At 41.5% G+C, this 46,768-nt stretch carries 34 protein-coding genes and 1 tRNA gene; 19 read left to right on the forward strand and 16 right to left on the reverse strand.

The window, feature by feature from the left end; all coding sequences use genetic code 11:
* The 6 genes from M917_RS06245 to copM form a co-directional block, all read left to right on the forward strand.
* A partial coding sequence (locus tag M917_RS06245; protein WP_227500820.1) for a hypothetical protein occupies positions 1-2,535 on the forward strand: 2,535 nt, incomplete at its 5' end.
* Positions 2,532-5,594: a tyrosine-type recombinase/integrase gene (locus M917_RS06250; protein ID WP_021813945.1), complete on the forward strand. Its 3,063-nt coding sequence runs from the start codon at positions 2,532-2,534 to the stop codon at positions 5,592-5,594. The genes M917_RS06245 and M917_RS06250, both read left to right, overlap by 4 nt.
* 17 nt (positions 5,595-5,611) lie before the next feature.
* Entirely contained in the window at positions 5,612-6,169 is a 558-nt protein-coding gene (locus M917_RS06255) for a hypothetical protein (protein ID WP_040642186.1), read from the forward strand.
* 1,492 nt (positions 6,170-7,661) lie between these two features.
* The gene (locus tag M917_RS06265; RefSeq protein ID WP_021813950.1) at positions 7,662-8,288 is read left to right on the forward strand and encodes a DUF411 domain-containing protein; all 627 of its coding nucleotides are present in this window, start codon (positions 7,662-7,664) and stop codon (positions 8,286-8,288) included.
* 70 nt (positions 8,289-8,358) lie between these two features.
* Positions 8,359-8,826, forward strand: coding sequence for a DUF305 domain-containing protein (locus tag M917_RS06270; RefSeq protein ID WP_021813951.1), 468 nt, complete (start codon positions 8,359-8,361; stop codon positions 8,824-8,826).
* A 113-nt stretch (positions 8,827-8,939) separates the two neighbouring features.
* The gene (gene copM, locus M917_RS06275; protein WP_021813952.1) at positions 8,940-9,674 is read left to right on the forward strand and encodes a CopM family metallochaperone; all 735 of its coding nucleotides are present in this window, start codon (positions 8,940-8,942) and stop codon (positions 9,672-9,674) included.
* A gap of 162 nt (positions 9,675-9,836) precedes the next feature.
* Here copM and M917_RS06280 read toward each other — a convergent pair whose 3' ends face one another.
* From M917_RS06280 to M917_RS06315, 7 genes are all read right to left on the reverse strand, one after another.
* Positions 9,837-10,574, reverse strand: a complete 738-nt coding sequence (locus M917_RS06280; protein ID WP_021813953.1) for a hypothetical protein — start codon at positions 10,572-10,574, stop codon at positions 9,837-9,839.
* A 733-nt stretch (positions 10,575-11,307) separates the two neighbouring features.
* Positions 11,308-12,147, reverse strand: coding sequence for a hypothetical protein (locus M917_RS13705; protein WP_021813954.1), 840 nt, complete (start codon positions 12,145-12,147; stop codon positions 11,308-11,310).
* A complete protein-coding gene (locus M917_RS06295) occupies positions 12,137-14,830 on the reverse strand; it encodes a DUF2345 domain-containing protein (RefSeq protein ID WP_021813955.1) in 2,694 nt (897 codons plus the stop codon). Before M917_RS06295 ends, M917_RS13705 begins: the two co-directional genes overlap by 11 nt.
* Positions 14,831-14,907: 77 nt before the next feature.
* Entirely contained in the window at positions 14,908-15,744 is an 837-nt protein-coding gene (locus tag M917_RS06300) for an OmpA family protein (RefSeq protein ID WP_084606173.1), read from the reverse strand.
* 72 nt (positions 15,745-15,816) lie between these two features.
* A complete protein-coding gene (tagF, locus tag M917_RS06305) occupies positions 15,817-16,797 on the reverse strand; it encodes a type VI secretion system-associated protein TagF (RefSeq protein ID WP_021813957.1) in 981 nt (326 codons plus the stop codon).
* Positions 16,794-20,801, reverse strand: coding sequence for a type VI secretion system membrane subunit TssM (gene tssM, locus M917_RS06310; RefSeq protein WP_021813958.1), 4,008 nt, complete (start codon positions 20,799-20,801; stop codon positions 16,794-16,796). The genes tagF and tssM overlap by 4 nt, the downstream gene beginning before the upstream one ends.
* A 70-nt stretch (positions 20,802-20,871) precedes the next feature.
* A complete protein-coding gene (locus tag M917_RS06315; RefSeq protein WP_152513961.1) occupies positions 20,872-22,578 on the reverse strand; it encodes a hypothetical protein in 1,707 nt (568 codons plus the stop codon).
* A 462-nt stretch (positions 22,579-23,040) separates the two neighbouring features.
* Here M917_RS06315 and M917_RS13975 point away from each other — a divergent pair, with 462 nt between their 5' ends.
* The 4 genes from M917_RS13975 (at position 23,041) to icmH (ending at position 27,110) form a co-directional block, all read left to right on the forward strand.
* Positions 23,041-24,099, forward strand: a complete 1,059-nt coding sequence (locus M917_RS13975) for a M15 family metallopeptidase (RefSeq protein WP_021813960.1) — start codon at positions 23,041-23,043, stop codon at positions 24,097-24,099.
* 44 nt (positions 24,100-24,143) lie between these two features.
* The gene (locus tag M917_RS06325) at positions 24,144-24,821 is read left to right on the forward strand and encodes a hypothetical protein (protein WP_021813961.1); all 678 of its coding nucleotides are present in this window, start codon (positions 24,144-24,146) and stop codon (positions 24,819-24,821) included.
* A 9-nt stretch (positions 24,822-24,830) separates the two neighbouring features.
* Positions 24,831-26,177, forward strand: coding sequence for a type VI secretion system baseplate subunit TssK (gene tssK / locus M917_RS06330; protein ID WP_021813962.1), 1,347 nt, complete (start codon positions 24,831-24,833; stop codon positions 26,175-26,177).
* Between the two features lie 120 nt (positions 26,178-26,297).
* Entirely contained in the window at positions 26,298-27,110 is an 813-nt protein-coding gene (icmH, locus tag M917_RS06335; protein ID WP_051354241.1) for a type IVB secretion system protein IcmH/DotU, read from the forward strand.
* Between the two features lie 402 nt (positions 27,111-27,512).
* Here the strand turns inward: icmH and M917_RS06340 are convergent.
* Together M917_RS06340 and M917_RS06345 are read right to left on the reverse strand one after the other, a co-directional pair.
* Positions 27,513-27,588, reverse strand: a tRNA-Asn gene (locus M917_RS06340).
* A 257-nt stretch (positions 27,589-27,845) separates the two neighbouring features.
* Entirely contained in the window at positions 27,846-29,048 is a 1,203-nt protein-coding gene (locus M917_RS06345; protein ID WP_021813964.1) for a pyridoxal phosphate-dependent aminotransferase, read from the reverse strand.
* A gap of 364 nt (positions 29,049-29,412) precedes the next feature.
* Between M917_RS06345 and M917_RS06350 the strand changes: the two genes are divergently transcribed.
* The 6 genes from M917_RS06350 (at position 29,413) to M917_RS06375 (ending at position 35,616) form a co-directional block, all read left to right on the forward strand.
* Positions 29,413-30,150: an SDR family NAD(P)-dependent oxidoreductase gene (locus tag M917_RS06350; RefSeq protein ID WP_021813966.1), complete on the forward strand. Its 738-nt coding sequence runs from the start codon at positions 29,413-29,415 to the stop codon at positions 30,148-30,150.
* A gap of 73 nt (positions 30,151-30,223) precedes the next feature.
* Positions 30,224-31,933 (forward strand): NAD(P)/FAD-dependent oxidoreductase, encoded by a 1,710-nt coding sequence (locus M917_RS06355; RefSeq protein ID WP_021813967.1) that lies wholly within the window; start codon positions 30,224-30,226, stop codon positions 31,931-31,933.
* A 41-nt stretch (positions 31,934-31,974) separates the two neighbouring features.
* Positions 31,975-32,946: a DUF1365 domain-containing protein gene (locus M917_RS06360; RefSeq protein ID WP_021813968.1), complete on the forward strand. Its 972-nt coding sequence runs from the start codon at positions 31,975-31,977 to the stop codon at positions 32,944-32,946.
* A gap of 66 nt (positions 32,947-33,012) precedes the next feature.
* Positions 33,013-34,485 carry an SAM-dependent methyltransferase gene (locus tag M917_RS06365; RefSeq protein WP_021813969.1) on the forward strand — a complete coding sequence of 491 codons (1,473 nt, stop codon included), beginning with the start codon at positions 33,013-33,015 and terminating at the stop codon, positions 34,483-34,485.
* A 37-nt stretch (positions 34,486-34,522) separates the two neighbouring features.
* Positions 34,523-34,933, forward strand: a complete 411-nt coding sequence (locus tag M917_RS06370; RefSeq protein ID WP_021813970.1) for a DUF2177 family protein — start codon at positions 34,523-34,525, stop codon at positions 34,931-34,933.
* 137 nt (positions 34,934-35,070) lie between these two features.
* A complete protein-coding gene (locus tag M917_RS06375; protein ID WP_021813971.1) occupies positions 35,071-35,616 on the forward strand; it encodes an acyl-CoA thioesterase in 546 nt (181 codons plus the stop codon).
* A 311-nt stretch (positions 35,617-35,927) separates the two neighbouring features.
* Here M917_RS06375 and dps read toward each other — a convergent pair whose 3' ends face one another.
* Positions 35,928-36,410 carry a DNA starvation/stationary phase protection protein Dps gene (dps, locus tag M917_RS06380; RefSeq protein ID WP_021813972.1) on the reverse strand — a complete coding sequence of 161 codons (483 nt, stop codon included), beginning with the start codon at positions 36,408-36,410 and terminating at the stop codon, positions 35,928-35,930.
* 431 nt (positions 36,411-36,841) lie between these two features.
* Here dps and uvrB point away from each other — a divergent pair, with 431 nt between their 5' ends.
* Positions 36,842-38,953, forward strand: coding sequence for an excinuclease ABC subunit UvrB (gene uvrB / locus M917_RS06385; RefSeq protein ID WP_021813973.1), 2,112 nt, complete (start codon positions 36,842-36,844; stop codon positions 38,951-38,953).
* Between the two features lie 186 nt (positions 38,954-39,139).
* On the forward strand, positions 39,140-39,505 hold the full coding sequence (locus M917_RS06390; RefSeq protein WP_021813974.1) for a hypothetical protein: 366 nt from the start codon (positions 39,140-39,142) through the stop codon (positions 39,503-39,505).
* 148 nt (positions 39,506-39,653) lie between these two features.
* On the opposite strand, the gene M917_RS06395 is transcribed toward M917_RS06390, so the two are convergent.
* Positions 39,654-40,043: a hypothetical protein gene (locus tag M917_RS06395; protein WP_021813975.1), complete on the reverse strand. Its 390-nt coding sequence runs from the start codon at positions 40,041-40,043 to the stop codon at positions 39,654-39,656.
* A 235-nt stretch (positions 40,044-40,278) separates the two neighbouring features.
* Positions 40,279-40,794: a DUF697 domain-containing protein gene (locus M917_RS06400; RefSeq protein WP_021813976.1), complete on the reverse strand. Its 516-nt coding sequence runs from the start codon at positions 40,792-40,794 to the stop codon at positions 40,279-40,281.
* A 308-nt stretch (positions 40,795-41,102) separates the two neighbouring features.
* Between M917_RS06400 and recJ the strand changes: the two genes are divergently transcribed.
* Positions 41,103-42,944: a single-stranded-DNA-specific exonuclease RecJ gene (recJ, locus tag M917_RS06405; protein ID WP_021813977.1), complete on the forward strand. Its 1,842-nt coding sequence runs from the start codon at positions 41,103-41,105 to the stop codon at positions 42,942-42,944.
* A 39-nt stretch (positions 42,945-42,983) separates the two neighbouring features.
* On the opposite strand, the gene M917_RS06410 is transcribed toward recJ, so the two are convergent.
* The 4 genes from M917_RS06410 to queE form a co-directional block, all read right to left on the reverse strand.
* Positions 42,984-43,649: a trimeric intracellular cation channel family protein gene (locus tag M917_RS06410; protein ID WP_021813978.1), complete on the reverse strand. Its 666-nt coding sequence runs from the start codon at positions 43,647-43,649 to the stop codon at positions 42,984-42,986.
* 256 nt (positions 43,650-43,905) lie between these two features.
* Positions 43,906-44,541, reverse strand: a complete 636-nt coding sequence (locus M917_RS06415; protein WP_021813979.1) for a trimeric intracellular cation channel family protein — start codon at positions 44,539-44,541, stop codon at positions 43,906-43,908.
* A 101-nt stretch (positions 44,542-44,642) separates the two neighbouring features.
* Positions 44,643-45,749 carry a multidrug resistance efflux transporter family protein gene (locus M917_RS06420; RefSeq protein ID WP_021813980.1) on the reverse strand — a complete coding sequence of 369 codons (1,107 nt, stop codon included), beginning with the start codon at positions 45,747-45,749 and terminating at the stop codon, positions 44,643-44,645.
* Positions 45,750-45,810: 61 nt separating this feature from the next.
* Positions 45,811-46,557, reverse strand: coding sequence for a 7-carboxy-7-deazaguanine synthase QueE (queE, locus tag M917_RS06425; RefSeq protein WP_021813981.1), 747 nt, complete (start codon positions 46,555-46,557; stop codon positions 45,811-45,813).
* Positions 46,558-46,768: the final 211 nt, after the last annotated feature.

Below are 46,768 nucleotides of genomic sequence, written 5' to 3' on the forward strand. Positions count from 1 at the left end.
ACAGTTATTCAAATAGCTTGTAATGGTGGCAGAATAATGGCTGATAAAGATAATAACTCAAAACAGAGTAATAATATTGAAAAATGGCTAAATTCACATATTTTAGAACTAAGTCATAATCACGAAATCGAAAGTCTACTTATTGAACTTACTTTTTTATTAGATATTACGCCTTCATATTACAAAACTGAGCTAGCCGAAGAGCACCAATACCTATCTGCTTGGATTGAAAAACAGCGTTCTAACTCGGATTTAATAGATCCTAAAAAGAGTCCTATTTACGATAATGGTATTAAAGACAAATCATTTTTACAAGAAATTGGTGAACGCTACGTTATTGCGTTTCTAGCAAGCCGTGCTCCTTGCCTTAAAATTAATATATATCGCGCGGTTTATTTTTTGCTTTGTCTAAAAATGGCTGAGTTAACAGACTATGATAGCCGTATTAAGACAACCTTAAACGAGTGCCGTTATCTGACAAACAAAGTTAGAAGTTTTTTAGTGCTTTTCTTGCCAGATATTCTACAAATTAGAGGACTACAACAATTACGACAGACACTTGAGCAAGTAAAAGGTAATGAGCTATATGATATCTGGGAAAAAGCAGACCCTGATGCTTTAAAAAACTTTGTTGAAAAAGATCAACATACTGAGGACGATAGAGGTCAATCAAAACAACAAGATGAAGTAAATGAAAAACTATCAAACTATATTTATGAGTTTATTTTACCGATTGAAAACTGCTTTAAGAATGAATCTGGTATCACACGTAACGTCAAACAGGCTGAGAAGCTTATCGATGGTTCGGAATCTATAGATGACACTACAGGAAATATGACTAGTGATTTAATTTTAGTCACAGAAGTGGTTGACGATAATAGCGCTTTTGAAGCAGAAGAGCGTCAAGATGATGAAGAGCATTCATTTGAGCAGATATCTATTACAAAACCCACTAATTATTATTTAGATAGAGTACGGGCAGAGCAGCAAGTAAATAGCCGCCATCAACGCATTATGAGTCAAGCGACAGATGTGAACAATGCACATCCAGATGACATTAAGGTCTTAGCCAATAGCCTAATGACTACGTTACTAGAACTAAAGTTAGAAAAGCTAGACGATATATATGATCAAGATAATATAAACATTGATTTTGATATCAATAATCAAGCAGCGCTCTATTTGCTAATGCTTTTATTATCAGGGCTGCCTAACATATTCATCTCTAAAAACCTTAAATTAAGCTATCAGTCTTATCACTATTCTTTAGAATTTACGCCAACCCGAAGTGTCATTCAAGATAATTGGGATACTAGCCTGTGTGCTGATAATAGAGACAGTCTTACGCTTTTTTTTCCTGAAATTATAGGCAAATTGCATTACTGCATTGCAAACGATATAAGTCCAAAAGTTTTTGAACAGGTTATACAGCAAGCAAGTAATCAGCTTAAAGGTATCAATAAAGAGTACAGAACCAGGCTTACAATAAACAAGGTTAAAAACTATATTTCTCACTTTTTAACTCAAAAAGGACGTGATACTGCTTTGATAGATGTACTAACTGAACAGCCTATCAATCATCAATCAGCGCTCCCTTATTTTAACGTCAGTCAATATGATCTATATAGCTGTCAGTATGACTTTATCAAACACATATCCACTATGATTGATGATCATCAGCACTCTAGTAGATATGTCTATAAATTCTTCACTCTACTGGATGAGAAGGTGACAGGCTACTGGGATAAACAAACTGGCAGTGCCTTAGCTGTTAGTGAAATACGTTTGGAGCATGTGGTATCTATACTACGTGATAGATTACAAACACAAATTGATAATAGGCGTCTTGACGACTTCGAATCAATGGTTGAGATGCACAATATGCTCACTGATTATTTGTATATCATGCTATCAATATCGAGTGGTTATCGTCCTGTTAGTGAACCATTTGGTAGGCTCAGTCATATCGATACTCTTACTAAGAAATTTTTTATTAGTGATAAAGAAAATCATCAAGACACACAAGGACGGTTCATTTATCTACCAGATATGGCAAATGAACAAATTCAAGAGTATGTTCACTTTTTGCAGAAGAACGCTAGTATTCTATCCAGATTAGATAATCCGCTTGGTGGTATTTACCAAAGTATTCTTAAAAGTCATATTGGGTTGATCGTCTATCTTAATTTTGATAAAGAAACTGATAGGATTGCCGAAGTTCCTCTCAACAAAAACTACATTCATGAACGGCTGTCTAAGCATATCAATCTACCTATGAATTGGCATCGTCATTTTGTTCGATCGTTTCAGGCCATTGAGGAGGGTCTATACTCTCTAAATGATCGTTCAGTATATGAAAGCTTTAGTCACGATTTGATTGGAGCGTGGATGGGACATGCTGACGCTCTTGGTTTTGATTTTTATAATCGCTATAGCGGCCTTAAACGCAGCGAATTAAAACGATTTTCGGTGTACTTGGATGAAGTGCTTAAAAATATTGGTTTTGAGGCCATGATACTGGAGAGAAGAAAGTGACTCAACGTGCATCTGGTATTGAAAAACGAGAGAATAACAGAAATATAAACTTAGAGAAAAGCAGCAAACGAGCGCAACGTTTGGTTAAAAAGTACGTTGATCTTGATGTAGTCGCACAATCAGAGGAGCAGCAAGAAGTATTTAACGTTATGTGGCAAAAGTTTGATCACGAACTAAAAAAACATAAAAATTTTCGTAACTATCGCAGCTATGTCTACGGATATAACGAAGCCATCCGTTACTGCCAAGACTATATTGAAGATCATGACGTCAATTTGGGCTTTCCAAAATATATTGTAGTCTCCGAGCGACCAAAGAGTTTTCGTACTGAATCATGGTTTATAGACGGCCAAAAAATACTTAGATTTTATATCAGCTGGATGGATGATATAACTAATAAAAAACAACTCGTATTAGAGGACCTGATGCTGTCGCTTATTTTTCATAGTGCAGTACTAAAAGCGCCAGTATTGCAGGCTATTTTAAATAATGTCATTGATGATTCATTAAATATAGAATCTATTTTTGGTTTGCCTTTAATCAGTATTATTATTGACGATACGACGTATCATACAAATACTATTGTAGCCTCACAGGCTGTACATCAAGCTCAGGTCTTTTTATCACCATTAACCGCACGATTAATCGACTTATACCACCAGCAACCAAAATCTGATCTGAAAACGAATAGTGTTAAAGTAAAGGACTTATATACGAGCCTACGAATGCGACAATCAAATAGCCAGACTCCATTGGATATGGGGTTGAGTAAATTTTTGAGAGGAGCAATATATGTGTTAGAAGACTACCTTGGTATAGATATCCCTGAGCACACATGGTATCTGATTACTGGTGATGAGAATACATACAGTCTACCAAGGGATAATTGGCAATCTATTGCTCATGATATCAGTCATCACGCTGACACACATTATGACTTAAAGCTTCACGCATTAAACGATGGCATGGTCAAACTCAAAAAGCCCAATCACACCACAGCGGTAGAAATTGCAAAATTGTTTAAAAGAAAAAAAGGTCAAAAAGTCTCAAAAATTACTTTTACAGCTGACTTAGAGCAAATTTACCAAGGTTTACTGTCTGATAGCGCCCCCTTGAATGAATTGGCTATTATAGGATGGCTTTTGTCTAAAACTGATAGCTGTCAAGTCAGTAGTATTCAAACCTATAGCAATATGATCACTTATCGCTGGTTGGTTGTAACTGAACACGTGGATTTTTATGACTGCTCTGCAGACGATTTTGAGGATATCTATAATGAATTGATTGAACTTGGCAAAACTGAAAAAGCCAAAAACACCATAGCTGCTCATATTGACGATATTCATCGTTATATGGTTAACAGTTTTAATATTGAGCCTATCGCACCGCTATCTTCTGCAACTCGAGCGCATCATAAAACGGGCTATTTATCAGAAACCATGTTTCAAGCTGTCCTAATTAATGCTCAAAACCTTAAGGTAGCTAAGGACGAGTCAGAGGCTATACAGCTTTCATTGATACTAGGTCAACGCTGCGGGCTTAGAATAGGCGAAATAGTAAAAGTAAGGCTAAGAGATGTCGCCCAATCATCAGCTTATCTAGAAGTGCGTGATAATAAATACGGAAACAACAAAACCAGCTCTGCACTACGACGAGTACTATTAAATCAGCTATTAACTGACTCAGATATGCTACTGCTTAAAAGAGTAGTACTCAGGCGGCATCAAAGCGCGGGAGATACCCTAATAGCCAGTCAAACTGGTAGGCCTTATCTGTCAGGTGATATGTCGCGTATTTTGACAGACTTGATTAAAGGCACCACTGGCCTTGCGTACTTGACGACCCATCATTTGAGGCACAGCTTTCTGACCAATTTTCAGCTCATGTCGTTTTTATATGATAACAGCTATCGTTTTGATAACTATGAACATTGCAGCTTGCAGGCGCTAAAAGACTTATTGCCTTATGATGAAGATAAGGCACGTGAAATACTGAACTACATCGAAACATCGATACAGTATAAAAAAATATATGCATTATCTGGCATAGCGGGTCATGCAAGCCCAAGCACTACTTTTGCTTCTTATGTCCATTTGACAGATATTGAGCTAGGGCTACTTCTTTATCATATAGACTTCATGCTACAACCTGAACACAGTGACGTGCTAGGTGTGCCTAGACGCAGAAAAAACGAGCTTAAAAGCAATCCGATTGCTATAAATGACTATTTTATTAAGAAAATCAAGTCTAAGCCACTTGCAAAGCCTAAAATTAAAAATGAGCTTATTAACCCAATGAGCGTGAAACCTAAAAAACGTAAGAAATACGCGTTTGACGAGGTGCGTCAAGTCTTAGATGCTTATACGCAAAAAGGAGACTATACGCATACTGAGTTAATAGATATTTTTGAGATAGAGAAGCATGTTTTTGACAGTTGGCTTAGTAATGCTCAGTACCTTAGAAATCATGCTGATTTTCAAACCATTCATAATAAACCAAGGCTATTTGCGCCTGATAGTAGTCATCATCTCTTGCCAACTTTAGATAGATTTGCTGAAGACAGAGACTTAATGAAAAAAATGACCAGTAAATTTCGAGGCTTATACAAGGTAGATGACAAAGATATCATTCATCAGTTTGTGCTGTATACGCTCAAAAACTCTCAATATTATAAAAATCATATTAATTTTAATGACTCTGATATATTAAATGACTATCTAAAAACTCTCGTAAATTTGGTATATAAAAAGGACATACGTTTAAAAGTTTATAACTATAAACAAGCAAGTAGCGATAACCTAAAACAGTGGCGTCCCATAATCAAAAGATTTGTGTCTTCCCAAATAGACTTTGTAGATAACAGCAGTACTAAAGGCACAGAATATCAGAAAAAAATACGGATGGAGCTCTCATTGGTGAGCCAAACCGAAGATGATCGAATTGAAGAAAGGTCTGAGTCTAGTTTACTTATCAGCGCATGGACCGTAAGAACACTGCAAATATTTTGTCATTATGTGTTTATTATGATCGGTGATCGTATAGTAGATAAAGAGTCTTAACAACTTAGGAATAAATAATGAATTTAGCGTCTAAAACCGTAACACCGAACAGTAAGACAGTGATTAGTCTTCATCCGCTAGCTAAAAAGCTGTATAAGCTAATCACTGAAGCCTATTTGCTTGGCAATCAACAAAATTTTTTATCCGATATGACCGCTAAATTAGAGTACCACAGAGGTATGCCAATAAATAATATTTCAATGATTAGTCAGGGGTCAGGGACAAATACCTATCGTATAATCGGAGGTTGTTTTAACCCCTTGTTTGATATTAATAACATGAGTGCTGATAACACGCTATTCCAGAGTTACAGTCAATCTAAAAAAAGTAGTAAAGCTGAGTTTGAGCAAGATATTGTAGATTTCATCTATCTGGATTTTATGAGGTCTATCTCAATTTTATCCTTGAAAAAGCCTGGGGCGATGGAGCCTCAACTGAGAATGCTTAGCAAAGAGTATAAAAGCAGGATTTGGAGCGCGTTATTCGATGGAGATAAGGGCTACCTACGCCAGATTGACTTTGCAAGTCTATTAGATATGGAGCGTGATACGATCAGTAAGCAGTGCAAATCATGATTAAAACCATATAATAGTGAAACTTTATTGTTGTCTAGCATGCGGTTTTAAATTATGATTTTCTGTTAACAAAGACTGACTGCTAAACAATATCAGCGCACCAAACATTGAAAATAGTCCAAAAAAATAAGAGGCAGTGGCAATGCTATATTTGTCAAAGAGACGCGGCTAATATCGAAGGCAAGTATTTTTTATAGTACATGCTGCCTAATGAGAATAGCGCTACTAAAGTAGCCAATCGCTGCTTATTAAAAGGTGTGGTCTTAGTGCTCGGTAGTGCCTTTAGTAAGGCAAAAAATGCAAAGCGTTTCTTATCAGGTAATATGTAAATCCATTCAAACTTATCCAATAGCTCCTCGCTAAAAATAGGGCGGTGGAGTACGAGTTTTAGAAGATTTGGGATGTATATTAAGGCACTTCTAGCAATATCTATCCAAATTAATTGTATAAAAAATATACGTATTTTTATTAATAAAGTATAATTTTTATACATTATAAGTGACCAAAATTAGTATATCTGACTTAATAAATAACTTTAAATTATGCTAAGCGTTGTCAGATAGATTTCTCTGTAAGCCTTCCATTATAAGGTTTTGTATGTTAATGTACTCTAATGCAATTTAACGAAATCTCCCTTGTCCAGCCTGTCACGCCGGGGGTCGCGGGTTCGAGTCCCGTCCGCTGCGCCATATTTAAAACGAATTTAAACTTTCGAGTTTAAGCAAGTTTCGCCTCAAGCATTAGGTTGCTTGAGGTTTTTTTGTGTCTGTTATTTTGTATTAAAGAGAGATGCTTTCAACGCTAAGTCTTGCAACTTGCCATAACTTCTAGCGTTGCTATTGGCTAAGACTTGCCACTATAGGCAGTTCAAAATAAAATCGCACTCACTATATAGTGGATCCAATCTAAAAGGTTGCAGCTCTACAGGTTTGAATTTTATGATAGCCTCTATCACGCCTGCAAACAGCCAGCGAAGGAAGTTTATTCCAGTAGAACACAATTAACGTATGCACCAACCACGGCATTGTAATCTTCAGTCATAAGGGCGTGATAACCATCAAGGCCAGTCGTTTTGTGCTCAACGATAAAGCCGGCCTCGCTCAAGCCTTTTTTTATATAATTGCCAAGGGATCATTCATCTTCGACTAACAGTACTTTTATAGCATACTCGTGCCGATTATTTAGGTGGATGTCAGTATTGCTGTGTCTACCGCTATTAATGATAGAGGAGTAGTCAGCAAACTCCTGTGATTGGGGCATAAGATGACAAGATTGTCATCTTGGCGTCATCTGATTGTCAGAGTCATGCTGCTAATTTGTCACTTATATAATTGTATCATTCCAGCAGCACGTGATTGTCAAGATATTGATTTTATTGTCCGCTGACCATATGTATTAGCAGTATCATTTGTGGGTTTTCGACACTTTACAAGCGTGTTAAAGCTTAACTTTATAAAGTTTTATTCTATATTAAATGAAATGAGAAGCCATTATGACTATTTTTGCTGTTAAGTCTGATTTCAAGCCTTTTAGTCAGTCGCCGAAGCGAGTGAGAGTAGCTACAGCTGTACTAGCCACTGTCATCTTATCAGCTTGTGGACAAGCTGACATCAATGCTTCTAAGGCCAGTACTCCTGATGCCAACGCTGTTGATTCGAGTGCCATGCCAGTGGAGCAAGCGGTTACAGCCACTCAAGTAAGCAATTCAGACCTACTCAAAAACGTGTCAGCCACTATTTATAAAGATGCCAATTGTGGCTGCTGTAAAGAGTGGGTAGATCATGCACAGGCGCATGGTTTAAGCTCAACGGTTCAGCACCCAACAGACTTGTCATTATTTAAAGACCGTTACGGCGTGCCCACTGAAATGCGCTCTTGTCATACAACAGTCACCACTGATGGTTATGTCTTTGAAGGCCATGTACCTGCAAAGTACGTGGCTGAATTTTTACAGAATCCGCCGGAGCAAGCCATCGGCTTGGCTGTCCCAGGCATGCCAGTCGGCAGCCCTGGTATGGAATATCAAGACCAGTTCATGCCATATCAGATTATGCAAATAAACAAAGATGGTACAAACCAAGTATATGCCGAAGTTGAGTCTTCAGCGCAGCAGTTATAGGCTAGTATTTCAGAGCTAGAAATATTTTCTTAGACTTTAGCTATTTTGCAAACGTAATGGAGATTGACTGATGAATCATGAAGAGCAAAAACAAATGAATCCTTATGTGAAATTTACCCTCATGATTCTTACGTCTACCGTAGTGATGTACATCATGATGTATTTCAATACTTATCAATGGGAACATGTGTATTTTAGCGAAACCCGAGCTTACATGGCGTTATATATGGGTGCTGGCATGGCAGTAATTATGCTGGCATTCATGACCAATATGTATAAGAAAACCAAGGTTAATTTAATGGTTTATGGTCTAAGTATTGTATTGTTTGCAGCGGGGATTTGGGGCGTTAGATCACAAGCCACTGTCAATCAAGTCGATTGGATGCAGGCCATGATACCGCATCATTCAATTGCTATTTTGACCAGTGAAAGAGCGGATATAGAAGACCCCAGAGTAAGGCAGCTTGCTGATGGCATCATCGAAGCACAAAAACGCGAAATAAGTGAGATGCAAGCACTTATTCAAGAGTTGGAATAAGCTGTTATTGATAGAAGAATGACTTTTAATATACGAATATGATGACTTTTTTAACTGGTAAATCTTAACTGACGTGTCAGTTTTATATCAACCATAACCATGAAGAACACACCATGAAGAACATTCAAAAATCACGTCTTGCCATTCTTGCTACTAGTATCAGTGCGGTATTAATAATTAGTGCTTGTCAGCCTACCAATGAAAGTACAAGTGCTACTACAAACGAAAACGTCACCTCAACGAGTAATGCAGCTACAGATGCTCACGCGATGGACGCGCATGCTGGTCATGATATGACAGGTGATGCCATGCCGATCATGAACAAGGAGTATAACGACTCCATGACGGTTATGCACGATAAGATGATGAGCAGCATGGCATACAATGATCCGGATGTTGCATTTGCTCAAGGCATGCTTGGTCATCATATTGGCGCCGTTAACATGGCAAAAATTCAGCTAAAGTATGGCACTGATGCCGAGATGCGTCAGCTGGCACAAGAAATAATCGACGCCCAGCAGTCTGAAATTGAGCAAATGCAGAGCTGGCTTGCCGACAATCCTGATGTTGCTGAGCCAACAGCTGCTACTGAAACCATGCGAAAAGCCTATGCTGATGGTATGGATGCGATGCATGGTGAAATGATGGCTGGTATTACTGATCCCAATCCTGACAAGGCATTTGTTCGCGGTATGTTGCCACATCATGCTGGTGCGATTGACATGGCCATGATACAGCTCAAATATGGTAAAAATGAAGAAATGCGCAAACTAGCACAAGAAATAATCGACGCACAGCAACCTGAAATTGAACAAATGCAAAACTGGTTAGCCAAATATGATGGTTAGATGACTGATATTTTTAACCCTCATGAGCTAACTGATGACACGCTTTAATCTAAAGAAACGGTATATCCTATGGTTGTACCAGTTTCTTCATCATATTTTCGAAAAGACAGAAACCATATGTTAGTGGTTTTGCTTTTTTTTTCAAAACTCAAAGATGGTTTCCTATACGATAGGTAAGGCGCCTAGCATTTCATAATCTGCTATGAGGTTCAATGACTCACTACTCACTTGACTGTGAGTATCTCCACTACTAATCATTATATTTTGCTGGGTAGTGCTGATCATCTCGCTCATTGTGCGTTGAATGAGCAAGTCTTCACTGACGTAGCTCGTATCAGCTGCGCTGTCGATTAAGGTGTAAGGTGTTTGCTGATGAGTTTTGCTTTGTTGCTCGTCACTGGTGGCTTCTAACTGCGTTTTGATCAGACTGTGATCATTGACCGTTCTACCAAGTCCTGTGGCCAATTGCGTTAAACGTTCCACTAAATGCTGGCCACCAAGGCTGGTTTGGATCAAAGTTGGAGTATGGTGCTGGTAGTTGTGTTGTTCTGATTGTGCATGGGTTTGCGGCTGGGTTGATAGGACTAGCGCTTCACCAGACTTGATATTGATCTGGGCATTGGTAGTGGCACTGATGCCTTGACGTTTGGCACTGTCTTTTACTGGATTGATAACCCCCATTTTTATACTAGCGGCAACTTGTCCATCTTTGATACTTAACTGTGAATAAGCTTGCTCGCTTCTATGGTCAGTAATCCATTCCGACAGGGTGTCATCTACTATATGCCGATAACCACTCTCGATGGCTTGTTCTTCATTGGTGGCAAATAGGCTAGGGCGCGTGGTGGATAACAAACTACCTGTGTTGATTAAGTGCTCGCTATCGCCAATAGATTGCATCAGGGTTTGGTCATCGGCTCTATGAGTGAAGTGAGTAGGAAGGTTTCAAATTTTAAGTATGGTATTCATAATAATGAGTATAAAAAACTCAAAACAGTCTTTTTATTCGTCTTAGGATTTGATATACGACAGTAATGATTATTACGATGTAAACCATGAACCAAGCTGTGAACGTAAAGTTTTTACCTACTGAAATCGTTGAATAACTGATATGAAGAAAACTTGAGGTTTCAAACAATGAAAGTATATACGCAGACAATAGTATATAAAAAAAGAATAAAATATATTTAGTTTCTAGTTTTATAGACTTTATTATTGAAGTTGTAAGAAAAAGCGTGAACAGTATACCGCTACTAAGAACCACAAGAACGAAATCAGAAGATCCAGACCCTTGCAAGTCGGATATTTTATATAGATCATTTTCACTCAAATATGAATAAATATAAAGACCGCCATTACTTTCAGAAAATAAGCTTAGCAACAATAAAATAAAGCTAAGAAATGTTATTTTAAATAACGTAGACATCTCATAAGTCCTAAAATTGGGTTGGTAAAGTAGAGTTATATTTCCACGATGTTAAATCTTCTTCAATATAGGCGTTACATGAATCTAATTTACAGTTATCTGGTTGACCAACTAATCTACCATTTAATGCTTCTGATATAGCATTCTGCCATTGCCAAGATCTGCCATATACACTACTTACAATTTTTCTTTGAGATATCTCACCATCTATATACTATTTAGTCCGTTCACACCACTATTATGAAATACAGTGGCTTCGAATGTACTAAGCTTTCTACCTCTTCTAGTTTGCTCAATATTTATATTTTTGCCAACTAAGTCTAAAGCAACTTCTGCATTAGTAGTTATTAAATCGAAAGTTTTACGTAGATATTTTGGATTTTTTTGCTCACTGTAGCCTAGCAAGTCTGCTGCTAGACCAAGTTGCATTTCTCCGTAGCCATAGGATGAATTTCGATCTAGATCTTTAAGAACATACGATAAATTATTTTTATAAGTTGCCCAGATTCCATGGTATTTTTCTTGAAAAATTATTGAAGCAATAGCCATAATTGCAACTTCGTTTTTCCTGGCAGACTTTTTAATCTCATTTCTCAAGAATGCTACCCATCGCAAACCGGCTGGAATTGCGGGAGCATTTTTCATAGTGTATATTAGTTTTGTTTCCTTAACGTTAGGATGTGATTGAGTCACACCAGTTGTCACTGAAAAAGAAAATAACGTATAAATATTGTCAAGTGAGGTGGTTGCTGAGATACCTAAGTTTTGAGTTTCTTCTTCTAAACTGGCATCAGATACTTTTAGTAGTAAAGGTTTCGAATTAATTTTAGTACCATTCTTTAGGTACATATCTACGTAAGCGTTACAATTTTTGATAGACTCGTTCTTATTTATCTTTGCTCGAATATCACTAGATTTGTTATCGTTAAGAGTCAATGTTTTAGTCTTTACAGATCTGTTTCCTATAATAAATATTACCCTATATTTATAAACATTAATTTCATTTTTAAATAGCTTAAATCTCGTGTAACAATACTTAGCTGCCATAGTCCCATCCATCTTCAATCTTTAAAAACGTAATTAACTTCTCACTACGTTCTGTATAAACTGTTTGTGTTCTACCACTGTCAGTAGTAATTCCAGATTCAATTAATTTTGATTTTTCATCTATTATTATATATTCATTATTACTTATACCTTCATTTTCACCATCCAAAAACTGATAAGCTAAATTATAAACCCCATTCATTAGCGTCTTAGTCTCAGGTATAATGTTAGGCAACCCTGCCAACCCCAACCCATCCATTCCACCCCCAGCCTTACTATGCTTGCCGCCTTTCTCCGTAAACTGTTTTGCCGTTATCGTAATATCCCCACCATCAAGCGTAATACTCGCACCACCAGCCGTCAGCGTAATCTTATTGGTCGCTACTATCTCAACTTCTTTGGTGGAGGAGGCGATGTTGATATCTTGCTTCGCCGTTGCTGCAAGTTTGCCTGTATGGGCAGACAGCATAATATTGTCTTTGGCATTGGTCATACTAAACTGACCATCTGCTATGAGGTTCAGTGATTCACTACTGACTTGGCTATGAGCATCACCACTACTGATTGTCATATCTTGCTGGGTAGTGGTAGTCATTTCACCCATCGACCGATGAATAATCATATCTTCGCTGATATAACTAATGTCGGATGCACTATCGATTAACGTGTGGGGTATTGTTTGATGGGTCTTAGCGTCTTGTTCTTTTATGATTGATTCAAGTTGGAACTTGATGGCTTGATGGTCGTTTACGTTACGTCCTAAACCTGTGGCCAATTGCGTTAAACGTTCCACTAAATGCTGGCCACCAAGGCTGGTTTGGGTCAAAGTTGGAGTATGGTGCTGGTAGTTATGTTGTTCTGATTGTGCATGGGTTTGCGGCTGGGTCGATAGGACAAGTGCTTCACCAGATTTAATGTTGATTTGAGCGTTGGTAGTGGCACTGATGCCTTGACTTTTGACACTGTCTTTTACTGGATTGATGACACCCATTTTTATGCTAGCGGCAACTTCTCCATCTTTAACGCTTAATTGTGAGTAAGGTTGTTCTATACGATGATCGGTGATCCATTCTGCTAGTGTGTCATCTACTTTATGCCGATAGCCACTCTCAACTGCTTGCTCATTGTCTGTGGCAAATAGGCTAGGGCGCGTGGTGGATAACAAACTACCTGTGTTGATTAAGTGCTCGCTATCGCCAATAGACTGCATGAGCGTTTGATCATCGGCTCTATGAGTGAAGTGAGTGCCGTAGTTAGCGCCAGCTTTTGCCTCTAATCGGTTAATGGGTTGTGCCGGACTATCAAGTAGATAGTTTTTGGTAGGTGTCATGTGATTGCGACTATCAGCATCACTTTGGGTCTCGGTAATGCCTGTCATCGGTGGTAGTGCGCGTTTGCTATAAAAACTACCGACCCATGACGTGTCCGCGGTAATTAGGCGCAGCTGAGTCAAGTGGCTGCCAGCTTCTAACGAAGAGGCATGGCGTTCATGATGGCGACGGCTAATGGTCAGTCCTGTCACATGCGCTAGACTGTTGCGAGCCAAATGGACGATATGGGTTGCGCGGTAATGTTGATTGAGTGCACTGTGGTCGACAAGCATAAAGGTGTCAGCCACGTTTAGGTCGGTAGCATGTGCAAGCGCATGATAAACGCCATAGTGGCTTTGGTGGCTGTTCGCCGCGATAGTAGCTTCATCAATGGTTTCAGCATCTGTCACTGGTGCAAAAGCGGCGGGAGTATCTAAAGTCAGCGTGTTACTAGGGGTTTGGCTTTCTTCTTGACTACTGTTAATGCTAGTAACAACGTCAGAGGACTGGGTGGAATGTGAGACAGTTGCGCTATTGAAACGCTGCATCATCACCGAGCTGGGTTGGGTAATAACTTGTTCGCTCAGTGCTAAAACGGGTGCATGGACACGGTCATGTAAGACTTGTTGATAGCGTAGAGGGCCAATGTTGACGCTGATGTCATCGTTATCGCTCGGGTACGCTGAGGTAATGACTAACTTTGGTGGGCGGTGATCGTCAGTTTGCTCGTGTCGTAGGTAAGCTGTCAGCCCTTGACGTGAGAGCCGCTCGCAAATATGTGTCCAGTCACTGATTTGCCATTGGGTCATCCGCGCAGGTGTCCAGCCAGCCCCATTTTCATCATCATTGCTACTATCATCGATTATTTCTATATCTAAGGGGGCTGTGCGTTCTGCTACCATTGCTTGTACGGATAAGTCCGTATCTATGTGACAGCTGAGATGCTGATGCAAGCGATAAGTGATGGGTTGTGCGAGCAGACGATAATAACCAAAGCTGCCATCATGATCCAGTTGATGCACAGCCGTCAGGTATAGATGGCGATAGCTTAAGCCACTTGGGGTGTCGAAGCTTAAGGTCAAAGGACTACCAATTAAATGGGTCAGTGGCGTAAAAGGTGGATGATGACGTTCATGAATATAGACGTGTAGTACATAGGTATCGATACCGTGCTGCTGGTGTTGATGACTACTATTGGGATTCAATTGGTCAATAATATCAGCTTCACAAAACCCTTGAATGAGCATGTTTTGCCACGCTTGATGCGCACTTAGGTCTTGCCGAGCACTTGGATAGGGCGCTTGAGTACTGCCTTCACTGGCATAGAGTCTATCAGGATGCATTGGGAGCACGGTGTTGGTCACGCGTAACATAGTAATGTCTCTATTCTTTGAGTAAGGGCTTTATAAAGGTAAGTCTTTATCTGCCACTATCGTCATATACAGTGGCGTCATTCGCTAAGGGTAAATTCGATACGGCGGTTACGAGTGCGCCCCTCTTCATTGTCATTGCTGGCAATAGGATCAGAGTCCCCTTTGCCGGTAGTACTGAGACGAGCAGCGTCAATATTACGACCTATCAAATATTGCTTAACCGCTTCTGCACGCTCATTTGATAAGGCTAAGTTGGCTGTAGGGTTGCCGACATTGTCGGTATGACCTGTGATAAGAACGGGTTTGTCACTGATGCGGCGCAAGACAGCTGCCATGTCGTCTAAGATTCCAAGTCCCATGGGCGTCAGGTTGGCGCTACCAGATTCAAACTCTACGATACGATTGCCTAAAGTGTCATCTATGAGGCGTTGTTCACCTTCTACGACAACCAGCTGGTTTTCTAACTGATAGAGATCGGTTAAGCGGGTATGAATACGATTTTGGATCGCTTGTTTTTGTTCAAGGCTGCTCACTTTGCCATGTAGGCTAATGGTTGTACCATGAATGTCAATACGGCCTTGGCTAATATTAGAGATGTCGCTATCGATAATGGCTGTCGCTATCTGTTGCCAGTTGGTGGGTATACTAATGTTTGAACGCACTTCAATCTCATCTCTAACTGGCTTGTTAGGGTATTGCGCTTTTAGCTTTTCTAGAAGCTGCTGTTTGTCTGAGCTAGTAGCGACCACACCTTTGATGACGACAGGTACATTTTGCGAGCCACTTGTTACATGAGCGTCGTTGTGTTCTGCAAAGACAGCAGCGCTAATAGGAAGGGTTATAGCAGACACTAACAGCAAGCTTCTTATGTGACTTGTTAGCTTGGGTTTCGTCGTTCTGGAGAGGACTTTCATTCAAGTACCTTTTCTAATTTTAATATGATTGAGCAGTGTATGACACATGGCTATGAATGGTGATTCTAAAAGCTACTGTGCCAAAAACGTTTTTTTGAACAATTGCCTAGCATCGTAAAGATAGAGGTTGTCTTGCACCAATACTTTATTGAAACGGGTTAATCCGATATCTTCATCGATATAGCTTTGGGTCCAGTCGCTATTGGCGATGACCACCCAGTCTTCGGGATAATGCACGTCATTTTTTGATATTTGCTCAAGTATCCGTCCATCTGGTTTAGTAAAACTCAAGAGCATGCGATAGCAATCAGAAGCGCGATACAGATAGGTGTTTAGATAAAGCTGATGCGGCTGATAAAAACCATTAATCAGATCATGCCAAAAAGTCGCCATGTTTATTGAGGCTTCTTTGTCAGACGTGAGTGACCAGCAGATGACTTTATTCAGACCATGAAAACCTTTGGTAAAAGTAGGCAAAAATAACAAGCCAGTCGCGATAATTTGTTGTATCAGTTGTGCCTTATCGATTTTCATTAACATCGATATATCATGTAAGGTCGTGGTGTTAATAAAATCATAGTAGTAAGTGCTGGCACTGTTATCGATAGTAAGCTGGCTATGGTTAAGGGATTCCATAAGATGGGTGTTGTCAGTTTGCGATTTAGCCATGCTCAAGATTTCGTAAGTTTCACGCCAAAGATTCGATGACTTGATGGGCAGGTAGTTCATCCAGTTTTTTGGTTTATCAGAGTGCTGCACGCCAAACCCTATCAAAGGATAATTTCTATCGCTACTATCATGGCTTGGAATAAGAACGCCAGTGATAATCTCATGAGATCTGGTATCTATATGACTAAAGTTTAAGCAATTGATCTCTTTGGTAGTCGCATTATCTGTCAGGCGCTCACTGAATATTTTTTCCGAAATTGCTAGGGCCTGACTGACCCACTCATCAATGGCGTTGGTCTCGGTGATATGGGCACGCGCGCGTACAAAGTCTCCACGCGCTGGCAGTTTGCCAAAATATATTAAAGGTAAGCGTTCAGGAGTCATGGCGTTTGCTCCTCCTGCTCAGCTACGACTGCGTTGTTATTAGCAGAAACAGAAGTGTCTGCTTGTGTATCGCTGCCATCATTAGCATTGTCAGTTACATTCAGTCCGCTTGCTGGTTGTGAACGGGTTGTACTGCTTTGTTCACTACTTTGAGCTACCGAATTATTGGTAGCGGAAGGAGTGCTATTGCCAGCGCTGTTATCAGTAATGGGTTTTGCTGTACGCGTGACCCCAAGGGCGATGACCTCATCCGGCAATTTCATACCCGTAAATGGGTTGGTAGAGCGGCCTTGACTGGCGGTGTTGCTATTGCCACTGATGATTCTAAAGCGGACAGAGATAGTAATACCATCACCTGACCAAGCCATCTCAAAGATATCGTCGCCAAGCTCAGTACGGCGCGCACTATTAATAAGACGTTCTACGCCAAAGCTGCCAGCTTCCTCAAACACCGTAAAATCTTTACCATCATAATCTTTAGCTCTAATACTCGCCCCAGGCTGGCTGCTCGGATTTGGCCATACAAACGTTGTCCATGCTTGCGTGCCCATACGATAGCGCAGTTGCTGACCATCGACGACGATCGTATACTCGGTCAAGCCGCTGACTGGAAGTGGCATGATTTGGAATGTCGTTTTACTCGAAGCACCATTAGCCCCAGATGCACTAGCACTATTGCTGCCCGTATAATTGACAAAGTAACGACCAAAGTCAGCGACAAACTGTGGACTGAGTCCTAAGCCTGCGCCATTCCATATCTTGCTTGAGATTTGATCACCGCGGCGAATGATAAAGGGTGATAATGTCTCGTTGACGAATCGGGCTACGTAGCCATCTTCACCAAAGAATTGACCAATCTCTGCTGGTGTTGCTTCTAAATTGGCATTGGCAGTAAACGGGTACTTTTTCTCTAAAGTGTCAACAAAAGGCTTACGTACCTGTGCTTTCCAGACTTTATTAATTTCCGCTTTCGTTGGTGTCAGCAGCATATTAAACGAGCGAGTCAATGGCTCACTTAATAAGGGGCGAACGAGCTGTTTTATTTCAGAGTTGGCTTGACTGAGTATTTGCTCATCCAATATCTGTAAAGACTTGGTTAATTCCGAACCTTCTGGGCTGAGAGTCTGCGATGCAAATAATAAGGCATCAGGACCGATATCAGCACTACGTGCAATGTTATTGAAGCGAGTTCGGATATCTCCCAAGCTTGTTAAATAATTGTCTAACAACGATAAGTCTTGATTGTCCTCTCTTGGTGTCACCAAGGCATGGATAGAAGCGAACTCTTGGGCTATTACACCTGATGGTGCTTGTGCTATAGGCGCATTAGGGTTAGCGCTGCTAGCGTTATTCATGGCCGCTTCTGCTTGTCGCAGTTCCGCAGGACTTTGACGCAGTATGGTTTGCTTGAACCAATTGACAAATGACCGTCGAGACTCACCACTATTGGCAGAGGCTTGGTTGGCCGCTTGATTATCCCACTGAGTTTGACGATCAACCGTCTCAAAGAGCGTTTTTAACGGTGACTCTGTGGCGTTAGACAACTGATTTAACAAGACAGCATGGTCATCGAATCCTTTGCTATCACGAACATAAACTTGTGACAAAAACCGTTTCCACTCAGTGATGTACTCTTGCTTATAACGATTGACCAGATATTGGCGAATTTGTTCAGGACTTCCCGTCAAAGTTAGATCATCTTGGCTACTGGTTGCCAGTACCCAATCATCTGCTACGACTCTCGTGGTGGCCGCTTTATCAATTTCATCACTGATAAAAGATTCCCACGCTTGTTTGGTAAAAGTACCTGAGATCACATAACTGCCTAATAGAGCTTCATTGGCTGTGTTTTGGGTAATCTGAGCCACCGTGACCGATGGAAAGCGGGCAGATGAACGCATTTTGATTTCAGAGTAGACACGCTCACGAGCAGGCTGACCTTTACTGACTTTAGACAGATTGCTGCGAGTTTTATCTATCAGTCCTAAGTCGTTTTGGACGAGCGGAAAATTTGGATCATCGGCATGAGCGAGCGTGAAGCTCAAAATACGCTCAGCTTGGCGAATCATTTTATCGCGAGGCATATCAGCGCGGTTGGCTTCAAGCCAGTTGCGCCAAAACCGTGTCATCTGATCACTTAAATGACTGGTCTCTAGATTGTCATGATTGCCAAGCATCAAATAAGCTTTGAGCGCATTATAGGCGTCTTCAACATCAGTAGGATCGGACTGAATATAGGCGTCAATAGTGGCAGTCTCAGAAGCGTCATCAGCTATCGATTCCTCTGTGCGTACTTCTAGCTGCGCGGCGTTTGTATTTACTTCTGTCAAAAACTTTTCTATGTTTTGTGTCGTGGGTGCTAGGACGATGATGTTGATACCATTGTAATATTCTGCGAGCAGTTTTTGTTTGAGGGTATCGCCTTGATAGAGACCAAAGCGTAAAGACAGCGGTTTGTCTTCTTCATAGCCCTCAAGCTGTTCTATCCGGCTTTGCAAAATACTAAGGGACTCAAGCTGAGATTGCAGACTACCATTAGAATTTTCTTGTAGCTGAGCAACTTGTTGTAAGTCGGCCACGACGCGTTCAGTCAGTTGTTTGTTATTGGTATATGACCATGTCCATAGACCGACAGCCGCGCACAAAGTAACGACGGCGGCTAGAGTAGCAAGCGCACGATGACTGCGTTTATTACGGTTTTTGTGCTGTTTGACCAAGTGCTTGTCTTTTAAAATGACTTTTGAAAATAGGTCTTGTAAAAAATAAGGCTTGTCTGCGGTTTCTTGCTGCGCGTTAAGCGGTACAGCTGGCGGGTGCAAGTCGTAGTTTTGCACCATTTGCAGGGTCATCTGGCTGTTAACTTGTCCATCCTGCAAGGCGCTGGTGAAGTAAAATCCGCGCAGTATGGGTTTAAATTGAAAAGGGTTGTCTTCAAACAAGGCGTGCATGAGCGTTCGTATCATCGGACGTAACGACTGAAACTCCATGGGGAAAGTCATGAGACTTGGAGACACAGTACGCTGATGACGCAGGGATAGCTTAGTCGTGCTCAAATCTTTTAGACCATTGACCAAAATACCGAAATGCTCTTCAAACACATCGGTGATATTGATGTTTTCAGGATCTTCAGGATAGGGAATGGTTGCGCCCCACACTTGATTACGCTCTTCTTGTTCATAATCATTGAAGAAATCACGGAAACCTGAGATCAAATCCATCTTGGTAAAGACCACGTAGACGGGCGCGTAGACTTCTAACTGTTCGGTTAAGTCTTGGACGCGGCTGCGTAAGTTTTTGGCCAAATCCAAAGCGTAGCTTGGATCGTTTTTGGTGAGTTCGGCAATGCTCACAGCAATGATAATGCCGTTAATTGGTGCTTTAGGTCGGTTCTTTTTGAGTAGATTTAAAAAAGACAACCATTCTGAGCGATCTTCTTCATAGACAGAGTAACGTCCTGCGGTATCGAGCAAAATCCCTTCGGTCGAAAAGAACCAGTCACAGTTACGCGTACCGCCAACCCCTTTTACCGATAGTTTATTGGTCTTTTCCATAAAGGGAAATTTTAGGCCAGAGTGTAGTACTGCTGAGCTTTTGCCCGCCGCTGGATTACCAATAACCATATACCACGGCAGCTCGTATAAAGCTGCCTTACCGGTTTGATCACCAATCTTCGATTTACGAATGGTTTTGATGGCATCTTGCATTTGCTGACGTAGTGCTTGTACCTCTTGAGCATTTTCATCTTTTGCCACATGAGTCTCTTTATCGTGGCTCTCATTACCGGTATCTTCGACCAAGTCGGCCAGCTCGTCTGAGGCAGCTTTGCGTTTTTTCCACAGATAGTAGGCAAGCGCGCCCAGCACCATGCATATTATTAGGATACTGATAATAATGAAAAAGGTTTTAATGGTCACATAGTCATATAGCACGACTAGAACGACTAGGATACCCAAAACTAACAACACTCTTGGATTGTAGATAAGATGGAAAAACCTTGAAAACATGCGTGCTACCTAGTGTGATCTTAAGATAATAAAATGAGTATTTACCACGATGAAGCGTTATCAAAAGCGATCATTCAGATGTTTGCGACAAATCGGCTAACCAAAGCATAGAACATTGCTTATGTTGGGTAAATAAAAATAGTAATTCTGACTCTTGTCGGTCATTTCCGGCTAAGTTAACGAATAGTGATAAGCCGATAAACGGTTTCAACCACTGATTCAATGGCATATAATGCCCTAAATTATACTCATTTACCAGCGCGCCTTTTGCTATAAATGCTTCAAGAAAGTTCATATATACTGATACATCGTAAGGTTGCTTTACTGGATTAATGTCTGATATAGCAGTCATACTTATTTCAGATAAAAAAACATTAGTCTTGAGTTCGGCGCTGGCTGATTTTTTTGTAGGTTTTGGCTCTGCTGTAAGAGTCGGTGATAACGACAGAGCATTGTCTATCAATAGATTTTTGATAATTGTTAAATGATTGAGGTAGCTGCGTTTATTATTGAGGTGATCAGTAGTCTGAAGCGAGTTGTCTATAGCATTCTGATTACTGGCACTTTTATTAACACTTTTGTTAGCATGACGATTCTTAACATCAGTGTCTTTGGTATTAGGGGTGCAAATTTCAGTCAATAAGACAGCAGTATGGTTATTGATATCGAGCACATCTTGAGCAGCTTGATTAAAAAATACCAGCAGCACGCCCGCTTCGGTAGGAATGATGTCAGAACTAAGTTCTGAGTACAGATGAGAATCTAACCATTCATCACTAATCTGAGAGTCTACAATGAGCATTAAACGCAGCTCAGGGACAGCCGATTGAGACAATAACATCAACTGTTCATTGATGAATCCCAAAGGCTCGTAAGTCTCTATATTGTCTGCTTGCTCATTATCATTGGTCACAATAAGCGTCACAGAGACTAGAGATTCTGGAATACCATAAGCAGTCAATTGCTCTTTTAGCACCGCGATAAGTACCGCCGAATCAGCGCTGGCAGGTATGCATAAATGAATGGGTAGCTTGGGTAGTGAGACGGCAGAAGGAATGGGCTTGGTATCACTTTCTTCGTTGGCACTCACCAAATAATGCTGTTGCCATTCAGGATGAATATGGATGGCAGAGTTGGCCTTTGCACTGTCTTGCTGATGATGTTGAAGAAAGTGTTCGGCCAAGGTAGACAATATCTCATCGCTCATAGCGAGCTGCTCATGAATCAAGGAACATAAGCGTAAGGTTGTACTATTTAGCGCAGCAATACGTTCTGTACGCCCATCACCTTCATTAAAGTCTTCATGATAGATAGCATTATTTAAATGGTTGTCATCAGAATCTGAGTCTGCTAAATCTGCATTAGACATATAGCTATAGCTATAGGGTAGGGAGGCGGCATCGGCTAGTCCTGCAATCGGTTTTATCAACATAGGCAATCCGTCGACACCTACCAGATCATCACTTAATACCGTCAGGTCTTCATTATTGTCAATCACCTCAGACCAGCAGTCTCCTTCAGGCAAACAAACACGGCTACATACAAATAATTTATGCGTAACGGGCTGTTTGCTGGTTGCTTGTTCACCAGATTTTTCACCCAAAGTATCTGGCGTATTTACGGCTTGATAGTCTGATTTTTTTTGCCACCATAGAAGCACCATGATAGAACCAAGTAACAGCAGGGGGATGACCACAAACCACAGTAATAAGCCAGATGAAGTGAGCTGTCGTGCATTGTCTTTAAAGTACATCCAAACCAAGACAAGGTATGCCACCAAAAGCATTCCTAAAATAAAGCGGCCATACGACAGTATTTTTTTTGTGCCCACTTATAAAAACTCCCTATTTGTTTGGTTATTACTGTGGTTATTACGGTACAACCAATATGGTTAGGCAGTATTTTATGGTATTAACATGGTTCTTTCTAGTATATTTGACGACTTTATTTTGCTTAAATAGTATTCTATATTTAGAATATATTATATTTTAAATAGTCAGCTAGACCAAAGTTTCTTTGATTTATAAAGGATGGAGAGGATCTTAGGTAAGATTTGATTGTTTTATTTTGGGATAAATTGACTTATAAATAATACAAATAAGAAAAAAAACAAATAATAAGTATAATTAAGTCAGCTTTCTTTTAAATGGAGATGATTTGTCTATATAATACTTGCGCAATAGCAATGATAAACGCCTGTTTATCTTTTCATCGTCTTAACTGCCGCTGCCTTTCACTTATGCTGTATTTGACTGTTTCTATATTTACGCTTGTTTCTATTGTCATCATTGTCATGCTCTTTGATCGGCAATTATGTGGGCGACTGTTTGATAAAGCAGCCATCTGTTTTCAGCGACTAATTATCTTTGATATCAGTAACATCAATCGTCCGTCAATAGACGCGCCAGCAAAACTGCTTCGCGCTGGTATAAAGAAATCTAGCGATTTTCTCTCGCATGTAAATGTCTCCCGAATACCAGTCATATCGGCATTATCGCTATTGATCGTTATGGCAACGGCTGGGCTGTGCTATGCCTTGATTACCAATAACTCTCTTGATGTCTATCACGCTCAAGATACCGGAGCGAGCACCGCAAGCTCACAAATTAGCCAATTGCTGATAGGAGAACGCCTGCGGCCACCACCACCACCGCCAGAAGAGATGTTCGCTGAGCTTGATGCTGAGATTGCAAGCTATCAAGCCAGCAAGACGGAAGATGGCTACTGGCCAGATGCCGAGACGAACGTCACTCAGGACGATAGACCACTGATGTTACCTGAGCCTGACTTGTCTGATTTGAATGCTCAAGATCATACTGCTGGATATTCGGGCGATATGCTGGCTTCGCATCTACATAATGGGCACATCAATGTTAAAAACGCTGACCGTAATTGGCAAAAAATGAACTCAGATTTTGTTCAACGGTTGTTGACCGTATATAAAGTAATGAGTGATCAGTATGGCTATGATATGGTACTTTTAGAAGGTTACCGCAGTCCTGCAAGACAGGCAAGACTGCTTAAAAAAGGCACACACGTGACAAAGGCTGGATCATATAAGAGTTATCATCAGTTTGGTTTGGCTGCTGATAGTGCCTTTATCAGAAGTGGCAAAATTGTCATAACCGAAAAGGATCCTTGGGCGATGCGAGGCTATAAATTATATGGTAAAGTAGCCAAATCTGCTGGACTTGTGTGGGGTGGTGATTGGCGGATGATGGATCTTGGCCATGTTGAGTTACGTAAAAAAGGGGTGCTCGGTCGCCCAGAAATGGCAGAGATTTTGACCAGTCAATAATGACAATAATATTTCAAGGTGAATTGAAAAATATGGACAGATGTATGACATTGCCGATAGTATTAATAGCCACAGGCTGTTTACTCAGCGGGGTGCTAGTAGGGTGTAGCACTGATAAATTGAACCATTCAAATAGTAAAGCCTCTACCTTGGCAGGCGAGTCTAATATTCACGACAATATAAAAAGCGTTATTGAAAATGGTAAAAGTAGTCATGACGATTTGCAAAATCTTAAAGCTCAATTAGAGCAGCAACAGCAGCAGCTTGAGATGATGAACGCAGAACAGCAGGCATTGCAAAAACAGCTAAAACGTCAGAAGCTGACACTGGATATCAAGCCAACGGCTAACGCCAATGCTGGACGTACCACGCAAGGGACAGCGAGCACCGCTTACATTGCATTTTTGGAAAAAGAAAGCGAGTTTACTGACATTGAAGCGTTGGTTGCTAAAGAAATCAGTATTATTCCTAACCGTGCAACCAGTGTGACGTTACATATCCCGCAAGATGCGCGTTTTGTCGCGGTAAAAGTAGGGCTTAGGTACACCAAGAAACGCTCGCAGCTGCTTATCCCGCTCGATAGTCTAAATTTTGAGACGCCCCTTGCACTGAATATTGGTGCATGTGATGTCAGTATTACAGGCGGTATCAATCCAGAGCTGGCACCTACATTTACCACCAAACTTAACTATTATCAGCAGCCACTAGTGAGCTGTTCGTAGGAGATTGTCTTGAGTAAACACAGAGTACTATGGGGAGAGGGGCTGTTTTTACGACCTCAGCATTTTCAAATTCAAGACACCTATCATAATTCGCAGCGGGCATTAAGCATGACGCTGATGCATCCGTATGCGTATGGGGTATCTGATGTACAGATCGACAAACAACTTTTAGAAAGCAATCTGTTAAGTTTTCAAAGCATTTATGCGGTACTGCCAGATGGGACACTATATCAAGCACCTCGTACAGATGCTTTACCAAAAGCCATTACCTTAGACACGCAAGACAATGGCGACGAGGTTTTTGTCTTTTTGAGCTTAGAGATAGTGCATAGCGGCGGCAGTAATATACAGACAGACCACAGTGACAATCCAGCGCGCTATGTCAGAGCCGCTGTAGAGGTGCAAGATCTATACAGTCAGGCAGCGGAAGCGGTTATTGATGTCATTAAGCTCTCACCAAGCTTGCAGCTCAGTCATTCTGCGCAAGCGCCCAGTCAAGATACCGTTTCTTTATTGGTTGCCAAGCTTGAACGTACCACGCAGGGCGTCTACCAAGTGGACGAGGACTATATTGTCCCAAGCGTTCATATTATGAGTAACCCTGCGCTCGTCACTCAAGTCTATCGTTTGATGACCATGATTAATACCAAGTCTACCTCATTGTACGACCATCATCGTCAGTCCAACAATGACTTACTAGAGTTTCGCTCGTCAGATATTGCCTCCTTTTGGCTATTGCACACGCTTAACACCGCCTACTCTCAGTTAAGCCATTTATACAACAATGCCAAATTACATCCAGAACGTCTTTATGAAGCGCTATTAAATGTAGCCAGTCAATTAGCTACTTTTAGCTCATTATACAAAGTGGGCGATCTGCCTGCTTATCATCATAATAATGCGAACGAGTCGTTTGTTAGTATTATTTTGATCATTCGTGAGCTGCTTAACACGGTAATTGCAAGCAACTTTATCTCGATTCCATTACGTCAAAATAAACCGTCTTACTACATGGGCGATCTGAGTAGTGACAAGATTACCCGTGGTTCACAGTTGTATCTGTCCGTCAGCTCATCGTTACCGATGCATGAACTCATCGATATCGTACCGCGCCGCTTTAAGATTGCAACCCCTGACTCAGTAGAAAAACGTGTGTTATCAGCGCTTCCGGGCTCGCCCGTTTCGCATGTGACTCAAGTACCGAGCGCTATACCAGTACGACCGGGATTTAGCTACTTTACTATTGAGCCAGTGGGTGAGTTGTATGATGAAATGATAAAATCTGAATCTATCTGTATCTATGTACCAAATGGCTTTGATGATTTAAAAATTGAGTTGATGGCTATCGTCCAGTAGTTTTTTAAAATTTAAGGTAGAAAGATTTATAGCAGTCTCGCGTCATCATGCTGCGCATCCATTTTATTCAGTATTGCCTATATGTAGTCGTATTTAAAATCATTAGCATTAGGAACAGTCATGTCAGGGAATAATTCAATGGGTTCTGCGCCCTCATTATTAGATTCAGGCGAAGTAGCATCAAAGGTCTCAGCAAACGGTCTTGATAAACGTATCAGCAGCCAATCGCTGGTTGATATCATGTATGACGGTTTTTATTTGGTGTTTTTACTACGCAATCACTATTTCAGTACCGAGCCGCGCAAATTTCGCCAAAAAATATATGACTTTTTAGACAAATTTGAGATCAATGCTCGTAAAAGAGGGTTTTTGTCAGAAGATATTCATGAAGCCAAATATGCCTATTGTGCATTGATTGACGAAACCATCATGACGTCGCAGGAGCCGATGTTCCAAACGCTAAAAGATGCATGGGAGCTGAATCCTCTGCAATTGGATTTGTTTGGCTCACAAATCGCGGGTAATGAATTTTTTGAGCGCTTAGATGGTTTGCGTGAGCAAGGTGAGAAGCGTCTGCCTGCTTTAGAAGTCTATCATTATGCTATGCTGCTTGGCTTTCAAGGAAAGTATCGTTTAGAAGCGCCTGAAAAGATTCGCTACCTGATCGCGCGCTTGGGTGATGAGATTGAGCATCTACGCGGCAATAAAAATGAATTTTCACCATTTTGGGCGATTCCCGATCAAATCAAACATACGCTGACGAGCGAAACGCCACTATGGATTATACTTGTAGTAATCGCAGTGTTGTTGACGGCGATATTTGCAACCATGTGGCAGGTTACCAATCGTTTTTCTGACAATCAACTCTCAGCATATGACCATGTGATTCAAGAAAATAAAGAACAAGCCCATATTTCTATTTTCTTACCTTAGTTGCTACTACAGTTATTTCAAAACGAAGAAAGACATAGTTGAAATACTTTAAAATTGCTACAGTGCTGCTGGTGTAGATTTTTTGCAGCCTCTGGCAGCAACGGCACAGCAAGCAAGAAAAAGTTGCACCAGCAGTACGTACTGTATCGATATTACTTTTCACCGACTATAGTTAAAAAGCAGTTCTACTGATATAAATTTATCCCAGCAGAACTGCATTTTCATGTGAATCTACTAAAGCAAGAGGGTTTACCGTTAGCGAAGCGCTATTTAATTTACATAAAGCAATTCATATAAACTGTAGAAATGACAACCATAAAAAAACCCCCATCAAAGTGATGAGGGTCTTGGCAAATGCCATAATTGAATCTAAGGTGACTCAAAGAATTTACGACTAAAATGTGGCTCTCCAACCTGGGCTCGAACCAGGGACACACGGATTAACAGTCCGTTGCTCTACCAACTGAGCTATTGGAGAATAAGCTGTAAGTATCTAACCTCTTACAACGAGCCTTAGCAGCCTCTAACGAGTTCTTACTAAGTGGGGCGTATTCTAGCAAAGATAAGAAATACGTCAAGCGTTTTTTTGCATAATGAGTAAAATTTATCGTTTTAATGACGTAATAGAAGGTTTTTGCCAACACATAACTAAAGCATTCACAAGAAAACGCCCCATAAATCACATGGGGCGTCTTTATTTATCAAAACACTTTTAGACCAATTGCTCGTTAGAAGTTATTCAGCAACGTCCAAATCAGCAACCGCTCTTTCGATACGCGACAGTGCGTCCTTTAGCGTGGCTTCATCGGTTGCGTAAGAGATGCGCATGTAGCCGCCTAAACCGAATGCATCACCAGGTACCACTGCAACGCCAACTTTATCTAATAACCATTCTGAAAATTCTGTACAAGACGAGAGACCAGCGGCTTTGATCAGCGGTTTGATGTCTGGGTATACGTAGAATGCGCCATCAGGACGCAGGCAAGTAATGCCTTTAATGGCATTCAAACCATCAACGACAAGGTCACAACGTTTTTCAAATGCCGCTACCATTGGTTCTAGTACGCTTTGATCACCACTAATAGCGACTTCTGCAGCGACTTGACTGATAGAGGTTGGGCATGACGTTGATTGTGATTGTACTTTTTTCATTGCACCGATTAACTTAGCAGGGCCACCCGCATAACCGATACGCCAGCCTGTCATCGCGTAGGCTTTAGAGACGCCGTTTAAAATAATTGCACGGTCTTTAAGCTCAGGCGCGGCATTCAAGATATTGTAGAATTTATCACCCGTCCAACGAATGTGCTCGTACATATCGTCTGAGGCCACATAGACTTGTGGGTGCTTTTTCAGCACTTCAGCGATGGCTTTTAACTCATCTAGCGTATAAATCATACCCGTTGGGTTAGAAGGACTGTTTAATACCAACATTTTGGTTTTATCAGTAATAGCCGCTTCTAACTGCTCAGCGGTGATTTTGAAGTCTTGCTCAGCAGGGCATTTGACGATGACTGGCACGCCTTCTGCGATGATAACCATGTCAGGATAGCTGACCCAATACGGCGCTGGAATAATAACTTCATCACCTGGATTGATAAACGCTTGGGCAAGGTTAAAGAATGATTGCTTACCACCGACCGATACCAAGATTTCATTCGGCTCATAGCTGATATCATTGTCGCGCTTGAACTTCTCAATGATGGCTTTTTTGAGCTCTGGCGTACCATCAACAGCAGTGTACTTGGTAAAGCCATTATTGATTGCTTCAATGGCTGCTTTTTTGATATGTTCAGGTGTATCAAAGTCAGGTTCGCCAGCGCCTAGACCGATAATGTCTTTTCCTGCGGCTTTTAGCTCTTTGGCTTTATTGGTAATCGCTAGCGTAGGTGATGGCTTGATGCTGTTGACGCGGTCTGACAGTTGCAACTCGCTCATAAGAGATCCTTTTTTATGTGGTGATGAGAGTGGTGAAAATATAGGTAATTTTCTTTTTGCATTGTAGCATGCGGTTATTAAGCTGTCTTATAGAGGTAGTAACAGAGAATGACGAATCCATCGGATAGATTCAGTCGATAAATAATTGCGAAACCACAACAATAAATCAATGGCCTTACGCTATCATTGTTTAGATTTAATAAATAAAATGAATGATCCCTTAATAAAATACAATGAATACTATCAGGCTTATAAAAAGAACAATCAGTCGCACATAAAGAACAATGGCTCATTGAAAATTTGCATGAATGGGAAATTTTTTACCACAACTTTTTGACTAAAAATGACTAAAAGGACGTTTACGATGACAGATTCTCCCAAAAAACTACATATCCTCATTACTGGCGCAACTTCTGGTATTGGGTATCAATTAACAAAAGATTATCTGCTAGAAGGCCATCATGTGTATGCCGTCGGTCGTGATGATGGAGCCTTGGCCGAACTCAAATCATTGGGAGCCGAAACCATTGAGTTGGATTTGATGGATCGTGACAAGGTGATCGAAGCTTTTAACGAAATCGAAGTGGTGGATTTGGCGATTTGTGGCGCGGGTATGTGTGAATATTTGGACATGCCAAACTTTGATAGTGCGTCGTTTATGAAGGTCATGTCAGTAAATATGGGTACGTTAGCACATGCCATCGAAGGCGTGTTGCCAAAGCTAATCGCCTCAAAAGGCCGTTTAGTAGGTATTGGTTCAGCCTCTGCTTATGTGCCGTTTGCCCGTGCTGAAGCTTATGGCAGCTCAAAGGCCGCCATTCATTATCTGATGAAAACTTTACAGATTAGCTTAGCAGAGAATGATGTGTCAGTTAGCTTAGTCGTGCCTGGTTTTGTCGAAACTCCAATGACCAAACAGAACGATTTTCCTATGCCATTTATCCAAACACCAGAGCAGGCGAGTCAGGCCATTCGTAATGGTATAAAAAACGGCCATGACGTGATCGAATTTCCCAAAAAACTCACCTTACCGTTAAAGGCGCTGGGTACATTGCCAGATTTGGTTTGGCAGCAGGTCAGTGGAAAGCTTAATAAAAAATAGCCCATCATCGTCATCAAAAACATAGTCTACTAAAGAAAATAGTCCACTAAAGAAAATAGAAAGGAATCCTTTTATGCCGTTTATTCGCCTCAAGCGTGCAAGCAAGCAACCAACAGTCGAAGAAAATAGCAGCAATGCAAAAATTTCTGACGATACTCAAACTAAAAAGCGTATTGCGATCATCGGTTCGGGTGTGTCAGGATTAACTTGCGCGCATTATCTTGTGGCGCAACATGACGTGACGGTGTTTGAGGCCAATGATTATATCGGCGGTCACGTAAATACCATTGATGTGACGTTGCAAGATGGCAAAAAAGCCAAAAGTAGCAAAGTAGAAAGTAGTGCAATAGACACAGGTTTTATTGTGTTTAATGAGCGTACCTACCCCAACTTTTTTCGCCTGCTTTATGATCTAAAAGTCCCATTTCAAGCGACTGATATGAGCTTTTCGGTAAAGAATACAGCGCGTCATTTTGAATACAATGGTCATACGCTTAACACATTATTATCGCAGCGTAAAAATGTTCTCAATCCTAAGTTTTGGCAATTTATCAAAGATGTCTTACGATTTAATAAACACATCAAGCAGCTACGTCAGGACTATGAAACTGCTCGCGCGCAAGGCCAAGACGTCAGCGCCTTCACTGAGCAAACACTCGGTGGCTATCTCGCCGAAAAACGTTACGGTAAGTTGTTTGTAGATAACTATCTGTTGCCGATGGTTTCTGCGATTTGGTCAACCAGTCTGAGCGACGTGCAAGATTTTCCCTTGGTGTTTTTTGCTCAGTTTTTTGACAACCATGGTTTGCTCGATGTGGTTAACCGTCCACAGTGGTTTACTATCAAGGGTGGCTCAAAACAGTATGTCAATAAGTTGGTAACTCGCTTTGTCAAAGCTGGCGGTGATATACAGGTAGATTGCCCCGTGCAGTCTGTGATTCGTGATGCTAAGCTTGATAATGTGACAGTAACGATTCAGGATAAAAATAGCATTAATGGTGGGTCTGAAAATCGAGTATTTGATGAGGTTATTTTTGCTTGTCACGCCGATACTGCACTTAACATTCTAAAAGATGCCAGTGTAGAGGAAACGGAAGTGCTGAGTCATTTCCGCTTTACCAAAAATACAGCCGTTCTTCATACCGACACCAGTGTGTTACCCAAAAAGCCATTGGCATGGGCAAGCTGGAACTATTTGATAGACGAGGATTCTGCTGGCAAAGACGGCACCCAAACCAAGCCTGAAGACACGCAATCGCCCGAAAAACCGGTGCTGACTTATCATATGAATATTTTGCAACGACTCACCAAAAACCATAACTATCTAGTCACCCTCAACCAAGATATCAATGACAAGCAAGTCATCAAGAGTATTGATTACAGTCATCCAGTTTTTGATCAAGCAATGATAGCCGCTCAAACCAAGTGGACAAGTATTTCTGGTAATGGCTTGCACACGCATTTCTGCGGGGCTTATTGGTTTAATGGTTTCCATGAAGATGGGGTGCGCAGTGGGTTGCGTGTGTGTCAAGCACTAGGGCATAGTATTGATATAAAGGATGACGTTGATCCGATTCATCTGCCGGATGCTGATAGCGCTCATACGCCATTTCGCTACAAGGATTTACCTATTAAAGCAGATATCAAACTGCGCAAATTGAATCAACGTCAAGTGACGACTGCGACCACCAATCAGGAGCTGATCGAGTACATTGAGCAGTTACAAACTTCTCCGAGCATAAAGCAAAAGCGCGGATTATTTGGCAGTCGTAGAAACAAATGATGTTGTCATAAAAATAAATCAACCCCAACGAAGAGCGTGCTATGCCTATCAAAGAAGAGTCGTCTAATAGCTTCTTACAGCATCAATTATTCCATGGCACAACATGGCACAGTCGGCTGTTGCCAAATATACATAAATTCGTTTATCCATATCGCTATTGGGGCGTCAATATTAGTGCCTTGGCGGCAGGACAGACACTTCCTGAAGTCAGCGTGGCAACTTCTAGTAAACATAAAATTTTAGGGAAATTGCCGTTATTTTCAGCGAAGAGAAAGGCATTACAGCAGTTTTGTCCTGATGATTATTTGCAGGATTTTAATAGCCTAAGTAAAAATAACGATGTAAATAACCTCAATAATAAAGAAGACGGATTGAATAGCTTTCAAGCACTTAACCATCGTTTACACCAAGTATTTACTGACCATACTGGTAGCGCGCCAACAGGTGATATGCTTGGATTGCTGGTTTGCCGTAATGCTGGCCTGTATTTTAGCCCGGTGAATTTTTATATTGGTTTTGATAACCAGCAGACACCGACTCATTTATTGGCTGAGGTTTCCAATACGCCATGGAACAAACGCCATTATTATGGATTTTTACTCAATGGGACGGACACTGAGCTTTGTCATGACAAAAATTTTCATGTATCACCCTTTAATCCTATCGACCAGTTATATCGTTGGCAAGTGACCATAAAGAACACAACGAAAAACGAGATGGAGAGCCAGCTAGATAACGGTTTGCAGGTTCGTATTGCGATTGATATCAGCGATGAGCGCGGTGACGTGTTAAAAACTGGCATAAAAATGGCTGGCGTGCCAATGACGGATACATCTGTTCGTGACAGCTTGCAGAAAAATCCGCTGATGAATTTGACGTCTGTAACGCGTATCTATTGGCATGCGTTTAAGCTCTATGCGATCAAAAAAGTGCCCTATATCAATTATGATGAAAAGCTAGCCGACAGTCAGCAGCAAACAAAAGCACTCAAAAAGACAGGCTTTGACGATTAAAAATTCAGAAAATTTCGTAATTTTAACCCCTCAAATTTAGAGAACTTAGACAAGGATAAATACACGATGCCAGCACGACCGACCGACCGAGCACCAGTCTCAACATTAGAAAAATTGACGGCACGAATGAATAAAACAGTCAATGAGAGCGTTATCTTGCAACCAGTGGGTAATGGTGTCAATCACTTAGCAAGAAAACTTATCTTTCGCGCTTTGACACATATTCAGTTTGGTAGCCTCACTATTATCGAAGCATTTGACGAGCAGTCATCTTATACACGTCGTTTTGGTAGCCAATCTACAGAGACCAAGAGTAGCTCGGCAGTCGGTCGACATCCATTGCAGGTAACGTTGACAATCCATGATCGTACGGTTTATCGTCAATTGCTGCTTGGCGGCTCTATTGCGCTAGCAGATAGCTATATCAATGGTGAGTGGGAAACAGATGATTTGACTGGATTGATTCGCTTGGCGGCTCGCAACTTGGCAGTGTTGAACAAACTGGAGAATCGTTTTGCTGGCGTGAGCAAAGCATTTGAGAAAGCAAAGCACCAGCTACGCAGCAATGATAAATCTGGTGCCAAGTCCAATATATTGGCGCATTATGATTTGGGTAATGACATGTACCAGCGTTTTTTGGACGACACGATGATGTATTCATCGGCGGTATATCGTACGCCAGATGTGTCGCTCAGTGAGGCGCAGCAGCATAAATTGGCGCTTATTTGTCAGCGATTGCAACTGACTCCTGAGGATCAGGTGATTGAAATCGGCACTGGTTGGGGTGGTTTTGCTATTTATGCTGCCACGCATTATGGCTGCCATGTGACCACCACCACCATATCTGATGCGCAGTATGATGAGGCACAGCGCCGAGTCGAAGCGGCTGGACTGTCTGATAAGGTCACACTACTTAAGCAAGACTATCGTGAGCTGACAGGCCACTATGACAAATTGGTCAGTATCGAGATGATTGAGGCGGTAGGGCACGAGTATTTACCGACTTTCTTTGCTAAGTGTAATAGCTTGCTCAAACCCACAGGATTGATGGTACTGCAAGCGATTACCTTTAATGACCAAAATTATCAAGAATACGTAAATTCAGTCGATTTTATCCAGACGCACATTTTCCCTGGCGGTTGTTTGCTATCAAATCAAGAGCTAAATACGCAATTTACTGAGCAGACGGATATGGTCATCAAGCAATTGCATGATTATGGCTTTGATTATGCCCATACATTGCGAGATTGGCGTGCTGCATTCATGGCACAGCGCGAGGAGATAATAGCACTGGGTTATGATGATGCCTTTATTCGCTTATGGGATTTTTACTTCTGTTACTGTGAAGGTGGTTTTTTGGAGCGGACGATTGGGGTGGTACAATTGACAGCTGTGAAGCCAAATAATATTGACACGATGCACTTCGCTGATTTGCCGTCTAATGATAGTCTCCAAGATGTGCAAAGCAGCCATTTGATTGACGATTTGATGCAGGATAACGGTGATTGTACGTGTGGAAACCACACCATGTCTTCATAAGCTGTGATCGAAACAATCTAAATAAAAGGAGTTTGTTATGGGTTATGTATTTATCTATCTTGCTGCTGTGGTCATATTTTTGGGTATCGATGCGGTTTGGCTCACGACTATGAAAGGGGCTTTTTATGAGTCGCGTATCGGTCACTTATTGGCTGACGAGCCAAACATGATTGCCGCTGGCGTGTTTTATATGTTCTATGTACTGGCACTATGTATATTAATCCTATATCCACAAATCAAAGCGAATGCATCAATTGGCCATATCTTCTTACTCGGTGGCTTAATTGGGCTGATGGCTTATGGCACCTATGACTTTACTAGCTTAGCTTTATATAAAGGCTTTACATTGGATACAGCATTGGTTGATTTTGCTTGGGGCGGGATTTTGACAGGTTCTGTTAGCGCCATGGTTGCTTGGCTTGCTTATCGTTTTCACTGGCTGAGTTAAAGCATAAGCGCATCGTCAAGTTATCCATTTAAACAACCCAAACCATCGGTCGGTAGATGACAATTTGCGCTATGTCGTACGCTACTGTATAAATGATACTCAGAATAAATAAGTATTAGACAATCGTAAGGAACGTTATGCCGCAATACAATACCAGTTCAACCGCCAAAAAAGCCCCTTTAAAGAATGAACTCTACATGTCGATACTCATGACGCCCGATATGGCAAATTTCATCGGCAATGTACATGGTGGTGATTTGCTGAAGATGTTGGATCAGGTCGCTTATGCATGCGCCAGTCGCTATAGTGGTAACTATGTAGTGACACTGTCTGTGGATCAAGTGATGTTCCGTGAGCCTATCTATGTTGGTGAATTGGTTACTTTTGCAGCAAGTGTCAATTATGTGGGAAACACCTCAATGGAGATAGGCATTCGCGTCGAAGCTGAAGACGTTCGTGCCCGTACGGTGCGTCATACCAACAGTTGCTATTTTACGATGGTGGCTATTGATGACAATGGTAAGCCAACGCCTGTACCGCATCTCAATATCAAAAACAAAATGCAGCAGTGCCGTGCTGATGCGGCGCTAGAGCGTAAGAACTTGCGTATGGAAAGCTCGCATCGTCCAAGCTGTGATATAGAAGAGATGGATGGAGAGCTGCCTAGTAATGGTGAAGAATAGTCTGAGTAAAAAAGTAATATTAAACCCAAAAGTATGAGTAGTGGGGTTAAACTTAGGGCAATTTTGACGCTATCAATACCCAATGCAGAGATGCTGGTTTTGCCTGATCACTAAACAATATCACTAAACAATGAAACTAAGGTTAGAGGTTTAGAAATATTTAGCCTAAGCATAATCTTTATAAATCCGATTAATAACATACGTTTGGCTATTTTTATATAATAAAAAAAGGCTACCTATATATAGGTAGCCTTTTTATTATACGTGATGTTTATAATTTGAAGATTTTAATATACTAAATCATAAGCGTATTATTTCTTTGGTGCATTGGCACCGATGAACCATGCATCTTTATCAATGATACGGCTGGCTTCTGTCAACAAATCAGCGGTATCTTCATCACCCGCGTCACCCGCAGTATCAATCGCTTCGCGTAGCGTTTCAGCGACTTTTTTATAGCGATCAGTGATCTCACGGACGTGTTGATCGACCTCAGTGATATCAGTTGGATAATCATCCAAAATAGAGTCTTTTGCTACACGGCTTGCTAGCCCGTTTGGTTGACCACCCAAAATCACAATACGCTCAGCGATGGTGTCTGATATTTCACGAATACGGTCTGCTGTATCATCTAATAACTGATGTACACCAATAAAGCCTTTACCTTGTAAGTTCCAATGGCACTGCTTACCGTCTAGTGTCAAATCAATGACATTTGCCAAATTTGCGTTTAACAGTTCGATCATTTTTTTGGCAGTGTCGTCTGATATTCCACTTGCGTAACGTTCTCTCATATTCTACTCCGTTATTTTGTTTTTACTGAATGTGGTTTTTTTAATAACTATTCTGTTGCTGCATTTTTTCATATGCATTGTTATTAATATTTTGCTTTATAACTGCTTATTAAATTACAGCTTGTTAATTCAGTATCGATAATAGCAGCTTAAACGGAGGATGGAACCCTCAAGCGTTATGCTTTAGTAGGTGGTCGTGTAATGAGTTTGTTAATCATGAAAAGCTTTGTAAATTTAACGGATACTGTGTGCGTTTTTTATAACTACTTTATATTTATTCACCAATTATGTGTTGGTAAATAAATGGTTTATACCTTTAGATTTAAAATTGCACTGTCGACTATAATCATAAGACAGAACCAGCAATCATCCTTTAAAATTACGAATTTGAACCCCATACTGTAATAAACCTCAATAAGAAGAAAGCCATTATGCGAATGCCTGAACCACGTTCATCGCGTCAGTTAAATCAATTGGCCACCCAGCTCCAAGGCGAAGCTGAAATTAGTGGTGTGAATGCGTCAGGGACGCAAATTTCGAGTCGTGCCTTTGAGATGGTGACAGACTTTGAGCCAGCAGGCGATCAGCCGCAAGCAATTAAAAAGCTTGTAAACGGTATCAATTCTGGGATGGACGAACAGCTGTTACTGGGCGTCACTGGTTCTGGTAAGACTTATACCATGGCTAAAGTTATCTCCGAGACTCAGCGTCCAACGATTATCATGGCGCACAACAAGACGCTTGCTGCCCAGCTATATGGCGAGTTCAAATCATTTTTCCCTAATAATGCAGTTGAGTATTTCGTTAGCTATTATGACTACTATCAGCCGGAAGCTTATGTGGCTGCCAGCGATACTTTTATTGAAAAAGACAGTGCCATCAATGACCATATCGATCAGATGCGTTTGTCAGCGACGCGTGCGCTGTTAGAGCGTCGTGATGCGATTATCGTGGCTTCGGTATCCTGCATTTATGGTTTGGGTGATCCAGAAAGCTATCTAAAAATGCTGCTACATATCGTTGTCGGCGATAAGATCGATCGTACTGCGACGATTAAGCGTTTGGTTGAAATGCAATACACACGTAACGAGCTGGATTTTGGCCGTGGTACTTACCGTTTGCGGGGTGAGCTGCTCGATATCTATCCTGCTGAGTCTGAACAACTGGCAGTACGTGTGCATCTGTTTGACAATGAAGTGGAGAAGATCACTTGGTTTGACCCTTTAACGGGCAAAACGGTGCGCAACGTACCGCGTATTACCATTTATCCAAAATCGCATTATGTGACACCGCGCAACAAACTAGAAGCTGCCAGCCATACCATTCGCGCTGAGTTAGAGCCACGTTTAGAGTATTTTCGCGACAATAACAAGCTGGTTGAAGCACAGCGTCTTAAAGAGCGTACGCAGTATGATCTAGAGATGATTCAGCAGCTTGGCTACTGTAATGGTATCGAAAACTACTCACAGCATCTTTCTGGTCGTCCGTCAGGGGAGGCTCCACCGACCTTGTTTGATTATATTCCAGAAGACGCGCTGCTGTTTATTGATGAGTCGCATGTAACCGTTTCGCAGATTGGAGCGATGTATAAAGGCGATAGATCCCGTAAAGAAAACTTGGTCAATTATGGTTTCCGTTTGCCAAGTGCAATGAACAATCGCCCGATGAAGTTTGAAGAGTGGGAGCGCATCAAACCAAAGACGATTTATGTGAGTGCCACGCCTGCGTTGTACGAATTAGAACACAGCGAGCAAGTAGTCGAGCAAGTTGTGCGTCCAACGGGTCTGATTGATCCAGAGATTGAGATACGTCCTGTATTGACGCAAGTCGATGACGTGCTATCGGAGATTACCAAGCGCCGCGAAAAAGATGAGCGCGTATTGATTACGACATTGACCAAACGCATGTCAGAGGATTTGACCAGTTATCTAAAAGAATACGATGTCAAAGTTGCTTATTTGCATTCAGATATCGATACGGTAGAGCGTATGCAGATTATTCATGAGCTGCGTACTGGCGTACATGATGTTTTGGTGGGTATTAACTTATTGCGTGAGGGTCTCGATATGCCAGAGGTTTCACTGGTCGCGATATTTGATGCAGATAAAGAAGGTTTTTTGCGTTCTGAGCGTGCGCTTATTCAGACCATTGGTCGTGCTGCCCGTCACTTAAATGGTAAGGCCATTCTTTATGCCGATCGCATCACCAACAGTATGCAAAAAGCGATAGATGAGACCGACCGTCGCCGTGAAAAGCAGGTTGCTTTTAATATCGAGCATAACATCACGCCAAAAGGTGCGCGCCGTAGTATTACTGATAAGATTGATACAGGTGATGACCATAATGCCAATGACAATCAAGTGATTCCAATCAAAAGTAATCTGCCGGATGTGGATATCAACATATTGCGTAGTCCTGACTTGCTGGCCAAAGAAATTAAGCGCCTCGAAAAGCAAATGCAGCAAATGTCTCGTGATTTAAAATTTGAGGAGGCAGCAAAAACGCGTGATAAAGTACTCGAACTTAAAGCGCATTTAATTTAACAACTACACCTCATTTTTACTAACATCAAACGCAGTTTTACATATACTGTCTTAAAAATTGTCAACGTATCTTGTAGAATAATTTAATAAAGCACGACCTATTAGGCATGTAGATAAATGCTGGGCGATGGTCATAAAGTCAGGCGTGCTCACTTATTTTATAAATTTTACGTTAAAGGATTGTTTATGTTTGATATCAAGTCGTTTTTTAAACGAGAAGTAGAAAAAAAGCTCATGGATGTGGACGATTATATCTTTATGCCTGAGCGGTTAGAAATGGAGCTTGATGGTGGTTCATTAAATTGTGTACTAAATAGTGATGGTCGGGTCGATATTTTTTATACTAAGCAAGGTGTGACAGAAGTGAGCTCCGCCCCACGTAAGCATCCATTTACCTCATTTGAAACCGAGCTGCATCATGGTATTTATGATGATGTAATAGATGATTTGGTTAAAGAAGTTAGTAAAATTATCGACAGTTCATCTAAATACTTTCGTCGAAATAAAATATTGTCTTCTGCACCATCGTTACCGTCTAGACCTTTATCATAAGTAGATTGTAGGCGGATTTATAATATTATTTACATCAAAAGCTTAGAAATAAAAAAAGGGGACGCTATATATGCTGTCCCCTTTTTTGGTCTTATACTTTTAGCCTATCAGTGCCAAGTAAGTCATTCGATATTATGTATTTAATGGCTTATTTGGTAAAACTTGTATAACAGCTTTGTAAAGATTTTGCGACGACTCTTGCGACCAGCTGTGTACGATATTGTGAATCTATAGCAGCATTTCCTAATTCAACAAAAGTCACTTGTTGCGGTGCTTGCTCACTGACACAGCCACAAACATTACTTTTTACCGCTTCTTGTTGTGTCTCCGTCATCGCCACGCTGGCAATGCGCCAAGCATTCTGTTTCTCAATTTGGCTACGGCACTGATTATCAATCGCCGCCTTAAAGACATTCATGCCAATTTCATTTGCCGTACCGATAGCATTGCCTGTCGTGCTATTGGCATCACCTGTCGTTGTACATCCAGCTAGAGCCAAGGTCGCAAGCATGACGGTTGAAGCAAGGTATTTTTTCATGGGTTAATCCTTTAAGTTTATTAATTACGATAGATATAAGAGTCAGTATGGCCAGTAGTGTTACTAGCCTGATTGGCTGCTGATTATTGCATATTTTTAATGGAGGCAGTCATATTTGATACTATAAAAAATGCCAGTGCTTATCAGAGATTGAGATTTTATCAGAAACCAAAAAAACCAGTTAAGACATAATGTCTTAACTGGCTACAGGTATACAAGATTTATTCGACCATTTTTAGACGTTTTTGCCATGTTGTTTTTGTTGAATGTCTTTGGCCAATTTATAGCATTCATTGATATGATCGTTCGCGATTTTCTTAAAGATAGTGTAACCCAAAGTCGCTGCCACCAATTGACCACCCAACGGGATGAATTTTGTGACTTGTTTGGCGGCGATACGACCACCAAAACCTTGAATGGTTTTTTTAACAAGACCACGTGTTGCCATTAGCCCAGCAAAGTCGACAGTACGATCTTTAACCGCACTCCAATGTATTTCTTTTGATTGTAAGTCGATAGCAGATTTGCGATCTTCAATCAAACCAAAACGTTCACTTATTTCAGGGACAAGCTGAGTGAGCATACCTGCATCTACTGCCACATCAAAAAATGGCACAGGAACGATAGCCACACCAGCTGATACTCTGGCACGTTTTTTTACCAACTTCTGGCATTCTTTTTTAACTTGTTCAAGGTCTAAATTTGGATCAATGGTATTTGGTAATTTTTCCGCAAGAGGTGTCGTTTTCATAAAACTTCCTTATAAATAATAAATGGATTAAGTTGCATAACAAGTATTTTAGATGGCTACTATTTTATGGATTTATGAGCAGCATACAATTAGTGCTTTGTAGCAAAATGCAGGAAATTACGTTCACTGTGCACCGTTTTTGTAAATATAACGTTATTTAATGGTGTACTTGGCATTTTATTTATCAAATTCAGCGAAATATATTCTAAACCGCTGTATCTAGAATATGAGGGCAAAATCACAAATAATAGACTGAGGCACTAAAAATTGTCATTGTGAGCCTCCCGTAAAGTCAGTAGAATACGCCCATGCTAAATTTAACCCCCCGTTATACAAAAACTTGCATCGACGAATTACCGACTGCGTTGCAACCCCTTGCTAATCAATCACTAACGCTTGCTCGTTTATATGCGGCTCGCGGCATCACTGAGCCTGCTGAGCTTGATACAGGGTTGTCCGGCCTATTGCCTGCTGAGCAATTGCACGGTGTCGCAGAGGCGGTGCGTTTGCTTGATGTGGCGATTGATGAAGGTCTGCGCATTTTGATCGTTGGTGATTTTGACTGTGATGGCGCGACCAGCACAGCGTTGATGATGCGTGCGCTCACAAAGATGGGTGCTATGGTCGATTTCTTAGTACCGGATCGCTTCAAATATGGCTACGGGCTGACGCCAGAGATTGTCGAATTGGGTATAAAGACCTATCAGCCAGAGATGATCGTGACAGTAGATAACGGTATCTCTAGTCATGAAGGCGTGGCACGAGCGCAGGCTGACGGTATTACCGTCATTATCACAGATCATCATCTTACGACCAAAGAGACGCCACCTGCGGAAGCTGTGGTCAATCCCAATCAGCTTGATTGCCACTTTACCAGTAAAGCGCTGGTTGGAGTGGGCGTGGCGTTCTATGTGCTTGGACGCTTGGCAAAACTGCGCCGTGAGGCTGGTAAGTCTACGGTACAAGTCAGTCAGTATTTAGATTTGGTGGCGCTTGGAACGATTGCCGATGTGGGTGTGCTCGATAAAAACAATCGTATTTTGGTGCATCATGGACTGGCTGCTATCCGTCAAGGACGTTGTTGCTTAGGTATCTTAGCGCTGCTCGAGCAAGCAGGTCGCGATCCCAAGCAATTACAGGCACAGGACTTTGGTTTTGTGTTAGGCCCGCGTATTAATGCTGCTGGTCGTATGGACAATATGCGTATCGGTATTGAGTGTTTATTGACTGAGGATTGGAGCACCGCGCAGCGTCTGGCGCAGGAACTTGAACAGCTCAATCGTACCCGTCGTCAGGTAGAAGGCGAGATGCGCGCACAAGCGGATAGCATTGTGCAGACATTGGCGGTTGATGCTAATGCTGATGTTGATGATGCTAGTGCTGGTGAAAGTAGCGATATCATTATTCAGAATCAGTCTGAGAAAATTACCGATAGCGCTCATAAACATAACGACCATAAACGCAGCATTGTTTTATATCAAGATGATTGGCATCAAGGCGTCATCGGTATCGTTGCAGGACGTTTGAAGGAAAGTCACTATTTGCCTAGCATTGTTTTTGCGCCAGCGGACACGCAGAAGACTGGCGATGACGATGCTATCAAAGGCTCAGCCCGCTCGATTGCTGGTGTACATATTCGTGATGCGATTGAGCAAGTCGCTGAGCGTTATCCTAACCTTATCAGCCACTTTGGTGGACATGCGATGGCAGCAGGTTTGACTCTCAAACGTCGTAACTTTGAGGCATTTGAGGCAGCGTTTGATAACGTCATGGCACAGATGGATGATACAGTGTTTGCCGAGAAAAAATTCACGGATGGGCCTTTGCAGGCGAGTGATTTTAGCTTATGGTTTGCTGAGCATTTGGCTGAGGCCAGTATTTGGGGTCATGGCTTCGCACCGCCGATATTCGATGGCGTATTTGAAGTGTTGAGCTTTAAGGTATTGAAGGACAAACATCTCAAATTGTCACTGCGCTATCCTGACGTACAGTATCCAATTGAGGCGATTTATTTTAATTTTGATAGCAGCGCTTGGGATTACCGTGCCGAGCACGTGCATGTATTGTTTCAGTTAGACATTAACGAGTGGAATGGCAAACAAAGCTTGCAGCTCATGGTCAAGGATTTGGCGGTGGTAGAAAACAGTTGAGATATTAAATATTTTGAATGTGAAATGCCTTCCGTACTTCTAATACTTCCACTCAAGTGTTGGAAATTGCCATTCATAGCGTATCGCCAGCATGCGTAAGGTAAAAATCGTACTCATGGCAGCAATATCAGCGACCCATGCTATTACGCCCAAATTGTGCAAGGCAAAGTAGAGAGTGCCGCCCGTCAATGCCGCGGTGATATAGATCTCTTGCTGTAGTACCAGCGGAATCTCATTGCAAATCATATCGCGAATGATGCCGCCCACGATAATGGTGATAACGCCTAGCAACAGTGCCACCGGTACATTTGCGCCCATACTATCGGCAACCTTGATACCGATCAACGTAAAAGCGGACAGTCCAATGGTATCTGACAGTTTGAGAAATTTATCAACTCGTCTTGAGTTGGGGTGAAAAAATATCTGCATGACTAGGGAAGATATGGTGATAACGGTCAAATAACTCATGTCTACCATCCAGAACAAGGGATGACGATTCAAGATGACATCGCGGACCGTACCACCACCGATTGCAGTCACGATAGATACCAGCAAGCAGCCGAACACATCGAAGTTTTTGTGTTTGGCCAGTATGGTGCCTGAAACACTACAAGCGACAATACCGATCATATCAAATAAATATATCAAAGAGCGCGGGTCAAACGTGGTGATCAGTGCGGCAGTGTCCAATGCAATAGCCAACATGAGCAATTCTCACTAATTATGAATAATTATCAAGCGATATAGTCAGTGAAAAATAATATCGATACAACACGTACTGCTGGTGCAAATTTTGCTTGCTGTGCCTTCGCAGACAGAGCCTGCAAAAAATTTACACCAGCAATACTGTAGCGACTTTAAAGTATTTCAACTATATCAAATCTGCCAAGTTGAAACGAACGCCGCAATATTAGTCGATGCACATTAAGCAAATTATACTAATTATACTAATTAAATTATATTAAGCAACGAGGCGAATAGAGGGCAAGTGCCAGTCAAATTTCAGCGCTAGCATACGTATAGCAAATATAACAAACAACATAATGAACTCATTAATACCAGCGTTGATACCGAGGTACTGCAAGAATAAATATGTGACAGACCCTGCAATACTGGCCGTGATATAAATCTCACGCTGGAGTACCAATGGTATTTCATTACAAATAATATCACGCAGCAAACCACCAATAATAGCCGTCCAAACGCCCATCATGACAGCGATGACAGGGGACATGTCCTGTGTCAACGCTACCTTAAAACCAATCACACTAAAAGCCGCTAGCCCAATGGCATCAAAGAGTTTAAGCGCATTATCAATCTTATGATATAGGTGAAAAAACATTTGTAGAATAAGAGAGGTCACTGTGATGACGATCACATAATTAAGGTCAGTCATCCAAAATAGTGGATGACGATCCAGCGCCATGTCACGTAGTGTACCGCCACCGATGGCGTTGACCATGGATACCAAAATACAGCCAGAAATATCCAAGCCTTTGTGTTGTGCCAGCAGTGTGCCTGCTATCGCGCAAGCAATCACCCCAATCATATCCAACAAATATAATAAAATATCAGGAAAAATTAAATCATTAACCATGCTTGTATTACCAAGTAGTGACCATAAAAATAGCGCGATTATGTGGGTTTTAAATTGAATGTAGACCAGTTAAAAGAGACGCTGCTCAACGTGAGGCAGCGCTAGCCATCTTTTGCAAATAATATGAGCCCCAGTATGATTAGACCAATGCCAATCAAGCCCATGGCAGAAGGTAGGGCATTATTGAGCAATATCATGCCGCCAATCAAGGCAAATATCACCTCACTGGCTTGCGTCGCATCAACTCCAGCCACTTCACTTGACGTTTCTGCTTTTTCGCGGGCATACAAAAAGAGACTGGTTGCCGCCACACCAGCTAATAAAGCAACAAGTAAGGTGTTGAATAGCTGTGAGGTGTCAGGCATATCAGGACGAATAAAGAGGCCTAAAATAAGCCAAAATGGCAAACTACCGAGTGTCATTAACCATACTTTGTTAAACGCATTTTGTAATAGGTTGGTTTCGATAACAGGAATACGGCCAATTAAGGTTTGCATGGCAGAGGTCCTAGCAGTGTCACGGGTAGTGACGAGATTATCAGCTGCATCATGGGCGCTGGCTAATAGTGCTGTCTCAGCGCGCATGGGTTGCGATTTTTGCTGACTAGCGTGTTGTTTGGCTTTGTGCTGCTTGGCATTATAAGAGGCTTGCCAAACCAGCTGATTGCCAATTGGATAACTAAAAGCGGCTACGAGAGCAGGTAGCGCCCCATAAAGCAGCATATCAGCCATTGGCACTGCATTGACATCGGCTATGGCAGAGGCGTGCAAACCTTCGCTGACGTTAACCATTACCACGCCGATGAAAACCAATAGCGCATACACGATGAATTTTTTGTCAAACCGTTGACCAAACGCCAATAGCACAAGCAAACTGGTGACGACAGTGAACATAAAGGTAGCGGCGACCACCCAACCTGCGACGTGATCGGCGGCGTAGCAGATGCCTGTATAAAATACCCCGAAACCAATACTGCCAGTCACACACCAAAAGCCCCAATGTTGACAAAAGATAGCCGTCAGCGATTTTATACGCCCAAAGCCATGTTGCATCACAATGATAACCGTCAGAATCAACCACATAAAAGCATAGCGGAGGCTGGCTGACCAAAACCAATGTCCACCGGCGGCACTCATCACCTCGTTTAACACAAACGTTGAGCTAAAAAACGCGCCTGCCAATAAGCCCAATAAAATGAGTTTGATCATACTTATACCTTTATCCTTGGCTTGCTATTTATTCAAATAGTTCGTGCAACTTTTTAGTCGTTTATTTGCCTTTGGCGTCCGCCCAAATAATTTTGTGCAGTTGTAACTGGAAGCGCACGGGCAGGGCATCTTTTAATATCCATTCTGCAAGTTCACGTGCCAATACTGGCACATCGGGACTGCTCATCTCTCTATTAGCTGCTTTATCGACATCATCTGCGACATTGAACATCGGTGAAAACCAAACTGTGCCGACCCGTTTGTCTAATTGATGCTCAGACAGTTTGGCTTTTGCCCAGTCGTAATCCTCACGGTTCATAATGACGAATTTGATCTGGTCATGCTGAGTCAGATAGTCGAGGTTTGACCATAGGTTTTTATCGACTTCACCTGAGCTTGGGGTTTTGAGATCCATCACTTTACTGACTGCTGGTGGCACATTTTCTACCGTGAGTGCGCCTGCCGTCTCAAGCGAGATTTCATAGTCCTCGCTCAGCAAACGTTTCATCAATTCAATTGCATTGGGTTGGGCCAGCGGCTCACCGCCTGTCAGGCAGATACGCAGGCAAGGATAACTTTTGATCGTCGCTATAATGGCTTCTAATGATTGACGTTCACCGCCTGTAAAAGCGTACTCGGTATCACAATAAACACAGCGCAGCGGACAGCCAGTGAGGCGCACAAAAATCGTCGGCAAGCCTGACGTCAGTGCTTCACCTTGTAATGAGTAAAAAATTTCTGTCAAACGTAACCCTGCTTCAGGGTCAGTAACAGGAATGGCGGCGGTGCGTAATAGTGACTCGCTCATAATATTTTCAAATACAGTTAAGTGTTGATAAAGCGATTAAGCAGGTATCAATCGTAATAAAAAAGACAGTTTATAGTGGAGTTGATCTTACGTTTGTATAAAGCCACCATAAAAAGCGGATTATAACGTAACCCCTGATATTAAGCTGCAAAAAAGATGCGGGAGTCTTCTCCAGCATCTTTTTTGGGAACAGTAATAATTTTAATTGCTA

This window comes from Psychrobacter aquaticus CMS 56 (assembly GCF_000471625.1).
Lineage (GTDB): Bacteria > Pseudomonadota > Gammaproteobacteria > Pseudomonadales > Moraxellaceae > Psychrobacter > Psychrobacter aquaticus.

Coding starts and splice junctions, on each gene's coding strand:
- M917_RS06255 (WP_040642186.1), top strand. CDS start 5,612: ATGAATTTAGCGTCTAAAACCGTAACACCGAACAGTAAGACAGTGATT.
- M917_RS06265 (WP_021813950.1), top strand. CDS start 7,662: ATGACTATTTTTGCTGTTAAGTCTGATTTCAAGCCTTTTAGTCAGTCG.
- M917_RS06270 (WP_021813951.1), top strand. CDS start 8,359: ATGAATCATGAAGAGCAAAAACAAATGAATCCTTATGTGAAATTTACC.
- copM (WP_021813952.1), top strand. CDS start 8,940: ATGAAGAACATTCAAAAATCACGTCTTGCCATTCTTGCTACTAGTATC.
- M917_RS06280 (WP_021813953.1), bottom strand. CDS start 10,574: ATGCAATCTATTGGCGATAGCGAGCACTTAATCAACACAGGTAGTTTG.
- M917_RS13705 (WP_021813954.1), bottom strand. CDS start 12,147: ATGGCAGCTAAGTATTGTTACACGAGATTTAAGCTATTTAAAAATGAA.
- M917_RS06295 (WP_021813955.1), bottom strand. CDS start 14,830: ATGTTACGCGTGACCAACACCGTGCTCCCAATGCATCCTGATAGACTC.
- M917_RS06300 (WP_084606173.1), bottom strand. CDS start 15,744: ATGAAAGTCCTCTCCAGAACGACGAAACCCAAGCTAACAAGTCACATA.
- tagF (WP_021813957.1), bottom strand. CDS start 16,797: ATGACTCCTGAACGCTTACCTTTAATATATTTTGGCAAACTGCCAGCG.
- tssM (WP_021813958.1), bottom strand. CDS start 20,801: ATGTTTTCAAGGTTTTTCCATCTTATCTACAATCCAAGAGTGTTGTTA.
- M917_RS13975 (WP_021813960.1), top strand. CDS start 23,041: ATGCTGTATTTGACTGTTTCTATATTTACGCTTGTTTCTATTGTCATC.
- M917_RS06325 (WP_021813961.1), top strand. CDS start 24,144: ATGACATTGCCGATAGTATTAATAGCCACAGGCTGTTTACTCAGCGGG.
- icmH (WP_051354241.1), top strand. CDS start 26,298: ATGTCAGGGAATAATTCAATGGGTTCTGCGCCCTCATTATTAGATTCA.
- M917_RS06345 (WP_021813964.1), bottom strand. CDS start 29,048: ATGAGCGAGTTGCAACTGTCAGACCGCGTCAACAGCATCAAGCCATCA.
- M917_RS06350 (WP_021813966.1), top strand. CDS start 29,413: ATGACAGATTCTCCCAAAAAACTACATATCCTCATTACTGGCGCAACT.
- M917_RS06355 (WP_021813967.1), top strand. CDS start 30,224: ATGCCGTTTATTCGCCTCAAGCGTGCAAGCAAGCAACCAACAGTCGAA.
- M917_RS06360 (WP_021813968.1), top strand. CDS start 31,975: ATGCCTATCAAAGAAGAGTCGTCTAATAGCTTCTTACAGCATCAATTA.
- M917_RS06365 (WP_021813969.1), top strand. CDS start 33,013: ATGCCAGCACGACCGACCGACCGAGCACCAGTCTCAACATTAGAAAAA.
- M917_RS06370 (WP_021813970.1), top strand. CDS start 34,523: ATGGGTTATGTATTTATCTATCTTGCTGCTGTGGTCATATTTTTGGGT.
- M917_RS06375 (WP_021813971.1), top strand. CDS start 35,071: ATGCCGCAATACAATACCAGTTCAACCGCCAAAAAAGCCCCTTTAAAG.
- dps (WP_021813972.1), bottom strand. CDS start 36,410: ATGAGAGAACGTTACGCAAGTGGAATATCAGACGACACTGCCAAAAAA.
- uvrB (WP_021813973.1), top strand. CDS start 36,842: ATGCGAATGCCTGAACCACGTTCATCGCGTCAGTTAAATCAATTGGCC.
- M917_RS06390 (WP_021813974.1), top strand. CDS start 39,140: ATGTTTGATATCAAGTCGTTTTTTAAACGAGAAGTAGAAAAAAAGCTC.
- M917_RS06395 (WP_021813975.1), bottom strand. CDS start 40,043: ATGAAAAAATACCTTGCTTCAACCGTCATGCTTGCGACCTTGGCTCTA.
- M917_RS06400 (WP_021813976.1), bottom strand. CDS start 40,794: ATGAAAACGACACCTCTTGCGGAAAAATTACCAAATACCATTGATCCA.
- recJ (WP_021813977.1), top strand. CDS start 41,103: ATGCTAAATTTAACCCCCCGTTATACAAAAACTTGCATCGACGAATTA.
- M917_RS06410 (WP_021813978.1), bottom strand. CDS start 43,649: ATGTTGGCTATTGCATTGGACACTGCCGCACTGATCACCACGTTTGAC.
- M917_RS06415 (WP_021813979.1), bottom strand. CDS start 44,541: ATGGTTAATGATTTAATTTTTCCTGATATTTTATTATATTTGTTGGAT.
- M917_RS06420 (WP_021813980.1), bottom strand. CDS start 45,749: ATGATCAAACTCATTTTATTGGGCTTATTGGCAGGCGCGTTTTTTAGC.
- queE (WP_021813981.1), bottom strand. CDS start 46,557: ATGAGCGAGTCACTATTACGCACCGCCGCCATTCCTGTTACTGACCCT.